Raw genomic sequence first — 57,671 nt, 5'->3', positions numbered from 1 at the left:
ATGGCGTATTTACCGGCTTTCAGTTGCCGCCGGGTGGCAATATCAAAGTGATGGAGCAGGAAATTGGCCAGTTATTGGTGCAGCGGCTGAAACCTTATTATCAGGACAAAAAGTATCCGGCGATTAAAGGTTACAACCTATCGATGTTTCCGGCATTTAATGTGCTGTTTATCTACCCGGAAGATCCGCGGTCGGTTGACGATATGTTGACCTTGCTACGCACTGAAATTCTAAAAGACTTACCTGACACCACCTCTTTTAGTTTTCGCGCATCTTTGTTGAACTTTGGCTTTAATTCCGGCCGTGAGATGTTTCTGGATTTTCAGGGGCCGGATACTGACTTGTTAATGCAGCAAGCCGAACAGGCGATGACGTTGCTGCAACAAAAACTACCGGGTGCCACCATTCAGGCACAGCCCGGGCTGGCGCAAAATCAGCCGGAACTGCGTATCGTGCCGGATGAACTGAACATTGCCAAAGCCGGTGTCGACCGGTTTACTGTGGCCAATGCTGTGCGGGCAGTCACCGATGGGATTTACGTCGGTGAGCAGTTTGACGGCAATGAACGGATGGATATTATTTTGCGTGCCGCGCCCTGGCTGACGCCGGAGCAATTGCAGGCGACACCTTTATATACCGGTCAGGCTGGTGTGCAAACCATTGGGCAGCTGACGACGATGCAACGATCGGTTGGACCAACAAATCTTTTACGGGTGAATGGCTTGCGCACCGTCAGCCTGCAAATTACGCCACCTGCCACCATGGCGCTGGCCGATGTGATGCAACTGGTGCAAACCGAAGTGGTGCAACCGCTGCGGTTAACTGCCGACGAAAATCTGACCATTGGTTTTCGCGGCAGTGCTGATCGGTTGCAGGCTGCTATCAGCACCATGGCGGCGAATTTTGTGATCGCTGTGCTGATCTTATTTTTACTGATGGCGGCGATGTTTAAGTCGGTGCCATCCAGTGCGCTGGTGATCCTGACGATGCCGATGTCGTTGCTGGGCGGGGTGATTGCGCTGCGGTTGTTAAATCTGGTGACCTTTCAGGCGCTGGATTTATTAACGATGATTGGTTTTATCATTCTGCTTGGACTAGTGGTGAACAACGCCATTTTACTGGTCGAGCAATACCGCAGTAATTTGCAGGATGGCCTCGATGTCAATGCGGCGATTGATACTGCGATTATGATCCGTGCCCGTCCCATTTATATGAGTACCCTGACCAGTATCGTTGGCATGTTACCGCTGATGTTAGTGCCTGGTGTAGGTACGGAAATTTACCGTGGTCTGGCGACTGTCATTGTTGGTGGCATGACCTTCAGCGCCATCTTCACTTTGTTATTAATGCCTTCTTTGTTGCGGTTAAGCGCCTGGCGTTTAACTGCTGCCCCAAATAACACCGGAGTGTTAACTTATGAAAACGTCTAATCTGCTGGTGCTGGCCATCGCGGTCAGCACATTGCTACAAAGCCCTTTGCTGCTAGCGGCTGAGCCAGCATCTGAAGATAAGCCTGAAGTCGCGCCAAAAGTGGTCAGCGTGGCGCCGGTACGCTCGGTCGAAGTCAGTCCGCAAATGATGGTGTCGGGCCAGGTGTACAGCCGTTTTCAATCGAACTTAAGCGCCGGTGTCGATGGCCGGCTGGATTGGATTGCTGAACCTGGAAGTACAGTCGCGGCCGGTGATGTACTGGCACGGCTTGATGCCATGCCGTTGCAACTGCGCGCCAATGAGCTGCAGGCGCAGTTAAAACGTTCGCAAATTAATGTCACCCGCTTAGGCAAAGAGCTGGCGCGACTTACAACCTTGGTCAGCAAACAGCTGATTTCACAAACCCAGCTGGAACAAATGCAGGCTGATTTTGATTTGGCGAGTGCTGATGTCGAGCTGGCTCGTGCGTCGCTGGCGCAGCTGCAGGATCAACTCAGCCGCACTGTGCTTAAAGCACCATTTGCCGGTGTAGTCAGTAGCCGCGCGCATCAGGTTGGCGAAGAAGTCAGCCGTAGTGAAACCTTATTGCAGCTGGTGAATTTAACCGATTTGGAAGTGCGGGTGTTTGCACCTTTGGGCTACGCTTCCTTTCTGACGCCGGGGCAAAGTTTGCCGGTGTATCGCCAGCAAGGCGAAACCAGTCTGAAGTTAACATCGGTGATCCCAGTGTCAGATGTACGTTCACAAACTTTTGAAGCCAGGCTGCTGATCGACGCCAAAGTGGCCAAGGAGTTTCAGGTCGGGCAATTGGTCAGTGTGGCTTTACCCACCGCCGCTGCCGCGGTTAGTCATGTGGTACACCGCGACGCGCTGGTGCTGGGGAAAGATCAGCATGCGGTATTCCTGGTACAGCAGGATGCTCAAAAAAAGTCAGCAGAAAACAAGCTGGCTACCGTGAAACGGGTGGTGGTAAAGCCAGGTCAGGGGCAGGGTGAATGGTTGCAGGTGGACGCGCCGTTAACCAGCGGCGCTTTGTTGGTGGTACGTGGCGCCGATACGCTGAAAGACGGCGACAAAGTGCGGCTGTTGTCGGATAAAGAGTTTACGCTTGCCGGTAGTCAATAACTGGTAGTGTGGCTGATGGAGATGGGTATTGTTCGTCTTCATCGGCCGCTGCATCAGCCGCTCCGTAAGGAAAGGCAAGCTGCAAAGCGGACGTCGCCTGCACGCAGCAGGTCAGTACTTCATCAGCGCCAACACTGAATTCACTTTGCAGCACATTGCTGCAGTCGCCGGATACGATCCGCAGCGCACAAGCACCACAAGAACCGCCGCGACAGTCATACGGTACTTTCACGCCACTCGCCAGTAGCGCATCCAGCACCGAACTGTGGCCCAGGCTATTGGCCTGCGCTGTGCCCAGGGTAATCGCAAAACTTTGAGTACTGTGCGCCGCGCTGAACAGCTCGTGCCGCACTTTGTGACAACCTAAATCCGCTAATCCTTGTTCCAGCGTCAACACCATCTCGGCGCTGGCGCAGATCAAATATTCCGCTTGCTTGCCGCCTGGCTGCGCTACCTCTGCGGCGGTGATACGGCCGTGGCGACCAGGCCAGTTGCCGTCCGGTTGGCTGAGCACCGGCAGATACTGCAACTGGGTTTTGGCTGCGAAACGCCGTAATTTGCGATGTTGCAGTAAATCGATACGCCGGCGCGCCTGATACACCAACGTCACTGGTCTGCGTTGGCGCAGTGCGCTATTGATCATCGGCAACAACGGCGTAATACCAATACCACCGGCCACCAGCACCAGTGGCGTTGCTTTTAATGGTTGCTGTGACAGCCTCGCCAATAAATTTTGTAGGCTAACCGCCGGCCCAAAATGACCCTTTGGATAACTGCATGTCAGCATTTGTCCCTGACTCAGTCGTTCTGCCAGCAGCGGCGTCAGCTTGCCGCCTGCTTCAATTTTGATTGCCAACATATAATAACGCTGCTGCTGGCAATCGCTGACCAGCGAATACGCCCGGCTCAGCGGTTGCCCCTGCTGATCCTGACTGAATAATTGCAGGTGTTGACCGGGTTTGGCTTTGGGTAGTAGCTGACCATGTGGATGGCGTAGCCACAGCTTGAGTATATCCCCCTGACGGCGCAGCCGGTAAAGTTCCAGTTGCTGTCGTTGTTTTTGCTGGCGCTGGCGATAACGGCGGCGCCAACCATCCTGAATTCCATAAGTCAGATACAGGCTTAGCGCGGCGATGATCAGCAGTATCACGGCAGTTGACGACATGGTGGCCTCAGTAGGATCCGCTCAGCAGGCGGGTCGGGCATTAACAGGGAACAACAAAGAACGGCTATTTTAGCAATTTTCCACTTTAGTGCAATTGAGAATTGTTATTATTTGATGTGTGTAAGTGATTACTACGCCGCTAAGGCTTGTCAATAGACGATCTTCTGGCTTGAGAATGGGAAATGATCTGCGGATCTGGCTGTCACTGCTGCTTTTTTAGCGTGATCTTGATCATTGCCGCCATATTGGCGATAGATCGGGATCTTCCCGATTGATCCCCGCCTCCGGATCGGTCGTTTTAGCAAGCTCCATTCGTTCCTGCCAATTCGCCAATATCCATTCGTGGGGCTATGAAAATCCAGCAGCGATTTTGCCTGACGTTGTGGTTAATTTTCGCACCAGCCTAAACCGCAAACCCAGCGGCAGCATGCGAGTAGCACTGATTGCTCGCTGTAGTGCTAGTAGCTTTTCCACAATTGCGTTGTTGGTGTATACAAGAAAAATCTAATTAGATCAGTGATCTAAAGATCCTAAATTCGAAAGTCCGTTCAAATATGCGCCAACAACAAGCGCGCTGGCTTGATCATGGGTTATGCGTAACTATTTTGCGCCGAACTATCCATAAACAATCCACAAACAATCCTGGATCACCACTTTTTCCCACTTTTTTTAAAGTCAGTGCGCTAACCCGCGTGGTTATTGGCTTTTATTCGATCATTGAAGTGGGGTTTTACCTTGACAAGGCCGAATTCAGCGCCCTAAACTGTATCATTGTGGAGATTCGTGGGTGAAAGTGGATCTTTGCCGGATCGATCTTCAACTGATCATCGATTCTCTTCGGATCTAAATACAACAAAATGGGATCAACATGTTTCGTGGATCATTTGCTCTAAGCCTGGATGACAAAGGCCGGTTGACGCTTCCAACGCGTTACCGCGATAGCCTGTTGTCTGAAACCGGCGGCGCACTGATCTGCACCATTGATCACAAAGATCCTTGCCTGTTGTTGTACCCGCTGACTGAGTGGGAAGAAATCGAAGAAAAACTGAAACGGCTGTCCAGCTTTAATCCGCAGGAACAACGCCTGAAACGACTGTTATTGGGCCATGCCACCGATTGCGACATGGACAAAAACGGCCGCATTTTATTACCGGCGACTTTGCGCGAGCATGCTCACCTGAGCAAAAGCCTGCGCCTTGTCGGCCAGCTGAACAAATTTGAGATCTGGGACGAAGAGACCTGGCATCAACGGGTCGCCGAAGATATGGCCACCGAAAAAGAAATGGCCATCGCCGGCGACGCCGAACTTTCAGAACGACTACAGGATCTTTCATTGTAATGACGCAGCAAGCACACATTTCCGTCTTGCTGAACGAAGCAATCGACGGCCTCAACATTCAGCCCGGCGGAATTTACCTCGATGGTACTTTTGGCAGGGGAGGGCATAGCCGGGTCATTCTGAGCAAGCTTGACGCGAGCGGCCGGTTGTTTGCCATTGATCGTGATCCACAAGCGATTAAATCTGCTGAAGAATTTGCTGCCGATAATCGTTTTCATATCAGCCACACCGCTTTTGCTGAACTTGGTAATGTTGCAACTGCACAAGGGATCAGCGGTCAGATCGACGGCATTTTGCTGGATCTTGGGGTGTCGTCACCGCAACTGGACGATGCCGAACGTGGTTTTAGTTTTATGCGTGATGGTCCGCTGGATATGCGGATGGATCCAACTTGCGGTATTTCCGCCGCCGAGTGGTTGGCCAAAGCCGATGTCGAGCACATTACTTTTGTGCTGCGTGAGTACGGTGAAGAAAAATTCGCCTGGAAAATCGCCAACGCTATTGTGAATACCCGTGCTGAGTCACCGCTGACCCGCACCAGCCAGCTGGCCGCGCTCATTGCCGCCACGGCGCCAAAAAGCTTTAAAGAGAAAAAACACCCGGCAACCCGCAGTTTTCAGGCGATCCGCATTTATATCAACAGCGAACTGGAGCAAGTAAAAACTGCTTTGGATGCTGCGCTCGCGGCATTAAAACCAGGTGGCCGGTTAGCCGTGATCAGCTTTCACTCGCTGGAAGATCGGATGGTGAAACAATTTATGCGGTTGCACAGCAAACCTCCGGCCGTGCCAAAAGGCTTGCCGCTGACTGAAGCGCAACTGAAACGGCATTTGCCGCTGGCTCTGGTGGGCAAAGCCATTATGCCGTCGGATGCTGAGCTGGAGCAAAATCCACGGGCTCGTAGTGCCGTGCTGCGCATCGCACAGAAGAATCCGCTATGAGCAGCATCAAACTGAACAAACTGATTCTGCAGGACATTGGCAACCATAAGTTGTTGTTTGTGGTGCTGGTGATGCTGGTGTTGTCGGCGATGGCGGTGGTGGAATTTACCCACCAGAACCGGCAGCTGACCATCCAGCAAGACAAATTATTCCAACAACGCGACGCTTTAGAAATGGAATGGCGCAATTTATTGGTAGAACAACGGGCTTTGTCAGAACACAGCCGGGTTGAGGAGATTGCCCAGTTGCAGCTCCAGATGGTTCGACCAACCGGGCAGCAGGATATAGTGGTGGATGAGCCATGAGCAGACAAGCGAAAAACCGTAAACACCCAACCGTGATCAGCTGGCGCTTTGCCTTTGTGGTGCTGTCGTTGTCGACGGTATTTTTTGGTTTGGTCGCCCGTGCTGCTTATTTACAAGTGGTTGAGCCGGATATGTTGGTGGAGCAAGGCGACTTGCGTTCGCTGCGGGTAAAATCCGACGAAGTGCTGCGTGGCATGATTTTAGACCGTAACGGCGAAGAGCTGGCGGTGAGTGTGCCGGTCGAATCTGTGTACGCCGATTCGAAAGTGGTGATGCAAGCCAATGCCAAAGGCGATAATCGTCGTTGGCATGCGCTGGCAGAAATGCTGCAAATCAGCCCGGAGCAACTGACTAAAAAAATCGCTACCGATCCGAAAAAGCGTTACGTCTATTTGCAACGCCACGCCAGTCCGGCAACTGTCGATTACATCCGTAAATTAAAGATCCCTGGTATTTATTTCAAACAGGAATCGCGCCGTTATTATCCGGCCGGTGAAGTCGCAGCGCATATTTTAGGTTTCACCAACGTTGATGATCACGGGGTGGAAGGCGTGGAGCGGCAGTTTGATCAACAACTCAAAGGCATCGATGGCCGTAAAGTCATTCGTAAAGACGCCAAAGGCCGTGAAATTGAAGTGTTAGAGCAAACCGATGCCACGCAATCGCGCAATTTGCAGCTGAGTATTGATCAGCGTATTCAGGCGGTTGCCTATCGTGAATTGAAAAAAGCCGTGCTGACCTATGGCGCAACTTCGGGCTCTATCGTGCTGGTTGATGTGCATACCGGCGAAGTGCTGGCGATGGTCAACAGCCCTTCTTACAACCCGAACAATAAAAAAGGTACTGCGGTGCATCGTTTTCGCAACCGTGCTATTACCGATACTTTTGAACCTGGTTCCACGGTGAAACCGTTACCAGTACTGGCGGCGCTGGAAAATGGCACTGCTGATCTCAATACGATTATTCCAACCGGACACGGCCCAATCCGGGTTGGTGGTGGTCGGGTACAAGATGTTACCGGCAATGGCGATCTGGATTTAAAAGGTATTATCCGTCGTTCCAGTAACATTGGCGTAACGCGGTTAGCGCTGAATATGCCACATGAAGATTTGCTGAAAATGTATTACAACATGGGTCTGGGTGAAGATACCGGCCTTGGCTTACTGGGCGAAAGTGCTGGTCAGCTGCGTGAACGTGCCCGTTGGTCGGAGCATGAACGTGCAACTTTATCCTTTGGTTATGGTTTATCAGTCACCGCAGTACAACTGGCGAGAATTTATGCCGCTATTGCCAATGGCGGCACGGTACGACCTTTGACCATTTTAAAAACTGACAATCCACCACCGGGTGAGCGTGTTGTTGCCGAACATAACGCCGATGCGATGGTCGAAATGTTAGAAGCGGTCACCGAAAAACGTGGTACTGCGACCCGCGCTAAAGTCGCTGGTTATCGCGTTGGTGGTAAAACAGGTACTGCGAAAAAAGCCATTGCCGGTGGTTATGGTGACGACTATATCGGTTCCTTTGCCGGCATCGGCCCGATTTCTCAGCCACGACTGGCATGTGTGGTCATTATCAATGAACCCAGCGGCGATTATTACGGTGGCGGTGAGGTAGCCGCACCAGTGTTCAGCGCGGTGATGGGCGCTGCGATGCAGCTCCTCAACCTACCCCCTGACGGTAATGACAGCCGCATCTCAAAAGTGACCGGAGGTCCAGATGCAGGTTAACCGACTCGAACAATGGTTATCCCCGTTTAAAGCGACTGTCGAAGGACAGTCGCTTTGTGCGTTAGAAAACCGACCAGAAATTTTACCGGCAGCGCAGCTGTGTATTAACAGCAAGCAGTTGAAAGACGGTGATATTTTTCTGGCGTTACCGGGCGTCACCTGTCATGGCAATCAGTTTATCCATACCGCGCTGCAGCATGGTGCGGCAATGGTCATCACTGATCAGTTGCTGCCGTCACACAGTGATTTAATCCAAGACCCGCGGGTGCTGGTGTGGCCGGATTTAGCCGCTGTGTTGCCAGCCGTAGTTAGCCGGTTTTACCTGGAAGCGGCCAGTCAGTTAAAACTGGTTGGCATTACCGGCACCAACGGTAAATCGAGCACTGCCATTTTTATCAATCAGCTCAGCCGGTTATTGGGCGAGCGGGCAGCGGTCATCGGCACTTTGGGCTTTGGTGAATTCCCAACCTTCACGCCATTGCAAAACACCACACCGCATCTGGTTGATTTACATAAGATATTTTCAGGAATGCGCGCGGCGGGCTGCCAGTTGGTGGCGATGGAAGTATCTTCACATGCGCTGGTGCAGCACCGGGTAGCAGGTTTAGATTTTGCGGTAGCGGTATTTACCAATTTAAGCCACGACCATCTCGATTATCACGGCACCATGCAAGCTTATTTTGAAGCCAAAGCCATGTTATTCCAGCCAGATTTGGCCAAAGCGGCAGTGATTAATGTGTCTGACGAATACGGTAAAAAACTCGCTGCCAGTACGCCGCTGCAAACGCTGGCATACGGGCGGCTGGCCGATTGTCAGGGCTTTACCCGTTATTTGGCCTATGACCAATTGCAAACCGATGGTCATGGCTTTCGCTGTCAGTTGCATAGTCATTTAGGTCATTTCCAGCTGCATATTCCACTGTTAGCCGAATTTAATGTGCAAAACGTGTTAGCAGCGATGGGGGCTCAATTGTTGTTGGGGCATGGTTTGCCTGAAATCGTCCGGGCCGTATCGCGGCTGACCGCAGTGCCTGGCCGGATGGAACAATTACAGTTTCCAGGTGATGTGACCGTCGTTATCGATTACGCCCATACGCCGGATGCACTGCAACAAAGTTTAGTCGCGCTGCGACAGCAAAGCCGCGGCCGGCTCTGGTGTGTGTTCGGTTGTGGCGGCGATCGTGATAAAGCGAAACGTCCGGTGATGGGACGGATCGCCGAACAGTACGCAGATCATGTTATCATTACCGCCGACAACCCCCGCACTGAAGCTGTGATCGATATCTGCAATGATATTGCCGCCGGTATGGTGACCGGCGCCAACTGCCAAATTGAAACTGACCGAGAGTCTGCCATTAAGCTGGCGCTGATCGAAGCGCATGCTGGCGATATGATTTTGGTCGCCGGTAAAGGTCATGAGTCTTATCAGGTGATTGGTACCAATGTGCGGGATTACGACGAACGTAAATTTATCAATAGTTTATTGGCGGAGATGTGCCGATGATCAGCCTTCATTTAGCTGAAATTGCTCCTGCGTTAGGCGCCCGTTTGCAAGGTGCTGATCTGGCGATTTCAGGTGTCAGCACTGACAGCCGGCAAATTAGCGCCGGTGATTTGTTTATTGCTTTAAAAGGTCCAAATTTCGACGCCCACCATTTTATCGCTGAAGTGGTCGGCAAAGGCGCAGTCGCCGTGGTGGTTGAGCACGAAGTTGCTGATTGCAGCGTACCACAACTGATTGTTGCCGATACTAAATTGGCACTTGGCCAGCTAGGCGCATTGGTCAAAGCCAGACTGGCGCCAAAAGCGGTGGCTGTCACCGGCAGTGTTGGCAAAACTACCGTCAAAGAAATGATGGCGGCTATTATGTCGCGCATTGGTAACGTGCTGGCTACCGCCGGCAACTTTAACAATGAAATTGGCGTACCCCTGACCTTATTGCGGCTGGAACCAGAGCATCAATATGCCGTGATGGAACTGGGCGCCAATCATCTGGGTGAAATTGCTTACACCACGTCATTGGTGAAACCCGATGTGGCGCTGATCACTAATGTTGCAGCGGCGCATTTGGAAGGTTTTGGCGATCTGTTTGGTGTGGCGAGAGCTAAGGGCGAAATATATACCGGCCTGTCAACCGATGGTCTGGCGATTGTGCCACTGGACAGTGAATTTCATAGCTATTGGTTACAGCGGTTAACCCATCTGAAAGTTCACACTTTTAGCATGGAACAGCAAAGTGCTGATTTTTATGCTGAAAATATCATGCTGGATAGCCAGGGTTGTGCTGGTTTTAATATGCATACCCCTTTTGGTCAGCGGTTTATTCAGTTGGTGCTGCCGGGTAAACACAATGTCGGCAATGCGCTGGCGGCGGCAGCGGCAACTTTGGCGCTTGGTGCCAGTATGACCGATGTGCAGTTAGGCCTTGCCGCAATGAAACCAGTCAAAGGCCGGATCAACGTGCATCAGCCACGTGAAAATCTGCGCATTATTGACGATACCTACAACGCCAATTCGGAGTCAGTGAAAGCGGCTACTGATTTATTGGCGTCCTATGGCGGCACCCGCATTCTGGTATTGGGTGATATGGGCGAATTAGGTCCGGATGCGCGCTTGTACCATGAGGAAGTCGGTATTCATGCCAAGCAGGCCGGAATTAATCAGCTGTTCACGCTCGGCGTGTTATCTCAGAACGCCAGCGAGCAATTTCATGCCCAGGGCGCGCATTTTAGTTCACGTCAGCAGCTGGTGACTAAGTTAACGCCGTTTTTAAATACCACAGCAGAAGTGTCCATTCTGGTCAAAGGCTCGCGCAGTGCCAAGATGGAGTTAGTTGTACAAGACTTGCTAGAAAGATGTCAGCAGGAGACAAGTGCATGTTAGTTTGGTTAGCCGAATATCTCACCCAATATGTGAATGCGTTTAACGTATTCAGTTACTTAACCTTCAGATCCATTCTGGGCATTCTGACGGCGTTATTCTTAAGCCTGTATTTCGGGCCAAAACTGATTGCTGCGTTGCAAAAACTGCAAATTGGCCAGACCGTGCGTGATGACGGCCCACAAAGCCATTTCTCTAAAAAGGGCACTCCGACCATGGGCGGCTTGCTGATTTTAGGATCGATTGCCGTCAGTACGCTGTTGTGGGCAGATTTATCGAACAAATACGTTTGGGTGGTGTTGTTTGTGCTGGTTAGCTACGGCTGGATTGGCTTTATCGACGATTACCGCAAAGTGATCCGCAAAGACCCAAAAGGCCTGATCGCCCGCTGGAAATATTTCTGGCAGTCGGTGTTTGCCATTATCACAGCATTTTTCCTGTACGCCACTTCGGACCGTCCGGCTGAAACCAGCTTGATTGTGCCCTTTATGAAAGACGTGTTGCCGCAACTGGGGCTGTTTTTCCTGGTCACCACTTATTTTGTGATGGTGGGTTTTAGTAACGCCGTTAACCTGACCGATGGTTTAGATGGCTTGGCGATAGTGCCGACCATCATGGTAGCGATGGCGTTTGCCATTATTGCTTACGTCAGCGGTAACGTGGTGTTCGCCAGTTATCTGCATATTCCGCATTTACCGCTCACCTCCGAGCTCGTTGTCGTCTGCGCCACTATTGTCGGCGCCGGGCTTGGCTTTTTATGGTTTAACACTTATCCGGCGCAAGTCTTTATGGGTGATGTTGGTTCATTAGCGCTAGGCGCCATTCTGGGTGTGATTGCGGTGCTGGTTCGGCAGGAAATTGTACTGATTATTATGGGCGGCATTTTTGTTATCGAAACGCTGTCGGTGATTTTGCAGGTGGGTTCATACAAACTGCGTGGCCAGCGGATTTTCCGGATGGCGCCAATTCACCACCACTATGAATTAAAAGGCTGGCCGGAGCCACGAGTCATCGTCCGCTTTTGGATTTTATCGATCATTTTTGTGTTAGTAGGTCTTGCGACCTTAAAACTGCGTTAATCAGGTGCATGGCATGACGAAGTTGTTTCAGGGCAAAAAAGTAGCGGTATTGGGGTTAGGCCTGTCGGGTCTGGCCACGGTGCGCTTTTTGCTGAAACAAGGCGTTAAACCGACGCTGATGGATACAAGGTTAAAAGTCAGTGGCCTGGAAGCAGTGCCGTCGGAAAAAGTTGATGGCATTTATTTAGGCGAACTGGATGCCAACCGGCTGGCGAAAATGGATGTGATTCTGGTAAGCCCTGGTCTTGATTTATCCCATCCGGCGATTCGTTTTGCCGCAGCGCAGGGCACGCAACTGGTTGGTGACGTTGAATTATTCGCGCTGAGCAATCAAAAGCCAGTACTAGGGATTACCGGTTCTAACGGCAAGTCGACAGTGACCACGTTAGTGGCTTATATGTTAGAGCAGAGCGGCATCAAAGCGCTGGCTGCTGGCAATATCGGTTTGCCGGTGCTCGATGCTTTGGCAGAAAGTGATACGGAAGTTTATGTGCTGGAGCTGTCGAGTTTTCAGCTGGATACCACCTATAACCTGCAGTTACTGGCGGCCTGCAATCTAAATGTGACCGAAGATCATCTGGACCGTCATGGTTCGATGGCTGCATATGCGGCAGCAAAACAACGGATTTTTCAGCATGCGGCGTTAGCGGTATTTAACGCTGAAGATGCACTGACAACACCTCAAAATCAGCCACAACAGCAGCAGCTGGCGCTTAGTTTAAATGGCGATGATTATGGCGTGGTTGAAATCAAAGGCGAACACTGGCTGCAAGTGGCAGGTGCGCCGTTGTTACCAGTGGTAGAGATGTCACTTGTTGGCAAACACAATCAATTTAATGCGTTAGCTGCAGCCGCTTTGGCACTGGCCGCTGGCGCCAGTCGCGAAGGTGTGGCAGCAGCGCTTCGTACTTATCAAAGCTTGCCGCATCGCTGCACTTTGGTCGCCAGTCAAAACGGTATCCGCTTTATCAACGACTCCAAAGCCACCAATGTTGGTGCGACTTTAGCGGCGATTGCCGGACTGCGTTCTGACGTCAGCGGCAAACTTATTTTAATCGCTGGCGGTGATGGCAAAGGCGCTGATTTTACTGAACTTGCTGCTGTATTAAAGGCGCAGGTTGATGTGCTGATCACCCTTGGTAAAGACGGTTCGGCTATTGCTGGATTGGTGCCTGGCGCTATTGAAGTGGCTGATTTAGCTGCAGCGGTAAAAGTGGCAGCAAATGTAGCTGCTAGCGGCGATTTAGTGTTGTTATCGCCAGCTTGCGCCAGTCTTGATATGTTTAAAAACTACGAAGAGCGGGGCCGGTTGTTCGCCGAGCTGGTGCAGAAGGTGCTGCTATGAAGCAATTGGCACTGAACTGGGTGAACAATATTGGCAATGACGTCGCTGATTGGTGGCAAGCCGAAGATGGCATCAGCTATGACCGGTTTTTCTTCACTTTAGTGGTGCTGTTGTTATGCGTTGGTTTTGTGATGGTGACCAGCGCTTCAGTGCCGGTGGCCGAACGTCTGTTCGACAATCCGCTGCATTTTAGTATTCGCCACGGCATCTATATGTTGATTGGTTTGTCGCTGGCCTATGCCGTGTTAAATATTCCCATTCAGTGGTGGCATAGTACCAATTTATTGCTATTGGTGATTGGTTTATTAGGTCTGATTGCGGTGTTGGCAGTTGGACGTAATGTCAACGGTAGTACCCGCTGGTTGTATATCGGGCCTATTGGTATTCAAACGGCAGAACCGGCTAAGTTGTTCTTTTTTGTCTATTTATCCAGTTATCTGGTGCGTCGCCACGACGAAGTCCGGGAGAACTTAAAAGGCTTTTTAAAGCCGTTGTTTATCCTGTTCGCCTTTGCCGTGTTATTGCTGATGCAACCCGATTTGGGCACAGTGATCGTGATGTTCGGCACCAGCGTGGTGCTGCTGTTTTTAGCTGGTGCTAAGCTGTGGCAGTTTTTTGGGCTGATTTTTACCGGCCTGATGTCGATTGCAGTGCTGATTATTTACAGCGAATACCGTTGGCGGCGGGTGACTTCTTTCCTTGACCCATGGGCTGACCCCTTTGGTAGTGGTTATCAGCTGACACAATCGTTGATGGCGTTTGGCCGCGGCGGTTGGTTTGGTCAGGGTCTCGGGAATTCCGTACAAAAACTAGAATATTTACCTGAAGCGCACACCGACTTTATTCTGGCGGTCATCGCCGAAGAAACCGGTTTATTTGGCGTGATGATGGTGATGTCGCTATTGTTTTTGCTGTTTGTGCGCGCTTTATGGATTGGCAAAAGGGCGCTGCAAAAAGGCTTAAGTTTTCACGGTTTTCTGGCTTATTCGCTGGCGATCTGGATTGGCTGTCAGACGTTCGTTAACGTCGGTGTGGCCACCGGCGTGTTGCCTACTAAAGGCCTGACGCTACCTTTTGTCAGTTCCGGTGGTAGTAGTCTGATCTTAATGCTGATTGCCGCGGCCATTATTCTGCGGATTGATTTTGAAGTGCGCCTCAAGGGCAAACATGCCATTAGCGGAGGACCGCATGATTAACAGCAATGGACCGACCGCACTCATTATGGCCGGTGGCACTGGTGGCCATATCTTCCCGGCGCAGGCAGTTGCCAAATTATTGCATGCAGAAGGCTGGACTATTCACTGGCTTGGCACTGCCGATCGGATGGAAGCCAAGCTGGTGCCGGGTTTTGGCTGGCATTTTCATGCGATTCAAGTTGGTGGTTTGCGCGGCAAAAGTATCAAAGCATTGATTAGTGCGCCCTTGATGTTATGGCGTTCGATTTGCCAGGCGCGCAAAGTTATTCAGCATGTACAACCGCAATTGGTGCTGGGATTTGGCGGCTATGCCAGCGGCCCAGGTGGTGTTGCGGCTTGGATGAAAGGTATTCCACTGCTTATTCATGAGCAAAATGCGGTGGCCGGTACCACCAACAAATTGCTGGCGAAATTGGCGCAGCAGGTGATGGTGGCGTTCCCGACGGCGTTTAGCCAACTTTCGCAGCGGCAGGTGTTGGGAAATCCGGTACGTAGTGAGCTGATTGGGCTAAAAACTGAGATTAATTTCAGTAAAGGCTTAAATATTTTGATCGTCGGTGGTAGTTTAGGCGCTAAACCACTGAATGATATTTTACCTGCGCAGCTGAAGCAGGTCGCGGCCTCTGGGCCTGTTCAGGTAAAACATCAGACCGGTCAGGCGATGTTAACGCAAGTGCAACAAAGTTACGCCGATGCACCGGCTTCGCTGCAAGTGGAAGTGACTGCTTTTATTGAAAATATGGCGGAATCGTACCGCTGGGCCGATGTTGTGATTTGTCGAGCTGGCGCTTTAACCGTCAGCGAAGTGGCTTGTGTTGGTGTTGCGGCCATCTTTGTGCCGCTGCCAAGTGCGATAGATGATCACCAGACGGCCAACGCTAACTGGCTGGTGCAACAAGGCGCTGCTTTGTTGTGGCCACAAACTGAGTTAAACAATGAGAATTTAGTGTCGCTGTTGCAAAGCTGGCTTTCAGATAAAACGCCGCTTGCACACATGGCACAACGGGCACGTTCTTGTGCCATCGACGACGCGGCCGAGCAGGTCGTGGCGGTTTGTCGACACGTGATAGGGTTGAAATAATATGAATACAATGACCAGGCCTCAGGAAAAAATTGCCATGCGCCGGGTGGAACGCATCCATTTTGTTGGCATTGGCGGGGCTGGCATGGGCGGTATTGCCGAAGTGCTGCTCAACGAAGGTTACAAAGTCTCTGGCTCTGATTTAGGTCCTAATCCGGTGGTGGAACGGCTGACGTCGTTAGGGGCTGAAGTCTGTTTTGGCCATGCTGCCGAAAATATCAAAGGCGCCAGTGTAGTGGTTGTTTCCAGCGCCATCAAAGCCGAAAACCCGGAAATCGCTGCTGCATTAGAACAACGAATTCCAGTGGTACGCCGCGCACAAATGCTGGCTGAACTGATGCGTTTTCGCCATGGCATCGCCATTGCTGGCACGCACGGTAAAACCACCACTACCAGCTTGGTGGCGTCAATTTTTGCCGAAGCCAACACTGATCCTACATTTGTGATCGGTGGTTTACTCAATTCCGCCGGGACCAATGCCCGGCTGGGTGCAGGCCGTTACCTGATTGCCGAAGCGGATGAAAGCGATGCTTCGTTCCTGCATCTGCAACCAATGGCCGCCATTATTACCAATATCGAACCTGATCATATGGAAACCTATCAGGGCGATTTTGAAAAAATGAAAAGCACCTACCTCGAATTCTGCCACAACCTGCCATTTTACGGCGTGGTGGTGGTGTGCATTGACGATCCGGTGGTGCGTGAACTCATCCCACAGATTGGCCGCACCGTGCTGACCTATGGTTTTAGCGACGATGCTGATTATCGCATCAGCGATTTCAGCCAAGCCGGGATCCAAACCGCTTTTGTAATCACCGACCCAACGGGCCACGGCCGTAGCGTGAAGCTGAATCTGGCCGGCAGGCACAACGCATTAAACGCCACCGCCGCTTTTGCCATAGCCAGCGATGAAGGCATTGCCGAATCTGCCATTTTAGCTGCCTTTGCCAAGTTTGAAGGTATTGGCCGGCGTTTTCAGCAATACGGTGAGTTTGAAACCGGCCGCGGCAAAGTGCTGTTGGTCGACGATTATGGTCATCATCCAACCGAAGTCGCTGCTACTGTTGCCGCTGCGCGTAATGCCTGGCCAGAGCGCCGGCTGGTGATGGCGTATCAGCCGCACCGTTACACCAGAACCCGTGATTTATACGAAGATTTCGCCCAGGTACTGTCAACTGTCGATACCTTGCTGCTGCTGGAAGTGTACAGCGCGGGTGAAGCGGCAATTGCTGGTGCTGACAGTCGCAGTTTATGCCGCAGTATTCGTGCCCGTGGCCAGCTGGATCCAATTTACGTGGCGCAACCGGCCGATTTAGCCGCCGCATTGGCTGATGTGTTACAGGACGGTGATGTGCTGTTGACGCAAGGCGCCGGCAATATTGGTGCGCTGGCTAAACAACTGGCGGCACAGCAACTACAGATTTCGTTATTAAAAGCCGGATTAAAGGCTGAGTTAAAGGCAGGATCCCAAAATGAGCAGTAATTTTGGCAAAGTCGCCGTGATGTTCGGTGGTACTTCAGCCGAGCGCGAAGTGTCATTAAAATCAGGCGCAGCGGTATTAAAAGCGTTACAAAATCAAGGCATCGATGCCCACGCTTTTGACCCGAAAGAACAGGATTTAACCCAGCTGAAAGCCCTTGGATTTGAGCGGGTATTTATTGTATTACACGGCCGTGGTGGTGAAGACGGTACCATGCAAGGCGCGCTGCAGCTGGCAGGCTTCCCTTATACCGGTAGCGGTGTGCTGGGTTCGGCGCTGGCGATGGATAAAATCCGTTGTAAGTTCCTGTTCAGCGCCCATGGCTTGCCAACAGCGCCCTTTGTAGTGGCGGTGAAAGGCGAAGTCATCGACCACGACGCTGTGATAACCCAGCTGAACGGCAAAGTGATGGTGAAGCCTGCTAACGAAGGTTCCAGTATTGGCATGAGCGTAGCCACCAACGGCGATGAATTAAAAGCCGCACTGGAACTGGCGTTTCAATATGATGCAGCGGTGTTAGTCGAGCAGTGGATCCAGGGCCGCGAATTTACCGTGTCAATGCTGGATGGTCAGGCGTTACCGGTAATTGAAATGCGCACACCCCGTGCTTTTTATGACTATGAAGCCAAGTATCAATCCAACAGCACCGAATATCTGTGTCCGGCGCCACTCAGCGCTGAGCAGACGTTATTTCTGCAACAGGTGTCTGTCGCTGCGTTTAAAGCTGTGGACGCCAAAGTCTGGGGCCGGGTTGATGCGATGATGGATGAAGCCGGCAATTTTTACCTGCTGGAAGTGAATACAGTGCCGGGTATGACCGAAAAATCGCTGGTGCCAATGGCCGCCAAAGCCGCTGGTTACAGTTTCGAGCAACTGGTTCATAAAGTGTTAGAGCAAAGCTGATGACAATAGTACGCAGTAAGCAAAAAACACCTTTCACGCCGGCTTTTGTCGGCGGGGTACTGTTTTTTCTACTGTCGTTATGTTTAGTGATCTGGTTTGTCAGTCGGGTTGTGGTCTGGGTGCAGGATCAACAAAATGCACCAATCCGCCAGGTGAAGCTGTACGGGGACTTTGGGCATATTCAACCAACAAAACTCCATCGTACTTTGCAGCAGGAATTTGTCGGAAATTACTTTAAGGTGAACGTTGATCAGGTGCAGCAGTTCCTGCAGCAACAACCATGGGTGTATCAGGTAGCCGTGCGCAAACAATGGCCTGATACGCTGGTGGTTGTGGTGACGGAGCACAGCCCGGTGGCGATTTGGAATCTGGAATATTTGCTGAACCAAAGAGGTGAGGTGTTTAAAGCACCCATTGCGCAGCTGAATTCTAAATTACCGCAACTGGCCGGCCCAAAAGGCAGCGAGCAGGATGCCCTGACCATGTTCAGCAGAGTTCAAAGCCTGTTAACATTGCACCAGTTTGAAGCAGCGCGTTTATCGGTGTCTGATCGCTTCGCCTGGCAGCTTACGCTGAGCAATGGCATCGAATTAAAATTGGGGCGTGAAGACACGCTCAAACGGGTACAGCGGTTTATCGATTTGTACCCTTCTATCAGTAAACATAAATCCGAAGCGATCGAGCAGGTCGACTTACGGTATGACACCGGTCTGGCGGTTCGATTCGCCCCAGCGCCTGTGCAATTGGAAAAGAGAAAAGCATGACCAAGTCGTTAGATCGGGAATTGATCGTTGGTTTAGATATCGGCACTTCGCAGATCAAAGCGCTGGTGGGCGAAATTACTGCAGACAATCAGCTGAGTATTGTTGGGGTGGGAACGCATATCGCCCGTGGTATGGATAAAGGCGGCGTCAATGATTTAAATCTGGTGGTACAGGCCGTACAGCGCGCCATCGATGAAGCAGAACTGATGGCCGATTGCCGGGTATCGTCGGTGTATTTAGGCATTACCGGTAAACATATTCGTTGTCAGAACGAAAGCGGCATGGTGCCAATCAACGATACCGAAGTGACAGCCGAAGATGTGGCAAACGTGATCCACGCTGCCAAGTCAGTACCCATTTCGGCAGAGCGCCGGTTATTACACGTATTGCCACAAGAATTTTCGGTGGATATGCAAGAAGGCATCAAAAGCCCTATCGGCATGTCCGGTGTGCGGATGGAAGCCAAAGCCCATATCATCACCTGCGCCAACGATATGGCAAAAAACATCGAAAAATGTGTTGAACGTTGTGGTCTGCAGGTAGACCAACTGATCTTCAGTTCACTGGCCTCCAGCTATGCGGTGCTGACCGAAGACGAAAAAGAGCTTGGTGTTTGTGTGGTGGATATGGGCGGTGGCACCATCGACATTTCTATTTACACCAATGGTGCGCTGCGCCACACCGCGGTGATCCCGGTGGCCGGTAATCAGGTGACCAGCGATATCGCAAAAATCTTCCGCACGCCGATTGGCCACGCCGAAGAAATCAAAATTCAGTACGCCTGTGCACTTCGTAGCATGGTCGGTAAAGAAGAAAGCATTGAAGTGCCAAGTGTTGGCGGACGTCCGGCGCGCAGTATGTCGCGGCATACGCTGGCTGAAGTGGTTGAGCCACGGTATCAGGAATTATTCGAGCTGGTGCTGGAAGAAGTCCGCGCCAGTGGTCTGGAAGAACAAATTGCCGCAGGTGTGGTGTTGACCGGTGGTACCGCCAAGATGGAAGGTGCTATTGAGTTCGCCGAAGATATCTTCCAGATGCCAGTGCGGTTAGGTTTTCCGACCAAATTAAAAGGTTTAGCAGAGTATGTACAGGATCCGGCCTACGCCAGCGTGGTAGGGCTGTTATTGTACGGCAAAGATGTGCGGCAACAGCAGAAAAAAGTCGGTGCTGCACGGGAATCAGTCGGTGGATTATTGCGAAAAGTCACCAGCTGGTTTAAAGGCGAATTTTAAGAGAGAGAGTATCCCTTAAATCATTGGCGTTACAAGTGGGCCGCGGTGGATAATGTGGCAAGTGAGTTTGACAACCCCCTGTAACGTCAAGGATGACGGGAATTAGCGTATAAAAACGGAGAGAGAGCTATGTTTGAGTTAATGGAAAACCACAGCGAAGAAGCTGTCATTAAAGTTGTAGGTGTCGGTGGTGGTGGCGGAAACGCCGTTGAATATATGGTTGCTAACAACATCGAAGGCGTCGAGTTTATCGCTGCCAACACCGATGCACAGGCACTGCGTAATTCATCTGCTCACGTTACTTTGCAGTTAGGCGCCAATGTCACCAAAGGTTTAGGTGCCGGTGCCAATCCGGAAGTCGGTCGCCGCTCAGCGGAAGAAGACCGCGACACCATCAAAAAAACCATTATGGGTGCTGATATGGTGTTTATCGCTGCCGGTATGGGTGGTGGTACTGGTACCGGTGCAGCGCCAATTGTGGCGCAGGTTGCCCGTGAATTAGGCATTCTGACGGTGGCTGTTGTGACCAAGCCATTCCCTTTTGAAGGCAAAAAACGTTCTAACTACGCCGACGAAGGTATTGCTGAGCTGTCCAAACATGTCGACTCGTTAATCACCATTCCAAACGATAAATTATTAAAAGTATTGGGCAAAGGCACCAGCCTGCTCGATGCGTTCAAAGCAGCCAACAACGTGTTGTTAGGCGCTGTACAAGGTATTGCTGAACTGATCACCCGCCCTGGTCTGATTAACGTCGACTTCGCCGACGTCCGTACTGTGATGTCAGAAATGGGTACCGCGATGATGGGTACCGGCCGCGCTTCTGGTCCGGATCGGGCAGAAGAAGCCGCTGAACAAGCGATTTCCAGTCCACTGCTGGAAGATATCGACTTATCAGGTGCCAAAGGCATTCTGGTTAATATCACTGCTGGCCTGGATCTGACTATCGAAGAATTCGAAATCGTTGGTAATGCCGTAAAAGCTTTTGCTTCTGAAAACGCCACTGTTGTTGTTGGCGCGGTTATCGACCCGGATATGTCAGACGAACTGCGGGTCACTGTAGTTGCCACCGGTATTGGTGCTGAGCGTAAGCCAGACATCAGCCTGGTGCATGGTCATCACCGTGCGGCGGAACCTGTGCGTACTCAGTACAACAGCCATTCAGCCAGCGTTTATGGCAATGCGGGCACCGTGTATGGCAATGCTGGTAATGCCGCACGTGAAATGCGTGATGCAATGCCTGCGATGGCGCCGGTTGAAGCGGCACAAAGCAAGCCACAGGCAGATAATAAAGCCAATATCGATATTTTTGATATTCCGGCCTTCCTGCGTAAACAAGCGGATTAATCTCAACTCAGAGACTTTTCCGCACGCAGGGTTGTGATATCGGGGCTGCGACCCGGGCATTGGCAAGTTTGTTAACATATGCTATGCTTCGCCGCCGTTTGGGTTTGTTCAAATATTGAACAGGACGAGAAAAAGATGATTAAACAACGTACTATCAGTAAATCTATCAGCTCTATCGGAGTGGGTTTGCACAAGGGTGAGAAGGTTACGCTAACTCTCCGGCCTGCACCTGACAACACAGGTATTGTGTTTCGTCGTGTTGACCTGAATCCAGTGGTAGATTTTAAAGTATCACCGGAACTGGTGGGTGATACCGTGATGTGTACCTGTTTAATCAACCCAAATGGCGTGCGGTTATCGACCACCGAACATTTAATGGCCGCAGTTGCTGGCCTTGGTATCGACAACCTGCTGGTTGAAGTTGATGCCGCCGAAATACCGATTATGGACGGCAGTGCCAATCCATTTGTCTACCTGCTGCTTGAAGCAGGCGTTAGCGAACAAAAGCTGGCGAAAAAATTCATCAAAATTAAGAAAACAGTGCGGGTTGAAGACGGTGATAAATGGGCAGAATTTAAGCCGCATCACGGTTTTCGCATTGATTTTGCCATCGACTTTGACCACCCGGTGATTTCTGAAACCAAACAACGGATGAAATTAGATTTCTCTGCTGCCCGGTTTATCAAAGATATCAGCCGTGCCCGTACTTTTGGTTTCCTGCAGGATATTGAATACCTGCGTGCCAATAACCTGGCGTTAGGTGGCAGTTTCGATAACGCCGTGGTGCTGGACGAGTTCCGGGTATTAAACCAGGACGGTCTGCGTTACGACGATGAATTTATCAAACACAAAATTCTCGATGCGATCGGCGACTTATATATGGCCGGTTACAGCATCCTCGGCGAGTTTAAGTCATACAAAACTGGCCATGCGTTAAATAACCAGCTGCTAAATGCGGTACTGGCTGATCAGGAAAACTGGGAATTTGTTACCTTTGACAAACCAGCGCAGTTGCCAATCTCTTATCTGGCTCCACAGCTTGCTTAAATAGACTGCTGAATAACCTCGAAGGCCAGAGCGCAAATACTCTGGCCTTTTTGTTTATACCCGTCATCCTTGAAGATATGGGGTTGTTGGCCGCCTTCACTCATAGGCGCTCCAGATTCGTTCAGTTGCCGCCTACCCAAATCTTCAATGATTTTGGGTATATAAGTTTGGATCAAGATTTTTTGCCAGCCGATGCCGCAAGGCGTTTTAAACTGGCAGCAAGCTGGGGATCAGCACCTTCTGCCGCGGCCAGCAAATAAGCGCCAGCTTGCTCCGACATCTGTCGTTGTACCGGTACTGTGGTTTGGTTCTGTGCTTGCTGATAACTCAGATCGGAGTTGGGGGTGAGGTCGATATCCAACCCGGCCAAATCAGGCAAGATTTTTTGGCGGAAATTGTCTAGAATGGCCGCTCTTTGCATTTTCAAGCGGGTTGCCCAGGCGGCAGAACCGCACAAAATTTGTACTCTGCCTGCCTGGATGCGGCTGACCTTGCAGAAATATGGTTTTTCCAGTTGCAGGATCCGGATTAATTCGGTATTAAGTTGACGCACTATTTCTGTCTGCTGGGTGCCTTGCAACAAAGTGTTCTGTTGCAACAACGCAGTGACGTCGACAGGTTTGCGTGTATAGCGGGCCATAACTAACAACAACCAGAAACTGAGGTCCCATGAGTCTACCAGTTTTTTATCGCGAGCAACATCGCAGCCATAGCTTTGGGGCAACTCCCCGGCAATGGGCGGTGACCGCGATCTTGTTGTTCTGCATTGCGATGGGTTTAGGGGCTGCGGCAGGCCGGTTGTGGACTGATGCCAGCCAGCAAGTATTGCCACTTTCAGGCAGTCCAACGGTGGATGCGGCACAAGTCGAAGCCATTCGCTTAAGAGCAGAGCACCAGATCGCAGCACTGACGGCCAAAGTGGCGTCGTTACAAGCGCAGGTGAACCGGTTAAATATGGTCGGCGAGCGCCTCATTGATGCCGCGAATTTATCATTGGATGAATTTGATCTGCATGCCGCGCCAGCTATTGGCGGACCGGCGCAAACACCGACTGAAATCAGTCTGGCTGAACTCAACCATGTGCTGCTGCAACTGACCGACCTTGAGCAAAATCTACAATCTGAACAAACGCGCTTTGCCTTACTTGAATCTTTGGATTTGAATCACAATATTGGTAATAACAGTCAGCTATCCGGTCGACCGGTGAAAAGCGGGTATTTGTCGTCAGGGTTTGGTGTACGCAACGACCCATTCAGTGGTCGTCCTGCGGTGCACAAAGGTGTTGATTTCGCAGGCGACGAAGGTGATCCGGTGTATGCCACTGCCGGTGGTATCGTGACCTGGGCCGGTGAGCGTTTTGGTTACGGGTTAATGGTTGAAATAGAGCATGCCGATGGTTATCGCAGCCGGTATGGTCATGCCAAAACGGTGAATACCGAAATTGGCAGTCTGGTCAGCAAAGGCCAGCAAATCGCAACTTTGGGGAATACCGGTCGTTCGACCGGACCGCATGTGCATTACGAAGTGTTAAAAGATGGTCAGCAAATAGACCCGATGTTGTTTGTGAATCGTCGGACTAAAAACTTATATGGCTCTGCCAGGACTGCGCGCCAGTCTCAACAATAAAGTGGTACTTGGACAATGTTTGGAAAACTTTTTACCAAATTGATTGGTAGTCGCAACGATCGTTACCTGAAAAAACTTCAGAAGACGGTTGACCAGATCAACAGCATGGAAGGTCAGTTTTCTGCACTGTCCGATGAGCAGTTAAAAGCTAAAACCGCTGAGTTTAAGCAGCGTGTCACCGATGGCGCATCGCTGGATGATTTACTGCCAGAAGCTTTCGCCACGGTACGTGAAGCCAGCAAACGTATTTTTGGTATGCGCCATTTTGACGTGCAGCTGCTGGGCGGTATTGTGCTGCATCAAGGCAAAATCTCTGAAATGCGTACCGGTGAAGGTAAAACCTTAACCGCAACCTTACCGGCGTACCTTAACGCGCTGGGTGGCAGCTCAGTACACGTGATTACCGTGAACGACTATCTGGCGAAACGGGATGCTGCGACCAACGAGCCGCTGTTCAGTTTTTTAGGTCTGACGGTTGGCGTGAACGTGCCTGGCATGCAACATCAGGAAAAACAGCAAGCTTATGCCGCTGATATTACCTACGGTACTAACAATGAATTCGGTTTTGATTATCTGCGTGACAACATGGCGTTCAGCATGGCCGAACGGGTGCAGCGCGATTTAGCTTTTGCCATTATCGATGAAGTAGACTCGATTTTAATCGATGAAGCCCGTACCCCGTTGATTATTTCTGGTCAGGCTGAAGACAGTTCAGAGTTGTATCGCCAGATTAATACGGTGGTGCCGATGCTGGACCGCCAGGAAAAAGAAGACGAAGAAGGGCAGATGGGCGATGGTCACTTCACCATCGACGAAAAAGCCAAACAAATTTACCTGACTGAACTGGGTCAGATCCGGGTGGAAGAAATTCTGCTGGAACGGGGTTTGATGGCTGAGGGCGAGTCGTTATTCTCTGCCAGCAACATCACCTTATTGCACCACACTTATGCCGCTCTGCGTGCGCACAACCTGTTTAAGAAAGATGTTGATTACGTGATCAAAGAAGGTCAGGTTGTTATCGTCGACGAACATACCGGCCGTACCATGGAAGGCCGTCGCTGGTCTGAAGGTCTGCACCAGGCGATCGAAGCCAAAGAAGGTGTGCGCATTCAGAATGAAAACCAGACCCTGGCTTCAATTACTTTCCAGAACTATTTCCGTTTGTATCTGAAACTTTCAGGTATGACCGGTACTGCCGATACTGAAGCATTTGAATTTCAACAAATTTATGGCCTGGAAACCATTGTGGTTCCAACCAATCGGCCGATGGTCCGTAAAGATATGCCAGATTTGGTGTACTTAACGGCGGAAGAGAAATATCAGGCAATCATTAAAGATATCTTAGAGACCCGTGATGCCGCCCGCCCGGTGCTGGTAGGTACAGCTTCCATCGAGAGCTCAGAGTATCTGTCGACTTTGTTGCACAATGCAAAAATTCAGCACCAGGTGCTGAACGCTAAATTCCACGCTAACGAAGCGCAAATCATTGCTGAAGCCGGTCGTCCGGGCGCTGTGACTATCGCCACCAACATGGCCGGTCGTGGTACCGACATTGTGCTGGGCGGTAACTGGCAATCTGAAGTTGCCAAATTAACGGCGCCAACTGACGAGCAAATCAGCGAGATTAAAGCACAGTGGCAGCTACGTCACGATGCGGTAATTGCCTCTGGTGGCTTACATATTATCGGTACTGAACGGCATGAATCACGCCGCATCGACAACCAGTTACGTGGTCGTGCCGGTCGGCAGGGTGATGCTGGTTCCAGCCGTTTTTATCTGGCGCTGGATGATGCATTAATGCGTATTTTCGCCTCAGACCGCATGGCCGGTATGATGCGTAAACTCGGCATGGAAAATGGCGAAGCGATTGAACACCCGTTGGTCAGCCGTGCTATTGAAAACGCCCAGCGTAAAGTGGAAGCGCGTAACTTTGATATCCGTAAACAACTGCTTGAATTTGATGATGTTGCCAATGACCAGCGTAAAGTGGTGTACGAGCAGCGTAATGAATTGTTAGCCACTGACGACATTACCGATACTGTGGCGGCTATCCGTCAGGACGTAGTGCAATCGGTGCTGGATCAATACATTCCACCACAGTCGCTGGACGAAATGTGGGATATCCCGGGCCTGGAAAACCGTTTCCGCTCAGATTTCGCGCTGGATATGCCAATTGCCAAATGGCTGGCTGAGGACAACAAGTTATTTGAAGAAAAATTAAAAGAACGTATTCACGAAGTGGTGGAAAAATCTTACCAGCTCAAAGAAGAGATGGTTGGTGCGCCGGTGCTGCGTCAGTTCGAAAAAGCCGTAATGCTGCAAAGTCTGGACACACACTGGAAAGAGCATTTGGCAGCGATGGACCACCTGCGTCAGGGCATTAACTTACGTGGTTATGCGCAGAAAAACCCGAAACAGGAATACAAGCGCGAAGCCTTTGAGCTGTTTTCAACCATGTTGGATCAGTTAAAACTGGACGTGATCGGTGTATTGAGCCGCGTGCAGATCCGTGCTCCGGAAGACGTTGAAGCGGTGGAAGAGCAACGTCGTAAAGCCGATGCGGTTTCAAAAGAATTCCAGCATGAAGAAGCAGAGCATATCGGCGGCGAAGTACCGGAGACTCCGGCAGGCCCGGTGTTCCGCGAAACCGAAAAAATTGGCCGTAACGACGTATGCCCTTGTGGTTCAGGCAAAAAGTATAAACAGTGTCATGGTAAATTAAGCTAATTATTATTGACGTGACGAAACTGAAGTAACAAAAAAGGCAGAGTTTTCTCTGCCTTTTTCAATTGAAGAACAAAGCTGCCGAGCCTGAAAGCAGAGCAGCGTTGAGTCGCCGGAGCAAGCAATGCAAGCAGCAAAAAAATTAATCCATGTCGCGGTCGGAGTGATCCAGCGCGGCGAGCAGATTTTTATCAGTAAAAGACCTGATCAACTGCATCAGGGCGGTCGTTGGGAATTTCCGGGTGGCAAAGTCGAACAGGGTGAAACGGTGGTGGACGCACTCGGCCGGGAGTTGCTGGAAGAAGTGGGTCTGCAGGTGCTTCAGGCAACGCCGCTGATGCAGCTGGAATACGCATATCCGGAAAAAACCGTGTTACTGGATGTCTGGTTGGTCAGTCAGACAGAAGGCGCTGGAGAGGGCCTGGAGGGCCAGCAAGTGGCATGGGTGCATTACTCAGAACTTAGTCATTATCAATTCCCAGATGCCAATCAGCCGATTCTAGATCAAGTGTTAGCGTTGTATCAGGCTAAGTAGGGCGGACTCAGCGAAGCTAGTCCGCCATTGAGTACCTGAATTTCATTTCGCCATCTGGCGCACTACCGCTAACGCGGTGAGTGACGCCCTACTCAAATATATGAGTTTAGTTAAAAAAGTTGGGCGGACTCAGCGAAGCTAGTTCGCCATTACAACGGACTAATCTTTAAAAAATCCATTCTCTTGTGCCATTAACGCATCATCGAGCGCTAACAAATCAACATCGCCGAGGCCTGCTTCAATCGGGCTGGTATCCGGAATACGGCGGCTGTCGCTGGCCCATTCTCCTAAGTCGATGAGCCGGCAGCGATCGCTGCAAAAAGGCCGGAAGGCTGAATCTGGACCCCAGATCACTGCCGTCTGGCAGGTTGGGCACTTAACGGTGATTTGGCTCATAGCAAATTTCTGACATCAATAAATAAGGCGGCCAGTATACCGCAGTTTGTGCAGGATTTTATGAGGAGATGACCGTGAGGCGCAGCTGTTAACAACAAGCCAATTGGAAATGAATGTTTTTATCGGACGTGGCGCGTCCCTGAGTGTCACACAGTTGCATAAAGCGAATGGCATAGCGGTATTTATTGCCACTGATGGTCGGGTAACAGCCATATTCCAACGGATAATTTAAGCGCAGTAATTCAAACTGTTCGGTGTTGCTTTGGTAATAACCATTGTCGGCCACCACAGGTTGGAACTGGCCACGTTCGCGAATAAAGGTCAGAACAAAACTAATGGCACGTTCAACAAGTTGTAGTTGACCAATCCAGTCTTGTGCCGATTTTTGCCGGGTTTCCAGCGGTTGGGTGTACCAAAAATGCAGTTGTGGTAAATCAAAGTAGCAGGTGCCGCCCGGAATAAAAAATCGCTGTCGCAGTGGCCCTAAAAACTTATCATCTTTTAACACGTTGGCGAATTTTGACCCGCGGATCAATTCACTTTGTAGGCGAACCGCCTGTTGCAGCATCGTTTGCAGACTGTCATCGGAAATTGATGGATGACGGGACCAGCCAACCAATGCACTTTCACAGCGCTCAACGTCTTTGATTAAATCAGGGCGGATATCATTACGGTCTAAAACTTCAATCAGCGCAAATAACGAGGTGAAAAAACCAAGCTGTTGCGATTCATTGCCAAGTGCTAACTGATGGTTGACCTGTGCAAACAAATACTCCACCCGCAAATAGGTTCGGACTTTTTCATTTAGCGGATGTTCGTAGAGCAGTTCAGTCATAGTTGCAGTTCACCAGAATAACGCAACGGGCCGCATTTCGGCCCATCAGTTAACATAACCTTAAGTCAGCGATTTAGCTAGTTTTTCTGCCGCCAATGCCAAATAAACTTGGTGTAGTTGCCGAACTTTTTCTACTAACCCGGCAGGATCCTGATCATTATTAATAATCTGGTCGGCCAGTTGCAATCGCTGCTGACGTTCACATTGAGAGGCCATTATGGCCGCAACTTGTTGCTGGCTGACTTTGTCACGTAAACTTGTGCGCAAAATCTGCGTTTCCGGTTGAATATCCACGACTAACAGCTGATCGACCGCGCTGGTTAAACCGTTTTCAATCAGCAGCGGTGCCACCAGTAAGGCATAAGGCGAGACAGCGATTTGCAACTGCAGCAGCATTTGTTGTCGGATCAGCGGGTGTAGTAGTTGATCAAGCCAGTTTTTAGCAGTGCCATCGCTGAAAATCCGTTCACGCAGTAATGGCCGGTTTAAACTGCCGTTTGCTTGCAACATCTCATGTCCAAAATGTTCTGCAATCGCCGTTAAAGCCGGTTGTCCTGGTTCAACCACTTGCCGGGCAACCACATCGGCATCAACCAGCACTATACCCAAAGCCGCAAACAGATTGGCAACAGTCGTTTTACCACTGCCAATACCACCGGTTAAACCCACAATAAAATTGCACATACGCTACTCATGACCTGCGGTTTACAAGCCAAGCGTTGCAAGGTATGCGGCGGTGATTTGCTCGCCCCATAACATGGCGATAAAGCCTGCCGCAGCAATATAAGGGCCAAATGGAATGGCGTTATTTTTGTCTTTACCTTGCATCGTTAACAGCAGAGTACCAATCACCGCACCCACTAATGACGACAACAAAATAATCAGCGGTAATTGTTGCCAGCCTAACAAAGCACCAAATACTGCCAGTAATTTGAAGTCGCCAAAGCCCATTCCTTCTTTGCCGGTCAGCAATTTAAACAGCCAATACACTGACCATAACGACAGGTAACCAAAAGCAGCGCCGGTAATGGCTGTTGTGGCATCGACGGTGCTAATGCCGGCTGCTGCAGCTACCAACGCCAGCCACAACAACGGTAACGTCAGCTGATCCGGCAGCAGCATCTTATCGATATCAATAAAGATTAAAGCGACTAACAGCCAGGTAACAACGAGGTACAACAAACCAAGACCAGTCGCACCGGTTTGTGCTGCCACAGCCACCGATACCAGGGCGGTGACTAGTTCGACCAAGGGGTAACGTTTAGGAATGGCAGCCTGGCAATACCGGCAACGGCCTTTTAACACCAGCCAGCTTAGTAGCGGAATGTTATCCAGCGCACTCAATTGATGCTGACATTGCGGGCAGCGCGAGCGTGGCACCGCCAGATTAAACGCCGGTTGTTTTAGATGCTCTTTTTCAGGTTCGAAATACTCCTGATACTCTTCCTGCCAGCTTTGCTCCATCATTTTGGGTAAACGGTAGATCACCACATTGAGGAAACTGCCCACGCAGAGGCTGAATATAAACACCAGCACAGCATACCAAAGCGGCGATGTTTGAAAAAACGCCACTATCAATTCGAAACTTTGTCCAAAATCTTGCATCATTTGATAACCGAACCCAGTTGGAAAATTGGCAGGTACATGGCGACAATCAAGCCGCCGATAATTACACCCAATACGGCCATAATCAGCGGTTCTAACAACGCAGTTAAGCCGTCCACTGCATCATCCACTTCCTGCTCATATATATTGGCCACCCGTGCCAGCATGTCGTCTAAAGATCCTGATTCTTCGCCAATCGACACCATTTGGATGACCATTTCCGGAAAGCGGCCAGTCGTTTTCATTGAACTGTACATCTGGCCACCGGCTGAAACATCGGCCCGCACTTCCATAATGGCATTTTTATAAATTTCATTACCGGATGCGCCAGCTGCTGATTCAAGTGCTTCGATCAGCGGCACGCCGGCTGCGAAAGTGGTCGATAAGGTACGGGCATAGCGGGCTACAACGGCTTTGTTAATAATCATCCCCATCACCGGCATTTTTAGCGCCATGGCATCAACAGCAGTTTTGAATTTTAAGCTATTGGCGTAACCTTTTTTAAAGGCAAATACAGCACCCATAATGGCAAACAGCACTACCCACCAATAGACCTGCATCCATTCAGAAATACCTAAAACGAATAATGTAAAAGCGGGTAATTCTGCACCAAAACCAGCAAATACTTCAGCAAAAGAAGGCACCACGAAAATCAGCAAAATCGAAGTCACGAGCATCGCAACTACCATCACTGCAATTGGGTAAAACATCGCTTTTTTGATTTTGGATTTCAGCGCTTCGGCTTTTTCTTTGTAAGTCGCAACCCGGTCAAAAATCCGGTCTAATGCACCTGATTGTTCGCCTGACTTCACCAGGTCACAATACAATTCGTCAAAATACTTAGGGTGTTCCCGCAGCACTTCTGACAATGGAATACCACTTTGCACTTTCAAAGAAACTTTTTGCATTAGGTTTCGAAGTGATTTTTTCTCAGAGCCGGTGCTGATTAAATCAATTGATTGCACCAAAGGTACACCAGCCGCAAGCATGGTGGCGATTTGTCGGGTCAATACCGCCACATCAGCGGCTGTAATAGGCGCATCACCACCAAATAGACTTTTTGCTTTGCGTTTGACCAAGGAAGGGGTAACACCTTGCTGGCGCAACATGGCTTTGGCTTCATTAATCGAATTTGCACGCAGTTCACCATCGGTTTTTTTACCCCGCCGGTTCACGCCTTTCCATTCGTAGGTATCTTGCTCTTTTATTTTTGCTTGTGGAGCCATGACAAAAAATCCTTGAAGCAGTCAGTGGTACTGGCTGCAGTTTAATTAAACGTTGGTCACCCGGTTGATTTCCGCCAGGCTGGTTAAACCGGCGGCGGCTTTTAGTAAACCGGATTGCCGCAAGTTATTCACCCCGTCCAGTTGTGCTTGTTTGGCAATTTCCAGCGAGTTATCACCTTGCATGATTTTCTCAGCAATAATGGCTGAAATGGGCATCACTTCATAAATACCTACCCGGCCTTTGTAACCGCCGGTACAGGAATCACAGCCAACGGGTTTACACAGTTTCATCGTTGGTAACTGAGCCGCGGTAAACCCCTGTTTTAACAGTTCAGCTTCAGGCAAAGATTCGGGTGCTTTACATTTGGAACAAAGCCGCCGCGCCAAACGCTGCGCGATAATTAAAGTGACCGAACTCGCCACGTTATATGCGGGCACCCCCATATTCAGCAAACGGGTTAAGGTTTCCGGCGCAGAGTTGGTGTGCAGCGTACTCATGACCAAGTGGCCAGTCTGCGCTGCTTTAATGGCTATTTCGGCGGTTTCCAGATCGCGGATTTCCCCCACCATGATGACGTCAGGGTCTTGTCGTAAAAATGATTTTAACGCGGCAGGGAAGGTTAAACCGGCTTTTGGATTGACCTGTACCTGATTTATCCCAGGTAAGTTAATTTCTACCGGATCTTCTGCGGTGGAAATATTAGTTTCTTCGGTATTTAAAATATTCAGGCCGGTATACAAGGACACAGTTTTACCGCTACCGGTGGGGCCGGTCACCAGAATCATCCCTTGCGGCTGTTCCAATGCTGCTAGATACAGCTTCTTTTGTTGTTCTTCATAACCAAGAATATCGATGCCTAGCATGGCGCTGTCAGAGTCTAAAATCCGCATCACGATCTTTTCGCCCCACAGCGTGGGTAAGCTGCTGACCCGAAAATCGATCGATTTTTTCTGCGACAATTTTAGTTTAATCCGGCCATCCTGTGGCACCCGTTTTTCGGCGATATCCAGGCGCGACATGACTTTGAGCCGGGCTGACAAGCGGGTCGAAAGCGCCACCGGCGGTGAGGCTACTTCATGCAAAATACCGTCGATGCGAAAGCGAATGCGGTAGCTTTTTTCATAAGGTTCAAAGTGTAAATCGGATGCACCTTTCCGAATAGCGTCATGCAGCATTTTATTGATAAAGGTAATAATCGGGCCATCTTCAGCTTCATTGCTGTCGTCGTCATCACCGGAATCTGACAACCCCATGGAACCTAAGTCCCAATCGGTATTAGAAAAGCTGTCACTGGATTTTTGGTCAAACACCCGGTCAATCAGTTTATGCAGCTTGTCGTATTCAACCACTACCAGTTCGGCATGGAGGCCGGTACTAAATTCAAAATCCTCGACCGGTTGCATATCAGTCGGGTCAACCACCGCCAGAAATAGCGTGCGATTGCGTTTAAATACTGGCAAAACCTGATGTTTGCGGATCAGTTTTTCATTACGTTCTTGCTCTGGCACATAATCCAGATCGTAATAATCTAAATCCAGCAGGCTATGCATAGTAAAACCAGCCGCTGCAGTGGCGAGCGCTTGTGGTGTCAGGAGTTTTTCGGTAATCAGAAAGTCGGCGACGGTAGGATATTGATGGTTTTTTTCCGCTGCCAGTTTAGTGCAATGCCCGGCATCAATCAGGCCAGCCTGACCTAAACGGCGAAGAAGAATTGATTGCAGGTTAAAAGCCATAACGACAACACATCCATCATTCAGATATCAATAAGAAAATCAACATTTTTGATTATGACAGTGAGAAACAGGAATTCAACTGTTAAGTGATAACGGGTAATAAATGTCACGTCCTGCAAACAAAAAAGCTCTCCATTTAGGAGAGCTTTTTAAGCGATTAACTTATTACAGTGGACAAGAAGCTGGAACGAATTCAGCCGTGGTACCTGCCGATTGGCAAGACCATACACCAGTTGTACCATCGCGAGTCCAAGTCAGAGTTGCAGTTGCAATCTGGCTAGGTGCGTTTTGGATGGCGCATTCAATGCTCGTACCATCAACAGTGATAAGACAGTTTTGTGTTGCAGCAACAGACAACCCAATGTCATCAGCCGCAGCTGGGGTTTCGCCGCGATTCACAAGTTCTTCAAACAATGTCTTACCAGCAGAAATTTCCTGCAGGCCGGCAGTCATTTTAGAGCGTGCCTGGTAGCTAGAATAAGCTGGCAGTGCTACAGCGGCCAGGATACCGATGATCGCAACAACGATCATTAATTCAATTAAGGTAAAGCCTTGATTACGTTTCATAGTACTTCTCCAATTTCCAATTTGAGTGTGTAGAACCCGGGGGGCTGTTTTCTATTCTGGCCATTTTTGAGCGTTACGCAAGAAAAAAATGCACATTTGTAAATATTTATTTTTTCATATCGCAACATTATGAAATCAAACATAATTTTTGTTTATTTTGGGGCGTTAAATGGGGTGAAACTGCAAACTGGTTTGAACTTTGTATATATAGCAATTATCTTGCCATGGCAATTTAAGTTGTTGAATAATATATATTATTAAATTTACCTAGAATAGGTGCGTTTTTTTTGCAAAAAAGCCATAAAACTTATTTTTAACAAGGTTGGCATTAAATTTGATATTTGATTGATTTGTACGTTGTAGCACCATGCTGATCTTTTATAAAGATAGCCGTCTGGAAGGTTTGAATTGCAGACTTTGAGCAGAGGAATAAATTCAGGTTGGTGGTCAACAGTAGGGCGCGACTCGCCGCAGGCAGTCCGCCATTCACAACCAACGGGTAAGCTTATAGTGTGGATATGGCGAACCTGACGCGGTGAGTGTCGCCCTACGACGGAATTGGTTTACAGCAAGCAAAAAAGACCGGTTATAAGCTACGTAACCGCATCGAAAGGTCGATGGCTCTGATGTTTTTGGTTAAAGCGCCACTGGAAATATAATCCACCCCGGTGCTGCTTAACGCTTTTAATGCTTCGATGGTGATATTGCCTGACACTTCCAGTTTCGCCTGACCCTTGTTCATGGTCACAGCTTGCTGGATATCTGCGATATAAAAGTTATCCAGCATAATAATGTCGGCACCGGCCTGCAACGCCTGTTGCAGCTCAGTCAGATCTTCTACTTCTACCTCGACCGGTTTGCCGGGAAAATTTTGCCGGGCCGTGGTGACCGCAGCTTTTATTGAGCCAGCGGCGGCGATGTGGTTCTCTTTAATTAAAAACGCATCATACAATCCAATCCGATGGTTTTTACCGCCACCACAACTTACTGCATATTTTTGCGCCAATCTAAGGCCTGGCAAAGTTTTGCGGGTATCCAGCAGTTTGGTTTTGCTGTCACCGAGCAGCGCCACATATTGCGCAGTGGTCGTTGCGGTACCACTTAAGGTTTGCAGGAAATTCAGTGCCGTACGTTCACCGGTTAACAACATCCGCGCCGGGCCGCTGATTTCACACAATAGGGTGTTGCTGCTGACGGCATCACCGTCTTTGACATGCCATTGAATGACCACCTGATCTGACAATTGCTGAAATACTTCATCCACCCAGGCTACACCACAAACCACACAATCTTCGCGGGTAATAATGGTCGCAGTGGCTTGTTGCTCGCCGGGGATCAAGGACGCGGTGATATCCCCTTGCTGCAATGGCAAATAACCTAAATCTTCGGCTAACGCATGACTGACGCCACGGCGAATTTCCTGCGCCAGACGTTCGTTGTGACTTAAGTCGGGGTTATTTTTCTGAGTATATTGGTCAGTCATCATAAGTTTCTTTGAATAAGTTGCAATTGATTTGCTTGTTGCGCGAATTCTAAATGCTTTAACGCGCTCATTCCTAGCAAAATCTCTGATCCGGTTAAATTCGGCACTATGCTGGCGCTGAGGTTTGTTAGCACAATATCCCCCAACTGTAGTTGATCAATCTGGCTTTGATAGACCGTTGTTATCCCATTAGCGGTAGCTGTCTGATAAGCACGGCCTTGTATCATACCGGTTCGGCTTGCCACTTCGCTGGAAACCGCCACCATGGTCGCGCCGGTATCAAGCAGAAAATCGACATCCTGACCATTCAGTTTTAAGGTGCCGACATAGTGCCCCTGACGGTTAGCTGTCAGCACCACAGTACGTTCACCGCCTGCGCCAACGGCAGACCGTAACTGTTGATTTGGGTTCAGTTGCTCAGCCAGATAATCGTCAAAAAACAAATAAATAACACCCAACAGCATCAGCCAGGCGATTACGGCAAACCCTTTACCGAGTTTAGTTGTAGGATCAGGCGCTTGCATTCACTTCACTCTGCACTGACAATAGAGGCACAGCATAAACAGCGTGACGCACAATTGCAAAAGCTACCCACCATCACCATGCGGCCCTGTACCCATTGGGACGAGCGACCAGACGGCACTGAAATCAGCTTGCTGGTCATTCACAACATCAGCCTGCCACCGGGCCTATATGCTGCGCCGCATCCGGATACACCTTATATAGATGATTTTTTTGGCGGGCGGCTCGACTGCAGCGCACACCCATATTTTGCCCAATTACAAGGGGTGAGGGTGTCAGCGCATTGCGTGATCTACCGTGATGGCCGGGTGTGGCAATATGTGCCTTTCGCAAAACGCGCCTGGCATGCGGGGGTCAGTCAGTTTCAGGGACGCGATAAATGTAATGATTTTTCGATTGGTATTGAACTGGAAGGCTCCGATGACGAGCCTTTCACGCCGTTACAATATCAAGCCTTAATAAAGCTGTGTGATGCTTTAATTCAACAATATCCGTTATTGTCAGTGCAGACGATAGTGGGGCATAGTGACATCGCGCCGGGACGTAAGACGGATCCGGGTCCGGCATTTAACTGGTCAGACTTTCTGGCTGAATTAACGGCTTTGCAGCATGCTTGCCGCACTCAACTGGAATAGGGAGCAAAAATTATGACCTTAATCAGCATGTTAATCGCACTTATTATTGAAAGGCTAGCCGTTCGTACCAAAGCCTGGCAGTGGGTCAGTTATGTGCAGCCCTATTTACAAGTGTCGCGGCAAGGACCGCTGGCTGGTTTGATCAATAGCCAGTTTGGCATCGTGTTGTGGTGGTTGTTACCCGCCATCGCCGTGGCGGTGGTGTTGTTTGTGGTCGATTTCTGGTTACTGAATTTGCTAGTGAATACGGTGGTGTTGTTGCTGTGTATTGGCTGTTGGCATTATCGGCAACTGTATAAACAATATCTGAATGCGGCCGAGCGCCAGGATCAGGAAGCGGCGTATCTGGTGATGCTGCAAATTAATAACCACGCCGGCATTGTTTCGGACGAGCTGAGCCACGGTCAACGGCTAATCTGGTTGAATTTTAAATATTATGCGGCGGTATTGTTCTGGTTTGCTTTGCTCGGTGCTTTTGGTGCCATTGCCTATGCTATGTTGCGCCAACTGGCTGAGCCTGTGACTTATCTTGATCTGGCCGATGTGAAAACTTCGACTGAAACCGTTGATGCGACAAATAATGAAGTCGTTGCTGACGCTGCTGTTGAAACCGCTGCCGATTTAGATGGTGGCGATGCAACTTTTGCTCAGTCTGGTGCTGAGCAAACGACTTCGACAGGAACTGCTTTTGAACAATCAACAGCCCAGTCTGCTTTCACCACAAGTAACGCCAGCAACCTGGAGCAACAACAGCGAGTGCAAGGTTTTGCCTCAGACCTTAGCCATTGGGCGGATTGGCTGCCGGTGCGGTTATTCGGTTTAGGTTTTGCGCTGGTCGGGCATTTCTCCAAAGCTTCAGCAGCGCTGATTGCTTATCTGGTCGATAGCAGCACCCCGGCGGAAATTGTGTTGTCAGATATTGCTAAAGCCGCCGAGCCGTTGCCAGACGAACTGCGCAATTGCAGCAGCGAAGTATGCTCTTTAGTGCAGCTGTCAAAACGCAATATTCTGTTTTTCCTGGCTTTAGTTGCGGTATTAACCTTAAGTGGGTTGTTGTCTTAGTTTAATTTGGACCAAGGCGTACTGCCGCTAACACGGTGAGCACGCCCTACTTTTTTTGTTTTAAAATAACATGTTAAAAGCCGCTCAGTAGGGCGTACTCGCCGAAGGCAGTACGCCGGCATCCAGTAAATGCCCACCGACATATAATTCACATTTAATTATTTCTACGCACTGGCGGATCAGCGCAAGCACTTCATACTTGTTGCTTCGAACCTGAACTCATGGATGAATTCAAATGGACTATCGCAGGCAATGGCGATCCGGTGGTTGTTATTTTTTTACTCATACCTTATTAGATCGCACTCAAACTTTACTCACCGATCAAATTGAAATTTTACGCACGGCTTTTCGGCTGGTAAAAAAACGTTATCCATTTTTTATTCATGCCATGGTGGTATTGCCAGATCATTTCCATTGTTTACTCGAGTTACCGGAAGGGGATCATGACTTTTCTATCCGCTTTCGATTGATAAAAATGTATTTTTCCCGAGCATTGGCTATTCAAGAACCCCGTAGTGCATGCCGCATACGGCGACGTGAACGTGGTATTTGGCAGCGCCGGTATTGGGAGCATCTGATCCGCGACCAACAGGATTTTCTTAATCACATCAATTACATTCATTGGAATCCTGTGAAGCATCAACTGGTGAATCTGATCTTAGAATGGCCTTATTCCAGTTTCCATCGTTATGTGGCATTAGGCTGGTATTCGTTAAATTGGTGCGGTGACGATCAAAACAGCGGTTTTATAAAAATTGGCGGCGATGATGGCTAGAATGTTGGAGTTGTTGTGAGATTGCATTTAGTAATGGCCTACTACCGCTGACGCGGCGAGTAGCGCACTACGGTAAATATTTGAATTTAAATTAAAAAGTAGGGCGGATTCACCGAAGGTAGTACGCCATCGAAGTTCGCTGAGAATCTCTAATCCGGCGTACTGCCGCTGACGCGGCGAGTAGCGCCCTACGGTAAGCTTATGAAATTAAATACAAAAAGTAGGGCGGATTCACCGAAGGTAGTACGCCATCGAAGTTCGCTGAGAATCTCTAATCCGGCGTACTGCCGCTGACGCGGCGAGTAGCGCCCTACGGTAAGCTTATGAAATTAAATACAAAAAGTAGGGCGGATTCACCGAAGGTAGTACGCCATCGAAGTTCGCTGAGAATCTCTAATCCGGCGTACTGCCGCTGACGCGGCGAGTAGCGCCCTACGGTAAGCTTATGAATTTAAATACAAAAAGTAGGGCGGATTCACCGAAGGTAGTACGCCATCGAAGTTCGCTGAGAATCTCTAATCCGGCGTACTGCCGCTGACGCGGCGAGTAGCGCCCTACGGTAAGCTTATGAATTTAAATACAAAAAGTAGGGCGTACTCGCCGAAGGCAGTACGCCATCGAATTCAGTCTGCATCCTTTATTGGTCTGACCAATTCTGCATCCTTCGAAAATTAAGTTGTTTTTAGAGCTTATACTCTAGCTATTTCACGCTAAACCACCCCCGGACTGTCAGGTCGAATTTACATCAACTACGCTTTCTGTTACCTTATGGCTCGTTGATGTAAATTGGTCTTACCAATTTACAAGAAAAATAAAAATACCAAAAGCAAACATAATAAAACACCCCGGACTGTCACATGCTCTCAAGCTTGTAGCAACCGGTGGGGACCAGGATGAATACGCTGAAAATAAAACCTGCCAAATTATCAGACCGTATCGTCGAGCAGCTGGAACATATGCTGCTGGAAGGCACTTTTGCGCCCGGGCAGAAATTGCCGACCGAACGCGAATTGGCCGAACAATTTGATGTGTCCAGGCCCAGTCTGCGTGAAGCGCTGCAGAAAATGGAAGCCAAAGGCTTGGTCAGTCGTAAACAGGGCGGTGGCACTTATGTCTGTGACAATTTGGTCGGCGGTCTCACTGATCCGCTGTTTGAACTGATTGGCCGCCATCCTGAATCCCAATTTGATTTACTGGAATTTCGCCATGCCTTAGAAGGCATTTGCGCTTATTACGCTGCGCTGCGGGGTACCAGTACCGATTTCGCTGAAATTAAACAACGTTACGATGAAATTTGTAGCGCGCAACAACAACAGGATTTGCCAGCGGAAGCCAAAGCAGTTGGCCAACTTTATTTAGCGGTGGCAGCCGCATCACACAATGTGGTGTTGCTCCATCTGGTACGCGGTTTAACGCCGCTGGTAGAGCAGAATATTCAGCTGAACCTGGAAATTCTGCGGCAAAAAGACGGGATAGTGAGCCAGCTGAATGCACATCGGCAGCGTCTCATGGAAGCAGTGATCAACGGTGAGCCGGAGCAAGCCCGGCAAGCCAGCAATAGCCATCTGGCCTTTATTGAAGAGGCTTTGCTGGAAGCTGATCGGGAACGCTCACGCCTTGCACGCTCGCTGCGTCGGTCACAAACTACCTGACCAGCGTACTTACTTTTAATGAAACAGACCCTGCTGCTGGCAGGCTCGGAATATAGGAAACTTTGATATGTCTGAAGTCAGTCAAATTGACATCGACGCGCTCGAAACCAAAGAATGGTTAGAAGCCCTTGAATCTGTAGTGCGCACCGAAGGTGTGGAACGCGCGCAGTTTCTGTTAGAGCAGGTACTGGAGCAAGCACGCCTTGAAGGTGTGGCCATGCCAACCGGGATCACCACCAACTATATCAATACTATTCCGCCACAGCAGGAACCGGCTTATCCGGGTGATGTGAATCTGGAAAAACGCATCCGTTCGATCATTCGCTGGAACGCCATTATGATCGTGCTGCGCGCTTCGAAAAAAGAACTGGATTTGGGCGGCCATATGGCGTCTTACCAGTCTTCAGCCGCATTTTATGAAACCTGTTTTAACCACTTCTTCCGCGCACCAAACGAAAAAGACGGCGGCGATTTAGTCTATTATCAAGGCCATATTTCTCCGGGTATTTACGCCCGTGCTTTTGTGGAAGGCCGTTTAACAGCTGATCAGCTCGACAACTTCCGTCAGGAAGTCGGTGGCGAAGGTTTATCCTCTTATCCGCATCCAAAACTGATGCCGGAATTCTGGCAATTCCCAACTGTTTCTATGGGCTTAGGTCCAATCACTTCTATCTATCAGGCGCGTTTCCTGAAGTATTTAGATGGCCGTGGCATGAAAGATACCAGCCAACAGCGTGTTTACGCTTTCTTAGGTGATGGTGAGATGGACGAGCCGGAAAGCCGTGGTTCGTTATCTTTTGCTGCCCGCGAAAAGCTGGATAACCTGTGTTTCCTGGTCAACTGCAACCTGCAGCGCCTGGACGGCCCGGTGATGGGCAACGGCAAAATCATCCAGGAACTGGAAGGTTTATTCCGTGGCGCTGGCTGGAACGTGATTAAAGTGGTGTGGGGCAGTGGCTGGGATAAGCTGCTGGCCAAAGACACCACCGGCAAACTGTTAGAGCTGATGAACGAAACCGTTGACGGTGATTATCAGACTTACAAAGCTAAAGATGGCGCTTATGTGCGTCAGCATTTCTTCGGACGTTACCCGGAAACGGCAGCCTTGGTTGCTGATATGACCGACGAAGAGATTTTTGCGTTAAAACGTGGTGGTCACGAGCCTTCAAAACTATACGCAGCCTTTAAAGCGGCGCAGGAAACCAAAGGTCGTCCGACTGTTATTCTGGCCAAAACCATCAAAGGTTATGGCATGGGCGAAGCCGCTGAAGGCAAAAACATCGCTCACCAGGTGAAGAAAATGGATATGACGCACGTGCTGCAAATTCGCAAGCGTCTGAACCTGGAAGATTATTTAAGCGAAGAAGATGTACAGTCGTTGCCTTACCTGACGCTGCCGGAAGGCTCGCCAGAGCACAAATATCTGCATGACCGTCGTGCTGCGTTAAGCGGTTACACGCCGGTGCGTTTGCCAAACTTTACCAAGCCGCTGACGCTGCCAGAACTGCCGGCTTTTGAAGGGTTACTGGAAGAGCAAAAACGCGAAATTTCGACCACCATGGCCTTTGTCCGTGGCCTGAATATCCTGCTGAAAGATGAAAATATCGGTAAGCAAATTGTGCCGATTATTGCCGACGAAGCCCGTACCTTTGGTATGGAAGGTTTGTTCCGGCAAATTGGTATTTATAACCCACGTGGCCAGACCTACACCCCGGAAGACCGCGCCATTGTTTCTTATTACAAAGAAGAAACTTCAGGCCAGGTCTTGCAGGAAGGCATTAACGAACTGGGCGCAATGGCATCCTGGGTGGCGGCGGCAACGTCTTACAGCACCAACGATCTGCCGATGATCCCGTTCTACATTTACTACTCGATGTTCGGCTTCCAACGTGTGGGCGATATGGCATGGCTGGCTGGCGATCAACAAGCCCGCGGTTTCCTGCTTGGCGCAACGGCTGGCCGCACCACGTTAAACGGCGAAGGTTTACAGCACGAAGATGGTCACAGCCATATTCTGGCCGGCACAGTGCCGAACTGTATTTCTTACGATCCGACCTATGCCTATGAACTGGCAGTGATTATTCAGGACGGTATTCGCCGGATGTACGGTACTACCCAGGAAAACGTGTACTACTACATCACTGTGATGAACGAAAACTATCATCACCCAGCCATGCCAGTGGGTGCTGAAGAAGGCATTCGCCGTGGTATTTACAAGCTGGAAACCTTGTCTGGCAATAAAGCTAAAGTGCAGCTGTTAGGCTCTGGCACCATTCTGAACGAAGTTCGCCGCGCGGCGGAAATCCTCAGTGAAGAATATGGTGTGGCGTCCGATGTGTTCTCGGTGACGTCTTTCAACGAGCTGGCACGCGATGGTCAGGATTGTGAACGTCACAATATGCTGCACCCGAACGATGCGGAAAAAGTACCGTATATCGCGACCGTGCTGGGTAAAGCGCCGGTTATTGCCGCAACAGACTACATCAAAAACTACGCCGATCAGGTGCGGGCTTTTGTGCCGTCAGTTTCTTACAAAGTATTGGGTACCGATGGTTTTGGCCGTTCTGACAGCCGTGAAAACCTGCGTCGTCACTTCGAAGTGAACGCTGGTTATATCGTGCTGGCATCCTTACGTGAACTGGCCAAACAAGGTGAAATCGACAAACAGCTGGTTAGCGACGCCATCGTGCGTTTTGGCATTGATACCAACAAGCTGAACCCGCTGTTCGCCTAAGAGGATTTGCAATGAGCATTGAAATTTTTGTACCAGATATTGGTGCCGATGAAGTCGAAGTGACCGAAGTGCTGGTGAAAGCCGGTGATACGGTCACGGTTGACCAGTCATTATTAAGCGTCGAAGGCGATAAAGCTGCGATGGAAGTGCCAGCGCCGCAAGCCGGTGTGGTGAAAGAAGTGCGCGTCAAAGCCGGTGATAAAGTAAAAACCGGCTCGCTGATTATGGTGTTTGAAGGTGCAGCGGCTGTTGCTGCAGCGCCAGCACCTGTTGCAGCCCCGGTTGCTGCGGCTGCGGCGCCAGTCGCCGTTGCTGCTCCGGCAGCTGCAGTCTCTGCTGTGGCCACGCTGCAAGACGTGAAAGTGCCGGATATCGGCGGTGACGCGGTTGAAGTCACGGAAATTATGGTGAAAGTGGGGGATGTGGTGAAAGCCGATCAATCGCTGCTGAACGTCGAAGGCGATAAAGCCGCGATGGAAGTGCCAGCTCCTTTTGCCGGTACCGTTGCCGAAATTAAAGTCAAAGTTGGCGATAAAGTGTCGACTGGCTCGTTAGTGTTTGTGTTCTCTACGGGCGCTGCTGCGCCGGTAACAGCCGCACCAGCACCAGCTCAAGCAGCTCCAGTTGCCGCCGCTGCGCCTGCAGCGCCGTCAGTTTCGGCAGCGCCGGCTCCGGTCGCAGCAGCCCCAGCAGCCAGCAGCGGTTTTGTTGAAAACCAAGCTTATGCCCATGCCTCGCCAGTGGTTCGCCGCTTAGCCCGTGAGTTTGGTGTTGATTTATCCAAAGTGACCGGCTCTGCCCGCAAAGGCCGGGTGCAGCGTGAAGACGTGCAAAATTATGTGAAAAGCATTATTGCGCAAGTGGCGTCAGGCAAAGGCAATGTCACTTCCAGCGGCAACAGTGTTGGTTTTGATTTGATCCCATGGCCAAAAGTTGATTTCAGCAAATTTGGCGCGGTGGAAGAAAAAGCGCTGTCCCGTATTCAGAAGCTGTCAGGCAACAACCTGCATCGCAACTGGGTCCGTATTCCACATGTCACCCAATTTGATGAAGCCGATATCACCGGTTTAGAAGATTTCCGCAAAGAGCAAAACACTCTGGCAGAGAAGAAAAAACTGGGCGTCAAATACACCCCGCTGGTCTTCATTATGAAAGCCGTGGCTAAGGCGCTGGAAGAATTTCCAACCTTTAACAGCTCGCTGTCAGAAGATGGCGCTAGCCTCATCCTGAAGAAATACGTGCACTTAGGCATTGCGGTGGATACACCGAATGGCCTGGTGGTGCCGGTGGTGCGTGATGTCAATAAAAAGGGCATCATCGAATTGTCGCGCGAATTGCAGGATATTTCAGTGAAAGCCCGCGAAGGCAAACTGACGGCTGCTGATATGCAAGGCGGTTGTTTCACCATTTCCAGTCTAGGCGGTATTGGCGGCACGGCGTTTACGCCAATCGTCAATGCGCCGGAAGTGGCGATTTTGGGTGTGTCTAAATCTGACATCAAGCCAAAATGGAACGGTAAAGAGTTTGAACCACGGTTGATGGTGCCGTTGTCGGTGTCGTACGATCACCGCGTGATCGATGGCGCTTTGGCGGCGCGCTTTACCGCGACGCTGGCTTCATATTTAGCGGATATTCGCCAAATCATTATGTGATTTGACGTCGTTTTATCGCCCTTGGCCTGAACTGATGTTGTGGATACTGAAAAGTTACGCGACTTCTTTCAGGCAGGGTGATAAAATTCCGCCACTTTATTTCCAGGCCGCCTGCGCAAACAAGCGGTTATCTCTGAAAAGATAAAAAGGTAAAACGATGAGCAACGAAATCAAAACTCAAGTTGTGGTCCTGGGCGCAGGCCCTGGTGGTTATTCTGCAGCCTTCCGCGCCGCTGACTTAGGTCTGGAAGTGACTTTAGTTGAAGCACGCAGCACACTTGGTGGTGTTTGTTTAAACGTCGGTTGTATCCCTTCCAAAGCTTTACTCCATGTTGCCAAAGTGATTGATGATGCCCGCGACATGGCTTCTCACGGTGTGACCTTCGGTGCACCACAAATTGATTTAGATAAAATCCGTGCCTGGAAAGACAAAGTGGTTGGTCAGCTGACCAACGGCTTAGCTGGCATGTCAAAAATGCGCAAAGTGAAAGTTGTGACTGGCTACGGCAAGTTCACTGGCCCAAATACTTTGGTTGTCGGTGACACCACCATCACTTTTGAACACGCCATTATCGCTGCCGGCTCTGAGCCAGTGGCACTGCCATTTATTCCAAAAGATGACCCACGCGTTATCGATTCAACCGGCGCACTGGAACTCAAAGATATTCCAGGCGAAATGCTGGTGTTAGGTGGCGGTATTATCGGTCTGGAAATGGGCACTGTGTACCGTGCGCTGGGCTCAAAAGTTTCTGTGGTTGAATTCGCTGATCAACTGGTTCCTGCTGCTGATGCTGATTTGGTGAAGGTTTACACCAAATACAACAAAGACAACTTCAACATCATGTTATCTACCAAAGTGACGGCCGTTGAAGCCAAAGCTGATGGTCTGTATGTGACGTTTGAAGGTAAAAATGCTCCGGCCGCGCCAGTGCGTTTTGACAAAATTCTGGTTGCTGTTGGTCGTCGTCCAAACGGCGCACTGCTTGATGCAGTGAAAGCGGGCGTGAACGTGGATGAACGTGGTTTTATCAACGTTGATAAACAACTGCGCACCAACGTTGGCCATATTTACGCCATCGGTGACGTGATTGGTCAACCAATGCTGGCGCACAAAGCGGTGCACGAAGGCCATGTGGCGGCTGAAGTCATTTCTGGCATGAAACACTTCTTCGACCCACGTTGCATTCCGTCAGTGGCTTACACCGATCCAGAAATGGCTTGGGTAGGTATCACTGAAAAAGAAGCCAAAGAAAAAGGCGTTGCAGTTGAAACTGCCACTTTCCCATGGGCAGCTTCAGGTCGTGCTATCGCTTCAGCCCGCACTGAAGGTTTCACTAAGCTGATTTTCGACAAAGAAACCCACCGCATTCTGGGTGGCGCTATTGTTGGTATCAACGCCGGTGAAATGCTGGGCGAAATCTGCTTAGCAGTTGAAATGGGTGCTGATGCAGAAGATATCGCGCTGACCATTCATGCTCACCCAACGCTGAATGAATCAATTGGTTTAGCCGCAGAAATGTACGAAGGTTCAATTACTGACCTGCCAAATCCAAAAGCGAAAAAGAAATAAGTTTTTGAATTAGCTTATTTTTAATGATAGATAAAGGCCGCTCTGCGGCCTTTGTTGCTTTAGCTGGAGCTGAAATCAATCCGCTAAATCCCGCCCCGATCTTTGAATATTGCCATTTCCGTAACAATCACAAGCTTCGGCGCAAATTCCCTCTATGTCAGCAGAGTGTCATATTTCGTTACATCTTGTGTAAAGTGTCGGTTGTAACCTTGCTATCGAAGGGCGTAGTATAACGCCGGTAAAACTACCTTTTTTCCCTCCATTCAGGAATAACTCAAATGAAAAAAATTACCCTGCTGGCGGCTAGCGTCGCTTTCGCACTTGGTCTGGTGGGCTGTGATAAAGCGCCAACAGCTCCGGAAACAGCCAAGCCAGAAGCCCAAGCCACCGCAGCACCAGTTGCGGCATTGCTGTCTGGCGTCGACAAAGAAAACTTCGACCCGGCAGTTAAGCACAGCGAAAACTTCTTTTATAGCGTCAACGGCACTTGGCTTAGCAAAACCGAAATCCCGGCGGATAAATCAAACTACGGCTCATTCACCAAATTAGCCGATGATGCCCAGGTTGCGCTGCGCACCATTATCGAAACTGCCGCTGCGAAACCGAATAAAACACCAGGTACTGACGAGCAAAAACTTGGTGACTTCTACACCAGCTATATGAACGAAGCCGGCATTGAAGCTTTAGGCAAAACGCCGATCGAAGCTGATTTAGCCGCCATCGCTGCTATTGCTGATGCGAACCAGTTGGCCACTGCTTTTGCCCAGTTCCAACATATGGGTGCTGCGATTCCACTGGGCTGGTACGTCAATAATGACGAAAAAAATTCAACGCAATACGCGGTGTATTTAGGTCAGTCTGGCCTGGGTTTACCGGATCGCGATTATTACCTGAAAGATGACGAAAAATTCAAAACCATCCGCGCTTCCTACGTCACATACATCAAAGACATGCTGACGCTGTCTGGTGTAGCTGATGCAGAAAAAGCCGCCGAACGTATTCTGGCGCTGGAAACCAAACTGGCTGGGGCGCAGTGGTCTCGTGTTGAAAACCGCGATGCCGACAAAACTTATAACAAATTCGCCAAAGCCGATTTAGCCAAAACGCTGGGTGGTTTCCCATGGGAAACTTTTGCTAAAGCAGCGAAGTTGGACGGTGTGAATGACATCATCGTGCAACAACCAAGCTATATGGAAGCATTTGGCAAGATCTACGCTGAAACTGACTTACAAAGCTGGAAAGATTACCTGGCGCTGCGGTTAGTGTCTGAATTCTCAGGCAAACTGAGCAAAGCCTTTGTTGATCGTCAGTTCGATTTCTACGGCAAAGTGTTATCCGGCACTTTAGAGCAACAACCACGCTGGAAAAAAGCCGTCAACGCTTCTGATGAAGTGTTAGGTGAAGTGGCTGGTAAACTCTATGTGGCAGAGCACTTTAAGCCAGAAGCCAAAGCGCGGATGGAAGTGTTAGTGAAAAACCTGATCCAGGCCTACCACGACAGTATCGACACGCTGGAATGGATGACACCGGAAACCAAAAAAGCTGCCCATGAAAAACTGAACAAGTTCACGCCGAAAATCGGTTACCCGGACAAATGGAAAGATTACAGCAACTTAAGTATCAAAGCTGATGATTTGGTTGGTAACTACAAAGCGGCGACTGCCTTTGGTTACAGCGAAATGCTGAACAAACTGGGCAAGCCAATTGACCGTACTGAGTGGTTTATGACCCCACAAACCGTCAACGCTTATTACAATCCAACCAACAACGAAATCGTGTTCCCAGCGGCAATTCTGCAACCGCCATTCTTTAATATGGAAGCGGATGACGCAGTGAACTACGGTGGTATTGGCGCGGTGATTGGTCATGAACTGGGCCATGGTTTTGACGATCAAGGCGCTAAGTACGATGGTGATGGTAACCTGCGTAACTGGTGGACCGATGCTGACAAAGCTGAGTTCGAGAAACGCGGCAAACAGCTGGTTGAGCAGTACGCCAAGTACGAACCGCTGCCAGGTGCGCACGTCAATGGCGAGCTGACTTTAGGCGAAAACATTGGTGACTTAGGTGGCCTGACGGTCGCACTACGTGCTTATAAGCTGTCGTTAGAAGGTAAAGCTGCCGCTAATATCGACGGCTTCACTGGCGAGCAACGCTTCTTTATCAGCTGGTCGCAAGTATGGCGTCGTAAATACCGCGAAGAAGAACTGCGTAACCGCCTGATGACCGACTCGCATTCACCAAGCGAATACCGTGCTATCGGTATCGTGTCGAATATTCCGGAATTTTACACGGCGTTTGACGTGAAAGAAGGCGATAAAATGTATATCGCACCGGAAAACCGCGTCAAAATCTGGTAATTGCTGACCTGATTATTTGATTGAAAAAGGCCGCATTTGCGGCCTTTTTTACATTTAATCCGGTATAGTTTTTGTGAGATGTTGATTTCCATATACGAAACTGTGTTTTAAACGCTACCACCATTCAGCAAACTTATACCCACTATAAGCCCGTCAGCTTATACTTGCATGTCAATTCAGGCGTTTTTTTCTTATAATCCAGCCTGTTTAGATTCGATTGAAAACCGCTGTGATACAGGTTGCAGTGGACCAACCAGAGGATACAACTGTGCTTCAACAATATCGTGAACATGTGGCCGAACGCGCCGCTCTTGGCATTCCTCCACTGCCATTAAACGCTCAGCAAGTAGCGTCATTAACCGAATTATTAAAAAATCCAGCAGCAGGCGAAGGCGCTTTTCTGGTCGATTTACTTGAAAACCGTATTCCACCAGGTGTGGATGAAGCCGCTTACGTCAAAGCTGGTTTTTTAACTGCTGTCGCCAAAGGCGAAGTGCAAAGCCCGTTAGTGACGCCAGAGCGCGCCACCGAACTTTTAGGCACCATGTTCGGCGGTTACAACATTCAGCCGATGATTGATTTGTTAGACAGCCCGAAATTAGGCGCTTTAGCGGCCAAAGGTTTATCACACACTTTACTGATGTTTGATTCTTTCCACGATGTGAAAGAAAAAGCTGATGCTGGCAATGCTCACGCCAAAGTCGTGATGCAAAGCTGGGCTGATGCCGAGTGGTTTACCAGCAAGCCTGCTATCCCAGAAAAAATCACCGTCACGGTATTTAAAGTGACCGGCGAAACTAATACTGACGATTTATCACCAGCACCAGATGCCTGGTCACGCCCAGATATCCCACTGCACGCTTTAGCCATGCTGAAAAACGTGCGTGATGGTATCGAGCCGGATGCACCTGGTTCGAAAGGCCCGGTCAAGCAAATCGAAGCGCTGATCGCCAAAGGTTTCCCATTGGCTTATGTTGGTGACGTGGTTGGTACCGGTTCAAGCCGTAAATCTGCCACCAACTCAGTGTTGTGGTTTATGGGTGAAGACATGCCATTTGTGCCAAACAAGCGCACTGGTGGCGTCTGTTTAGGCAGCAAAATCGCGCCAATTTTCTTTAACACCATGGAAGACTCTGGTTCGCTGCCAATCGAACTTGATGTCAACAGCATGGCGATGGGCGATGTGATCGACATTTTCCCGCATCAGGGTGTGGTCAAGCGCCACGGCACTGACGAAGTGATTTCTACTTTTGAACTGCGTTCAAACGTGCTGTTAGACGAAGTGCGTGCCGGTGGCCGTATTCCGTTGATCATCGGTCGTGGTTTGACTGACAAAGCCCGTGAAGCCATGGGTCTGCCACATTCAACGGTGTTTGAACGTCCGGCGGTCACTGTCGTCACCAACAAAGGTTTCACCCTGGCGCAAAAGCTGGTCGGTACAGCTTGTGGCGTGAAAGGTATTCGCCCAGGCCAATACTGTGAACCAAAAATGACCACCGTTGGTTCACAAGACACCACAGGTCCAATGACCCGTGATGAATTAAAAGACTTAGCTTGTTTAGGCTTCTCAGCTGATTTAGTGATGCAGTCTTTCTGTCACACGGCCGCTTATCCGAAGCCAGTTGACGTGAACACGCACCACACGCTGCCAGATTTCATTATGAACCGTGGTGGTATTTCACTGCGTCCGGGCGATGGTGTTATTCACAGCTGGTTAAACCGCATGTTGCTGCCAGATACTGTCGGTACCGGTGGTGACTCACACACCCGTTTCCCACTGGGTATTTCCTTCCCGGCAGGCTCTGGTTTGGTGGCGTTTGCCGCAGCGACGGGCGTGATGCCGTTAGATATGCCGGAATCGGTGCTGGTGCGCTTTAAAGGCGAAATGCAGCCAGGCATCACCCTGCGTGATTTAGTCCATGCCATCCCTTACTATGCAATCCAACAAGGTTTGCTGACGGTGGAGAAAAAAGGCAAGGTCAACATTTTCTCTGGCCGCGTGCTGGAAATTGAAGGTCTGGAGCAGTTAACTGCAGAACAAGCCTTCGAATTATCTGATGCTTCTGCTGAGCGTTCAGCTGCCGGTTGTACCATTACGCTGTCTGAAGCTTCAGTGCGTGAGTATCTGGAATCGAACATCGTGATGCTCAAATGGATGATTGCCGAAGGTTACGGTGACCGCCGTACGATTGAGCGTCGTATTAATGCGATGAACGCCTGGCTGGCCAATCCAAAACTGGAACGTGCCGATGCTGATGCTGAATACGCTGCGGTCATCGAAATCGATCTGGCAGACATCAAAGAGCCAATCCTGTGTGCACCAAATGACCCGGATGACGCGCGTTTGTTGTCTTCAGTACAAGGCGACAAGATTGATGAAGTGTTTATCGGTTCTTGTATGACCAACATCGGCCACTTCCGCGCGGCCGGTAAATTGCTCGACAAGTTCAAAGGTCAGATCCCAACCCGTCTGTGGATCGCACCACCGACCAAAATGGACAAAGACCAGCTGACTGAAGAAGGTTATTACGGCATTTTCGGCCGCGTTGGCGCGCGGATTGAGATCCCGGGTTGTTCATTGTGTATGGGTAACCAGGCTCGAGTTGGCGACAACACTACTGTGGTATCGACTTCGACCCGTAACTTCCCGAACCGGTTAGGGCAGGGCGCCAATGTGTATTTGGCGTCAGCGGAACTGGCTGCAGTTGCTTCGATCATCGGTCGTCTGCCAACAGTGCCGGAGTATCTGGACTACGCCAAGCAGATTGAAACCACGGCAGCGGATACCTACCGTTACCTGAATTTCCATCAGATGGCGCAGTATACGCAAATCGCTTCCAATGTGATTGTGCAGCAAGCTGTTTAGTCTCGAACATCTTGTTATGTAACTAAAAAGGGCCCGTTCGCGGGCCCTTTGTTATTGCAGCGCTACGACAGCAATGCGATGTTCAGTTCAATCTTCGTGGAGCACTCGGATGGAATTTGATTTTATCTATTTACCGGACAGCCGGATATATCAGCTGCAGCTGCCGATGGAACAACATGCGCTGCAACGATTTTTGCTGGATGAATTTGAGCGTAAAGCCTCTTCCTATCAGTCACTGTTTGACGATTTACTGCAACTGGGTCCATACAGCGAATATCAATTTGACGGTCGCGAATACATTCTGAGAGTCGAACGCCAGGAAGTGCTGGTGTACCACTATAGCGTCGGTCAGTTTGATGAACGCGATGCCGAGCTTGACCCGGAACTCACCACCGACGATGCCAGTTTAACCGCCGAATGTGGGCTGGAAGATTTAATTCATCTGCTGACCCAGTGGCAGCAATTTTTACCCAAATAATGTAAACAGTGGGGTCAGAGTCAATTGTTAACTAAGTTAACAATTGACTCTGACCCCACTGTTTACATTTAGAATTGCACCTTCACTACTGCACCCCAGCTGGGAAATAACGCACCGACTTGGTGCGTTTTTTTTGAACGATGATCTTCAGAATAAACTAACTCAATGATTTAAATGACTTTTACAACATGGCACAAGGTTTTCTTATCTATTTGGCAACTGCAACAAGTTAGCGGCCTGGTTTGCGCCCGGTCCAAGCCTAAAAAGGATAAAAACTATGAAACTGGTATGTGCCATTATCAAGCCGTTTAAGCTTGACGATGTCCGCGAAGCGATTGCGGATATCGGCATTGAAGGCCTGACCGTCACTGAAGTGAAAGGCTTCGGTCGGCAAAAAGGTCACACCGAACTTTACCGTGGGGCGGAATATCAGGTCGATTTCCTGCCAAAGGTGAAGTTGGAAATCGCCACGCTGGACGAAAATGTCGAACGTTTGTTGCAAGCCATTACCAAGGCTGCGCATACCGGTCGGATCGGTGACGGTAAAATTTTTGTTTACGATCTGGAGCAAGTCATCCGGATCCGTACTGGTGAAATGGACTCAGAAGCCATCTAGGAGAAGTTTATGCAAGAACAAATTTTCCATTTACAGTATGCCATGGACACCTTCTATTTTCTGGTGTGTGGCGCCTTAGTGATGTGGATGGCAGCTGGTTTCGCCATGCTGGAAGGCGGTCTGGTTCGCTCTAAAAATACCACCGAAATTCTGACGAAGAACTTTGCGTTGTACGCCATAGCCTGCCTGATGTATCTGGTCTGTGGCTATCAATTTATGTACGGCGGTGGTTTTTTCTTAAGCGGTATCGAAGCTATTGATGTTGATGCAACTTTAGCGGGTTTTGCTGAACGTGAAAACGGTTTCACCGGTAAAGCGATTTACTCCAAAGCCTCTGATTTCTTCTTCCAGGTGGTGTTTGTCGCCACGGCGATGTCGATTGTTTCAGGTGCTGTTGCCGAGCGGATGAAGCTTTGGGCATTCTTCGCCTTTGCAGTGGTGATGTGTGGATTTATCTATCCAATGGAAGGTTCATGGACCTGGGGCGGCCAAGCGGTGTTTGGCTTGTACACCTTAGCGGATTTTGGATTCTCTGATTTTGCCGGCTCTGGCATTGTGCATCTGGCCGGCGGTGCAGCAGCATTAGCGGGTGTGTTACTGCTTGGTGCTCGTAAAGGTAAATACGGCAAAGATGGCAAAGCACATGCTTTCCCTGGTGCGAATATGCCAATGGCCACTTTAGGTACGTTAATTTTGTGGTTGGGCTGGTTTGGTTTTAACGGTGGCTCCATGTTAAAACTAGGTGATATCGGTAATGCGCATGGCGTGGCGATGGTCTTCGTGAACACCAACATGGCTGCAGTCGGTGGTGCGTTAGCAGCACTTTGTATGTCGATGCTGTTGTTCCGTAAAGCAGATTTAACCATGGTATTAAACGGTGCATTAGCAGGTCTGGTCGCTATCACGGCTGAACCTTCAACACCAACGCCATTGTTAGCGACTGTATTTGGTGCTGTGGGTGGTGTGTTGGTGGTGTGCTCAATCATCGGCTTGGATAAACTGAAAATTGATGATCCGGTTGGTGCGATTTCGGTGCACGGTGTCGTAGGTTTGTTTGGCTTAATGATTGTCCCAGTGACTAAAGAATCTGCTTCGTTCACCGGTCAACTGGTTGGCGCGGCGACGATTTTCTTCTGGGTATTCATTACCAGCCTGGTCGTTTGGTATGTGTTGAAGTTGGTGATCGGGATCCGTGTCACTGAACAGGAAGAATATGATGGTGTAGACCGTTCAGAATGTGGCATCGAAGCCTATCCTGAGTTTGTTGCATCGTCGAAGTAAGCAGTCTGGCAGGTTCGGTGGGGATCTGTCGGGAGCGGTTTGCAGAGTTAACAGCTAGCCCTAGAGGTTAACCCTGCAAACAAACTTGACCCACTAAGTCGTCTATCCTTGTCCTTTGTCTTTTATCAGACAGCCCCGTCGGTGAATGCTAACGGGGTTTTTTATTTGGTTCAGCTAGTGCATGAAACGATTACTCGTTCAAACGCTGCTTCTGCTCATAATTTGGACGCCCCTAATGTAGCAGTACATTTATTCGGCGAAAAGAGCAAAAATGCATAAGTGAAAATCTTTCATCCGTCTGCCGTCATCTGTCATCCAATTGCCATAGCTATCTGCTAGTGGTGGAGGGTGTTCAATTATTTTTGGATAGTTGGATAGTTGGATAGTTGGATAGTTGGATAGTTGGATAGTTGGATAGTTGGATAGTTGGAGCGTGGTGTACAAAGTGAAGCTCCACAAAAAGGAAAGCCGCACTAAAAAGTGCGGCTACCATTAAAACTTTTACAATATCCATATTGTTACCCTTGCGGGTCATTCATCCCTGCTCCTTGCGGAGTCATTCGCGCTGTGAAGGTTTTAACATCCATGCTACGTAAAACACTGCCACCACAGAGTAAAACGAAAGCTCATCCTGAGCTGTCCACTGTCCTTATTGAAATCATCCAGATTTCAAAGCTCATCCTGAGCTGTCCACTGTCCTTATTGAAATCATCCTGATTTCAAAGCTCATCCTGAGCTGTCCACTGTCCTTATTGAAATCATCCTGATTTCAAAGCTCGTCCTAAGCTGTCCACTGTCCTTATTGAAATCGTCCTGATTTCAAAGCTCATCCTGAGCTGTCCACTGTCCTTAATGAAATCATCCTGATTTCAAAGCTCATCCTGAGCTGTCCACTGTCCTTAATGAAATCGTCCTGATTTCAAGCTTTTCCTTAAGCGTCCATTTCCATACTGATTTCATCCCGAAATCAGAGCTCGTCCTGAACTTCCTGAATCTGTCTGCGCATCCACTGCTATTTGTGCTATCTGGCACTTACTGCGTTGTGGTTTGTATTTGGCGAACCACAACTGACATCCAGTCACCACATCCAATGTGGGCAAAACTTATTCTCAATCCGATGAACATAGTATGCGTTGAATTTACGTAAAAATGCGGCTGCTGCCAGCGAACACTGCAGTTGTCATTGAATTGAAATAACGAGAGAAAATTAAAATATCTATATAAAACAGTGTTTTGAAATGAATCGTGAACTTTTTTTGTGAGAAAAAACTGCCATGTCTTACTGATATGTGAGATATATCTCACACACTGATGGCAGATATGTCCGTTTATCCGCAAAGGATGGTAATCTTTTAGTGAACCTATTATCCTGTCGGCCGTTCAATTAACACTGAATTCTGGACCTGAAACCACGATGGCACGCGAACAGTTGGGCATTTGTGCCGAAGCAAACTTACACGGCATGGTATTGCTGATGAATGCAATGGATGGGCATCAAGCCGCCATTCGTTTACAGCTCGCTAGGTTGCCTGCACTGGTGCAAAGACTATCCGACCAGTTTTCGGAATCAAATTTGTCAGCAGTGGTGGCCATCGGAGTTGGATTTTGGGATACATTGTATGTAAATCAAAGACCTAAAGATTTACAGCCCTGGATGCCATTGTCAGTTGATGATCTTGATATGCCGGCGCTGCCCTTTGATTTGCTGCTGCAAATTCGCGCTGATCGCTACGACGTATTGCATCTTGCTGCACAACAATGTTTTCAATTTCTCAATCAACATGTTGAACTGGCGGAACAAATTCATGCGTTCAGGTACATGGACGGTCGGGATTTAACTGGTTTTATTGATCAGCCGGATGCACCGAAAGGACGTCGTAAACGCGAGCTCGCACTCATTCCAGAACAAAACGATGCGGTATTTGCCGGTGGTAGCTATCTGCATTTTCAGCGTTACCGTTTGGATATGACACGTTGGCAGCAGCTGACTCAGCAACAACAAGAAGCCATTATGGGGCGTCGAAAAATCGACGGTCAGCGTCTGGCTTTGGCGCAACTTGATGATAATAGTCATGAAGTAAAAGCGAGTTGTGTATCAGTAGAAGGGCAGCCTTTGCCCTTGGTATTTCAAAACATGCCATATGGTCAGTTAAAAGTGCAAGGCATGTTGAATCTTGGTTTTTCAGCAGATGCCAAGGCGTACCTGCGTTGGTTGAAAAACAGAATGGGACAGCCAGGTGGGCAAAATTATGATTTGTTGCTGGATTTTATTCAGGCTGACTGCGGCGCCGCTTTTTTTGCGCCATCAGTCAATTTTATGGAGCAGCAAGCCGGGTTATAGCTGGCTGCTTTTTCGCCGGCAGTGTTTTGGCTTTTCAATCATCAATCAGACTTTTTCGAACAATTCAGTCACTTTTTTCAGGGTGAAATTGATGTTTTTTACGCTGGTCGGTGCGATAAAAATAGTGTCGTCACCGGCGATAGTGCCAAGTACACCTTCCGCTTTTCCTACAGAATCCAATAATCTGGCAATCAGCTGAGCCGCGCCTGGGCTGGTTCTGATGATGATCATCACATCATTATGTTCAATATCTAACACCAATTGCCGCAGTGGGCTTTTGGTTGTTGGAACCCCTAATTCCGGTGGTAAACAATAAACCATTTCCTGACGGGCATTCCGTGTACGTACAGCTCCGTATTTACTGAGCATCCTCGATACTTTGGACTGACTGACATTATCGAACCCGTCAGCTTTTAATGCCTCAACGATGTCGCTTTGTGAGCCAAAACGCTCTTCTTTTAATAAAGATTTAAAAGCGGAAATCAGTGCTTCTTGTTTTGATTGTTTGGTCATCATCTATCGTTCTTATCAAATTAACCGGCCAATTGCAGCAAAGTTAACACAGCTAGCCGGACATGGCAGTAAAATCGGGTTAAATGCGCTAAAATGCTTAGACTTTAGGCGTAAGTCATTTGTAATTTGCCCGTGATTTCAGTATTGTTGGCGCGTTTTTTAATGAACCGTAAATTGGGAGAATAGCATGAAAGTTGCCGTATTAGGTGCTGCTGGTGGTATCGGTCAGGCCTTATCTTTATTACTGAAGTTAAACCTGCCTGCTGGCACGGATTTAGCGTTGTATGACTTAGCTCCGGTAACTCCGGGCGTTGCGGTAGATTTAAGCCATATCCCAACGGCCGTCAAAGTGACTGGCCATGGTAAAGAAGATTTAAACACGGCACTGGCTGGTGCTGACATTGTGATGATCCCTGCCGGCATGCCACGCAAACCAGGCATGGATCGTTCTGATCTGTTCAACATCAACGCAGGTGTTGTAAAAACACTGGCAGAAGCAATTGTGCAGCAATGTCCAAAAGCTCTGGTTGGCATCATTACCAACCCGGTCAACACCACAGTTGCTATCGCGGCTGAAGTATTCAAAAAAGCCGGTACTTATGATGCAAAACGCCTGTTTGGTGTGACGACATTAGACGTGATCCGCGCTGAAACTTTTGTTGGTGAATTAAAAGGCAAAAACCCTGCTGAGCTTACTGTTCCGGTGATTGGTGGTCATAGCGGCACAACTATTCTGCCACTGCTGTCACAGATTGCAGGCGTTAGCTTCACTGCAGAAGAAGTATCATCATTGACGTATCGCATTCAGAATGCCGGTACTGAAGTTGTTGAAGCCAAAGCCGGTGGCGGATCTGCAACTCTGTCGATGGGGCAGGCTGCTGCACGTTTTTGTATGTCTTTAGTCAAAGGCTTACAAGGCGAATCAGTAACTGAATATGCCTATGTTGAAGGAAACGGCGAACATGCGCGTTTCTTCGCACAACCAATTACCTTAGGCAAAAACGGCGTTGAAGCTTTATTGTCTATCGGAACTTTGAGTGCTTACGAACAACAAGCCATGACTGATATGCTGCCGACATTAAAGGCAGACATTACGTTAGGCGAAGAGTTTGTGAATAAAGCCTGAAGTTTTTAAATGAAAAAAGCCAGCTGATGCTGGCTTTTTTATGGAATATCCATATTAAATTGCAATAAAACAATCAGTTATAGCCTAAAGCTAGGCTTAATGATTTCGTTCCACCGCCATGTCTGCCAACGCAAGCAACGCCTGTTTATAAGGCGACTCGGCTAAAAATGCGATGGCTTCCCGCGCCTTTTGCGCTTCTTGTTCAGCGATATTGCGGGTGTATTCGAAAGCTGCAGTTTCTGCAAGAGCAGCCATGATTTCATCAAGTTTGCTCAAACCGTTACTTTCGATGATGGCTTCGCGGATTAAGGCTTGTTGTTGTGGATTTCCGTGCCTTAACGCATAGATGAGCGGTAATGTTGGCTT

General features: G+C 49.4%; 48 protein-coding genes (2 of these 48 running past the window's edge). 35 read left to right on the top strand and 13 right to left on the bottom strand.

What is annotated here, in order from left to right; genetic code table 11:
• Together A5320_RS05805 and A5320_RS05800 are read left to right on the top strand one after the other, a co-directional pair.
• Positions 1-1,430, top strand: the 3' end of a protein-coding gene (locus tag A5320_RS05805; protein WP_068062158.1) for an efflux RND transporter permease subunit. Its footprint begins 1,657 nt before the window's first position; only the last 1,430 of its 3,087 coding nucleotides appear in the window; the start codon falls outside the window, past its left edge; the stop codon is at positions 1,428-1,430.
• Entirely contained in the window at positions 1,417-2,556 is a 1,140-nt protein-coding gene (locus tag A5320_RS05800; RefSeq protein ID WP_068062155.1) for an efflux RND transporter periplasmic adaptor subunit, read from the top strand. The genes A5320_RS05805 and A5320_RS05800 overlap by 14 nt, the downstream gene beginning before the upstream one ends.
• On the opposite strand, the gene A5320_RS05795 is transcribed toward A5320_RS05800, so the two are convergent.
• Positions 2,534-3,721, bottom strand: a complete 1,188-nt coding sequence (locus A5320_RS05795; RefSeq protein ID WP_068062152.1) for an iron-sulfur cluster-binding domain-containing protein — start codon at positions 3,719-3,721, stop codon at positions 2,534-2,536. The two genes, A5320_RS05800 and A5320_RS05795, sit on opposite strands and share 23 nt — an antisense overlap.
• Before the next feature lie 868 nt (positions 3,722-4,589).
• On the opposite strand from A5320_RS05795, the gene mraZ reads away from it, so the two are divergent.
• The 16 genes from mraZ (at position 4,590) to lpxC (ending at position 22,391) form a co-directional block, all read left to right on the top strand.
• Positions 4,590-5,060, top strand: a complete 471-nt coding sequence (gene mraZ, locus A5320_RS05790; protein ID WP_068062147.1) for a division/cell wall cluster transcriptional repressor MraZ — start codon at positions 4,590-4,592, stop codon at positions 5,058-5,060.
• Positions 5,060-6,001: a 16S rRNA (cytosine(1402)-N(4))-methyltransferase RsmH gene (gene rsmH, locus A5320_RS05785; RefSeq protein WP_068062144.1), complete on the top strand. Its 942-nt coding sequence runs from the start codon at positions 5,060-5,062 to the stop codon at positions 5,999-6,001. Before mraZ ends, rsmH begins: the two co-directional genes overlap by 1 nt.
• Positions 5,998-6,306 carry a cell division protein FtsL gene (gene ftsL, locus A5320_RS05780; protein WP_068062141.1) on the top strand — a complete coding sequence of 103 codons (309 nt, stop codon included), beginning with the start codon at positions 5,998-6,000 and terminating at the stop codon, positions 6,304-6,306. Before rsmH ends, ftsL begins: the two co-directional genes overlap by 4 nt.
• Positions 6,303-8,036 carry a penicillin-binding transpeptidase domain-containing protein gene (locus A5320_RS05775; RefSeq protein ID WP_068062137.1) on the top strand — a complete coding sequence of 578 codons (1,734 nt, stop codon included), beginning with the start codon at positions 6,303-6,305 and terminating at the stop codon, positions 8,034-8,036. Before ftsL ends, A5320_RS05775 begins: the two co-directional genes overlap by 4 nt.
• Positions 8,026-9,540, top strand: coding sequence for a UDP-N-acetylmuramoyl-L-alanyl-D-glutamate--2,6-diaminopimelate ligase (locus A5320_RS05770; protein WP_082971550.1), 1,515 nt, complete (start codon positions 8,026-8,028; stop codon positions 9,538-9,540). The genes A5320_RS05775 and A5320_RS05770 overlap by 11 nt, the downstream gene beginning before the upstream one ends.
• On the top strand, positions 9,537-10,919 hold the full coding sequence (locus tag A5320_RS05765) for a UDP-N-acetylmuramoyl-tripeptide--D-alanyl-D-alanine ligase (RefSeq protein ID WP_068062134.1): 1,383 nt from the start codon (positions 9,537-9,539) through the stop codon (positions 10,917-10,919). Before A5320_RS05770 ends, A5320_RS05765 begins: the two co-directional genes overlap by 4 nt.
• Positions 10,913-11,995 (top strand): phospho-N-acetylmuramoyl-pentapeptide-transferase, encoded by a 1,083-nt coding sequence (gene mraY / locus A5320_RS05760; protein WP_068062131.1) that lies wholly within the window; start codon positions 10,913-10,915, stop codon positions 11,993-11,995. Before A5320_RS05765 ends, mraY begins: the two co-directional genes overlap by 7 nt.
• Positions 11,996-12,008: 13 nt before the next feature.
• Entirely contained in the window at positions 12,009-13,340 is a 1,332-nt protein-coding gene (murD, locus tag A5320_RS05755) for a UDP-N-acetylmuramoyl-L-alanine--D-glutamate ligase (protein WP_068062129.1), read from the top strand.
• Positions 13,337-14,536 carry a putative lipid II flippase FtsW gene (gene ftsW, locus A5320_RS05750; protein WP_068062126.1) on the top strand — a complete coding sequence of 400 codons (1,200 nt, stop codon included), beginning with the start codon at positions 13,337-13,339 and terminating at the stop codon, positions 14,534-14,536. The genes murD and ftsW overlap by 4 nt, the downstream gene beginning before the upstream one ends.
• Positions 14,529-15,617, top strand: a complete 1,089-nt coding sequence (murG, locus tag A5320_RS05745; protein WP_157605651.1) for an undecaprenyldiphospho-muramoylpentapeptide beta-N-acetylglucosaminyltransferase — start codon at positions 14,529-14,531, stop codon at positions 15,615-15,617. The genes ftsW and murG overlap by 8 nt, the downstream gene beginning before the upstream one ends.
• Positions 15,618-15,627: 10 nt before the next feature.
• On the top strand, positions 15,628-17,100 hold the full coding sequence (murC, locus tag A5320_RS05740; protein ID WP_068063026.1) for a UDP-N-acetylmuramate--L-alanine ligase: 1,473 nt from the start codon (positions 15,628-15,630) through the stop codon (positions 17,098-17,100).
• Positions 17,090-18,001, top strand: coding sequence for a D-alanine--D-alanine ligase (locus A5320_RS05735; protein ID WP_068062118.1), 912 nt, complete (start codon positions 17,090-17,092; stop codon positions 17,999-18,001). The genes murC and A5320_RS05735 overlap by 11 nt, the downstream gene beginning before the upstream one ends.
• Positions 18,001-18,765 (top strand): cell division protein FtsQ/DivIB, encoded by a 765-nt coding sequence (locus A5320_RS05730; RefSeq protein ID WP_068062116.1) that lies wholly within the window; start codon positions 18,001-18,003, stop codon positions 18,763-18,765. Before A5320_RS05735 ends, A5320_RS05730 begins: the two co-directional genes overlap by 1 nt.
• Complete coding sequence (gene ftsA / locus A5320_RS05725; protein ID WP_068062114.1) at positions 18,762-19,997, top strand: cell division protein FtsA; 1,236 nt, start codon at positions 18,762-18,764, stop codon at positions 19,995-19,997. Before A5320_RS05730 ends, ftsA begins: the two co-directional genes overlap by 4 nt.
• A 129-nt stretch (positions 19,998-20,126) precedes the next feature.
• Complete coding sequence (gene ftsZ, locus A5320_RS05720; protein ID WP_068062111.1) at positions 20,127-21,344, top strand: cell division protein FtsZ; 1,218 nt, start codon at positions 20,127-20,129, stop codon at positions 21,342-21,344.
• Between the two features lie 135 nt (positions 21,345-21,479).
• Positions 21,480-22,391: a UDP-3-O-acyl-N-acetylglucosamine deacetylase gene (gene lpxC, locus A5320_RS05715; RefSeq protein ID WP_068062107.1), complete on the top strand. Its 912-nt coding sequence runs from the start codon at positions 21,480-21,482 to the stop codon at positions 22,389-22,391.
• A 172-nt stretch (positions 22,392-22,563) separates the two neighbouring features.
• On the opposite strand, the gene A5320_RS05705 is transcribed toward lpxC, so the two are convergent.
• The gene (locus A5320_RS05705) at positions 22,564-23,031 is read right to left on the bottom strand and encodes a DciA family protein (RefSeq protein ID WP_068062104.1); all 468 of its coding nucleotides are present in this window, start codon (positions 23,029-23,031) and stop codon (positions 22,564-22,566) included.
• A gap of 29 nt (positions 23,032-23,060) precedes the next feature.
• Here A5320_RS05705 and A5320_RS05700 point away from each other — a divergent pair, with 29 nt between their 5' ends.
• The 3 genes from A5320_RS05700 (at position 23,061) to mutT (ending at position 27,276) form a co-directional block, all read left to right on the top strand.
• Positions 23,061-24,017 carry a M23 family metallopeptidase gene (locus A5320_RS05700; RefSeq protein ID WP_068062099.1) on the top strand — a complete coding sequence of 319 codons (957 nt, stop codon included), beginning with the start codon at positions 23,061-23,063 and terminating at the stop codon, positions 24,015-24,017.
• A 15-nt stretch (positions 24,018-24,032) separates the two neighbouring features.
• On the top strand, positions 24,033-26,744 hold the full coding sequence (gene secA, locus A5320_RS05695; protein ID WP_068062096.1) for a preprotein translocase subunit SecA: 2,712 nt from the start codon (positions 24,033-24,035) through the stop codon (positions 26,742-26,744).
• Positions 26,745-26,865: 121 nt separating this feature from the next.
• Entirely contained in the window at positions 26,866-27,276 is a 411-nt protein-coding gene (mutT, locus tag A5320_RS05690; RefSeq protein ID WP_068062093.1) for an 8-oxo-dGTP diphosphatase MutT, read from the top strand.
• 159 nt (positions 27,277-27,435) lie between these two features.
• On the opposite strand, the gene yacG is transcribed toward mutT, so the two are convergent.
• From yacG to A5320_RS05645, 9 genes are all read right to left on the bottom strand, one after another.
• Positions 27,436-27,672, bottom strand: coding sequence for a DNA gyrase inhibitor YacG (gene yacG, locus A5320_RS05685; RefSeq protein ID WP_068062090.1), 237 nt, complete (start codon positions 27,670-27,672; stop codon positions 27,436-27,438).
• A gap of 88 nt (positions 27,673-27,760) precedes the next feature.
• Positions 27,761-28,507, bottom strand: coding sequence for a cell division protein ZapD (gene zapD, locus A5320_RS05680; protein WP_068062087.1), 747 nt, complete (start codon positions 28,505-28,507; stop codon positions 27,761-27,763).
• A gap of 60 nt (positions 28,508-28,567) precedes the next feature.
• A complete protein-coding gene (coaE, locus tag A5320_RS05675) occupies positions 28,568-29,191 on the bottom strand; it encodes a dephospho-CoA kinase (RefSeq protein ID WP_068062082.1) in 624 nt (207 codons plus the stop codon).
• A 21-nt stretch (positions 29,192-29,212) separates the two neighbouring features.
• Positions 29,213-30,115 carry a prepilin peptidase gene (locus A5320_RS05670; protein ID WP_231916656.1) on the bottom strand — a complete coding sequence of 301 codons (903 nt, stop codon included), beginning with the start codon at positions 30,113-30,115 and terminating at the stop codon, positions 29,213-29,215.
• Positions 30,112-31,338, bottom strand: coding sequence for a type II secretion system F family protein (locus A5320_RS05665; RefSeq protein ID WP_068062076.1), 1,227 nt, complete (start codon positions 31,336-31,338; stop codon positions 30,112-30,114). Before A5320_RS05665 ends, A5320_RS05670 begins: the two co-directional genes overlap by 4 nt.
• A gap of 45 nt (positions 31,339-31,383) precedes the next feature.
• Positions 31,384-33,072: a type IV-A pilus assembly ATPase PilB gene (pilB, locus tag A5320_RS05660; protein ID WP_068062073.1), complete on the bottom strand. Its 1,689-nt coding sequence runs from the start codon at positions 33,070-33,072 to the stop codon at positions 31,384-31,386.
• Positions 33,073-33,237: 165 nt separating this feature from the next.
• Positions 33,238-33,639 carry a pilin gene (locus tag A5320_RS05655; RefSeq protein ID WP_068062070.1) on the bottom strand — a complete coding sequence of 134 codons (402 nt, stop codon included), beginning with the start codon at positions 33,637-33,639 and terminating at the stop codon, positions 33,238-33,240.
• A gap of 586 nt (positions 33,640-34,225) precedes the next feature.
• A complete protein-coding gene (nadC, locus tag A5320_RS05650; RefSeq protein ID WP_068063023.1) occupies positions 34,226-35,122 on the bottom strand; it encodes a carboxylating nicotinate-nucleotide diphosphorylase in 897 nt (298 codons plus the stop codon).
• Entirely contained in the window at positions 35,122-35,646 is a 525-nt protein-coding gene (locus tag A5320_RS05645; RefSeq protein WP_068062067.1) for a retropepsin-like aspartic protease family protein, read from the bottom strand. Before A5320_RS05645 ends, nadC begins: the two co-directional genes overlap by 1 nt.
• Between A5320_RS05645 and ampD the strand changes: the two genes are divergently transcribed.
• From ampD to A5320_RS05575, 13 genes are all read left to right on the top strand, one after another.
• On the top strand, positions 35,641-36,279 hold the full coding sequence (gene ampD, locus A5320_RS05640; protein ID WP_442966049.1) for a 1,6-anhydro-N-acetylmuramyl-L-alanine amidase AmpD: 639 nt from the start codon (positions 35,641-35,643) through the stop codon (positions 36,277-36,279). The genes A5320_RS05645 and ampD overlap by 6 nt on opposite strands.
• A 12-nt stretch (positions 36,280-36,291) precedes the next feature.
• Positions 36,292-37,341 (top strand): regulatory signaling modulator protein AmpE, encoded by a 1,050-nt coding sequence (gene ampE, locus A5320_RS22245; protein WP_068062064.1) that lies wholly within the window; start codon positions 36,292-36,294, stop codon positions 37,339-37,341.
• Between the two features lie 235 nt (positions 37,342-37,576).
• On the top strand, positions 37,577-38,116 hold the full coding sequence (locus A5320_RS05630) for an REP-associated tyrosine transposase (protein WP_068062062.1): 540 nt from the start codon (positions 37,577-37,579) through the stop codon (positions 38,114-38,116).
• 893 nt (positions 38,117-39,009) lie between these two features.
• Positions 39,010-39,768, top strand: coding sequence for a pyruvate dehydrogenase complex transcriptional repressor PdhR (pdhR, locus tag A5320_RS05625; protein WP_068062059.1), 759 nt, complete (start codon positions 39,010-39,012; stop codon positions 39,766-39,768).
• Positions 39,769-39,835: 67 nt separating this feature from the next.
• On the top strand, positions 39,836-42,502 hold the full coding sequence (gene aceE, locus A5320_RS05620) for a pyruvate dehydrogenase (acetyl-transferring), homodimeric type (RefSeq protein WP_068062054.1): 2,667 nt from the start codon (positions 39,836-39,838) through the stop codon (positions 42,500-42,502).
• An 11-nt stretch (positions 42,503-42,513) separates the two neighbouring features.
• Positions 42,514-44,154: a pyruvate dehydrogenase complex dihydrolipoyllysine-residue acetyltransferase gene (gene aceF, locus A5320_RS05615; protein WP_068062050.1), complete on the top strand. Its 1,641-nt coding sequence runs from the start codon at positions 42,514-42,516 to the stop codon at positions 44,152-44,154.
• Between the two features lie 157 nt (positions 44,155-44,311).
• Complete coding sequence (gene lpdA, locus A5320_RS05610; protein WP_068062047.1) at positions 44,312-45,724, top strand: dihydrolipoyl dehydrogenase; 1,413 nt, start codon at positions 44,312-44,314, stop codon at positions 45,722-45,724.
• A gap of 278 nt (positions 45,725-46,002) precedes the next feature.
• Positions 46,003-48,084, top strand: coding sequence for a M13 family metallopeptidase (locus A5320_RS05605; protein WP_068062042.1), 2,082 nt, complete (start codon positions 46,003-46,005; stop codon positions 48,082-48,084).
• 268 nt (positions 48,085-48,352) lie between these two features.
• Positions 48,353-50,950 carry a bifunctional aconitate hydratase 2/2-methylisocitrate dehydratase gene (gene acnB, locus A5320_RS05600; RefSeq protein ID WP_068063021.1) on the top strand — a complete coding sequence of 866 codons (2,598 nt, stop codon included), beginning with the start codon at positions 48,353-48,355 and terminating at the stop codon, positions 50,948-50,950.
• Positions 50,951-51,059: 109 nt separating this feature from the next.
• The gene (locus A5320_RS05595) at positions 51,060-51,428 is read left to right on the top strand and encodes a YacL family protein (protein WP_068062040.1); all 369 of its coding nucleotides are present in this window, start codon (positions 51,060-51,062) and stop codon (positions 51,426-51,428) included.
• 277 nt (positions 51,429-51,705) lie between these two features.
• The gene (locus A5320_RS05590) at positions 51,706-52,044 is read left to right on the top strand and encodes a P-II family nitrogen regulator (protein ID WP_068062037.1); all 339 of its coding nucleotides are present in this window, start codon (positions 51,706-51,708) and stop codon (positions 52,042-52,044) included.
• A gap of 9 nt (positions 52,045-52,053) precedes the next feature.
• Complete coding sequence (locus A5320_RS05585) at positions 52,054-53,325, top strand: ammonium transporter (RefSeq protein ID WP_068062034.1); 1,272 nt, start codon at positions 52,054-52,056, stop codon at positions 53,323-53,325.
• A 1,414-nt stretch (positions 53,326-54,739) separates the two neighbouring features.
• Positions 54,740-55,666 carry a Dyp-type peroxidase gene (locus tag A5320_RS05575; protein ID WP_068062030.1) on the top strand — a complete coding sequence of 309 codons (927 nt, stop codon included), beginning with the start codon at positions 54,740-54,742 and terminating at the stop codon, positions 55,664-55,666.
• Positions 55,667-55,711: 45 nt separating this feature from the next.
• Here A5320_RS05575 and argR read toward each other — a convergent pair whose 3' ends face one another.
• Positions 55,712-56,182, bottom strand: coding sequence for a transcriptional regulator ArgR (gene argR / locus A5320_RS05570; RefSeq protein ID WP_231916655.1), 471 nt, complete (start codon positions 56,180-56,182; stop codon positions 55,712-55,714).
• A gap of 184 nt (positions 56,183-56,366) precedes the next feature.
• Between argR and mdh the strand changes: the two genes are divergently transcribed.
• On the top strand, positions 56,367-57,305 hold the full coding sequence (mdh, locus tag A5320_RS05565; RefSeq protein ID WP_068062027.1) for a malate dehydrogenase: 939 nt from the start codon (positions 56,367-56,369) through the stop codon (positions 57,303-57,305).
• A gap of 96 nt (positions 57,306-57,401) precedes the next feature.
• On the opposite strand, the gene ispB is transcribed toward mdh, so the two are convergent.
• Positions 57,402-57,671 carry the end of an octaprenyl diphosphate synthase gene (ispB, locus tag A5320_RS05560; protein WP_068062024.1) on the bottom strand. 702 nt of this gene lie beyond the right edge of the window, so the window shows 270 of its 972 coding nt (coding positions 703-972); the start codon falls outside the window, past its right edge — the gene reads right to left on this strand; the stop codon is at positions 57,402-57,404.

This window comes from Rheinheimera sp. SA_1, from assembly GCF_001669775.1.
In the GTDB taxonomy this organism is placed as follows: domain Bacteria; phylum Pseudomonadota; class Gammaproteobacteria; order Enterobacterales; family Alteromonadaceae; genus Pararheinheimera.
Note: the sequence above shows the minus strand (reverse complement) of the source record. Positions and strands in the feature narration are given on the sequence as shown.

What these genes read in the sequence shown, in the direction of transcription:
- lpdA (WP_068062047.1), top strand. Translation starts at nt 44,312, where the DNA reads ATGAGCAACGAAATCAAAACTCAAGTTGTGGTCCTGGGCGCAGGCCCT.
- A5320_RS05735 (WP_068062118.1), top strand. Translation starts at nt 17,090, where the DNA reads ATGAGCAGTAATTTTGGCAAAGTCGCCGTGATGTTCGGTGGTACTTCA.
- A5320_RS05670 (WP_231916656.1), bottom strand. Translation starts at nt 30,115, where the DNA reads ATGATGCAAGATTTTGGACAAAGTTTCGAATTGATAGTGGCGTTTTTT.
- A5320_RS05775 (WP_068062137.1), top strand. Translation starts at nt 6,303, where the DNA reads ATGAGCAGACAAGCGAAAAACCGTAAACACCCAACCGTGATCAGCTGG.
- aceF (WP_068062050.1), top strand. Translation starts at nt 42,514, where the DNA reads ATGAGCATTGAAATTTTTGTACCAGATATTGGTGCCGATGAAGTCGAA.
- A5320_RS05590 (WP_068062037.1), top strand. Translation starts at nt 51,706, where the DNA reads ATGAAACTGGTATGTGCCATTATCAAGCCGTTTAAGCTTGACGATGTC.
- pdhR (WP_068062059.1), top strand. Translation starts at nt 39,010, where the DNA reads ATGAATACGCTGAAAATAAAACCTGCCAAATTATCAGACCGTATCGTC.
- A5320_RS05585 (WP_068062034.1), top strand. Translation starts at nt 52,054, where the DNA reads ATGCAAGAACAAATTTTCCATTTACAGTATGCCATGGACACCTTCTAT.
- A5320_RS05770 (WP_082971550.1), top strand. Translation starts at nt 8,026, where the DNA reads ATGCAGGTTAACCGACTCGAACAATGGTTATCCCCGTTTAAAGCGACT.
- argR (WP_231916655.1), bottom strand. Translation starts at nt 56,182, where the DNA reads ATGATGACCAAACAATCAAAACAAGAAGCACTGATTTCCGCTTTTAAA.
- mraZ (WP_068062147.1), top strand. Translation starts at nt 4,590, where the DNA reads ATGTTTCGTGGATCATTTGCTCTAAGCCTGGATGACAAAGGCCGGTTG.
- rsmH (WP_068062144.1), top strand. Translation starts at nt 5,060, where the DNA reads ATGACGCAGCAAGCACACATTTCCGTCTTGCTGAACGAAGCAATCGAC.
- mutT (WP_068062093.1), top strand. Translation starts at nt 26,866, where the DNA reads ATGCAAGCAGCAAAAAAATTAATCCATGTCGCGGTCGGAGTGATCCAG.
- mraY (WP_068062131.1), top strand. Translation starts at nt 10,913, where the DNA reads ATGTTAGTTTGGTTAGCCGAATATCTCACCCAATATGTGAATGCGTTT.
- secA (WP_068062096.1), top strand. Translation starts at nt 24,033, where the DNA reads ATGTTTGGAAAACTTTTTACCAAATTGATTGGTAGTCGCAACGATCGT.
- pilB (WP_068062073.1), bottom strand. Translation starts at nt 33,072, where the DNA reads ATGGCTTTTAACCTGCAATCAATTCTTCTTCGCCGTTTAGGTCAGGCT.
- ftsZ (WP_068062111.1), top strand. Translation starts at nt 20,127, where the DNA reads ATGTTTGAGTTAATGGAAAACCACAGCGAAGAAGCTGTCATTAAAGTT.
- A5320_RS05765 (WP_068062134.1), top strand. Translation starts at nt 9,537, where the DNA reads ATGATCAGCCTTCATTTAGCTGAAATTGCTCCTGCGTTAGGCGCCCGT.
- murG (WP_157605651.1), top strand. Translation starts at nt 14,529, where the DNA reads ATGATTAACAGCAATGGACCGACCGCACTCATTATGGCCGGTGGCACT.
- A5320_RS05800 (WP_068062155.1), top strand. Translation starts at nt 1,417, where the DNA reads ATGAAAACGTCTAATCTGCTGGTGCTGGCCATCGCGGTCAGCACATTG.
- A5320_RS05630 (WP_068062062.1), top strand. Translation starts at nt 37,577, where the DNA reads ATGGACTATCGCAGGCAATGGCGATCCGGTGGTTGTTATTTTTTTACT.
- ftsA (WP_068062114.1), top strand. Translation starts at nt 18,762, where the DNA reads ATGACCAAGTCGTTAGATCGGGAATTGATCGTTGGTTTAGATATCGGC.
- aceE (WP_068062054.1), top strand. Translation starts at nt 39,836, where the DNA reads ATGTCTGAAGTCAGTCAAATTGACATCGACGCGCTCGAAACCAAAGAA.
- ftsW (WP_068062126.1), top strand. Translation starts at nt 13,337, where the DNA reads ATGAAGCAATTGGCACTGAACTGGGTGAACAATATTGGCAATGACGTC.
- A5320_RS05795 (WP_068062152.1), bottom strand. Translation starts at nt 3,721, where the DNA reads ATGTCGTCAACTGCCGTGATACTGCTGATCATCGCCGCGCTAAGCCTG.
- A5320_RS05595 (WP_068062040.1), top strand. Translation starts at nt 51,060, where the DNA reads ATGGAATTTGATTTTATCTATTTACCGGACAGCCGGATATATCAGCTG.
- coaE (WP_068062082.1), bottom strand. Translation starts at nt 29,191, where the DNA reads ATGTGCAATTTTATTGTGGGTTTAACCGGTGGTATTGGCAGTGGTAAA.
- A5320_RS05655 (WP_068062070.1), bottom strand. Translation starts at nt 33,639, where the DNA reads ATGAAACGTAATCAAGGCTTTACCTTAATTGAATTAATGATCGTTGTT.
- ampE (WP_068062064.1), top strand. Translation starts at nt 36,292, where the DNA reads ATGACCTTAATCAGCATGTTAATCGCACTTATTATTGAAAGGCTAGCC.
- mdh (WP_068062027.1), top strand. Translation starts at nt 56,367, where the DNA reads ATGAAAGTTGCCGTATTAGGTGCTGCTGGTGGTATCGGTCAGGCCTTA.
- A5320_RS05575 (WP_068062030.1), top strand. Translation starts at nt 54,740, where the DNA reads ATGGCACGCGAACAGTTGGGCATTTGTGCCGAAGCAAACTTACACGGC.
- yacG (WP_068062090.1), bottom strand. Translation starts at nt 27,672, where the DNA reads ATGAGCCAAATCACCGTTAAGTGCCCAACCTGCCAGACGGCAGTGATC.
- A5320_RS05605 (WP_068062042.1), top strand. Translation starts at nt 46,003, where the DNA reads ATGAAAAAAATTACCCTGCTGGCGGCTAGCGTCGCTTTCGCACTTGGT.
- lpxC (WP_068062107.1), top strand. Translation starts at nt 21,480, where the DNA reads ATGATTAAACAACGTACTATCAGTAAATCTATCAGCTCTATCGGAGTG.
- A5320_RS05705 (WP_068062104.1), bottom strand. Translation starts at nt 23,031, where the DNA reads ATGGCCCGCTATACACGCAAACCTGTCGACGTCACTGCGTTGTTGCAA.
- murD (WP_068062129.1), top strand. Translation starts at nt 12,009, where the DNA reads ATGACGAAGTTGTTTCAGGGCAAAAAAGTAGCGGTATTGGGGTTAGGC.
- A5320_RS05645 (WP_068062067.1), bottom strand. Translation starts at nt 35,646, where the DNA reads ATGCAAGCGCCTGATCCTACAACTAAACTCGGTAAAGGGTTTGCCGTA.
- murC (WP_068063026.1), top strand. Translation starts at nt 15,628, where the DNA reads ATGACCAGGCCTCAGGAAAAAATTGCCATGCGCCGGGTGGAACGCATC.
- A5320_RS05665 (WP_068062076.1), bottom strand. Translation starts at nt 31,338, where the DNA reads ATGGCTCCACAAGCAAAAATAAAAGAGCAAGATACCTACGAATGGAAA.
- A5320_RS05700 (WP_068062099.1), top strand. Translation starts at nt 23,061, where the DNA reads ATGAGTCTACCAGTTTTTTATCGCGAGCAACATCGCAGCCATAGCTTT.
- nadC (WP_068063023.1), bottom strand. Translation starts at nt 35,122, where the DNA reads ATGACTGACCAATATACTCAGAAAAATAACCCCGACTTAAGTCACAAC.
- A5320_RS05730 (WP_068062116.1), top strand. Translation starts at nt 18,001, where the DNA reads ATGACAATAGTACGCAGTAAGCAAAAAACACCTTTCACGCCGGCTTTT.
- zapD (WP_068062087.1), bottom strand. Translation starts at nt 28,507, where the DNA reads ATGACTGAACTGCTCTACGAACATCCGCTAAATGAAAAAGTCCGAACC.
- ftsL (WP_068062141.1), top strand. Translation starts at nt 5,998, where the DNA reads ATGAGCAGCATCAAACTGAACAAACTGATTCTGCAGGACATTGGCAAC.